The 46,179-nt window shown below is 32.6% G+C and carries 41 protein-coding genes and 1 tRNA gene; 2 read left to right on the plus strand and 40 right to left on the minus strand.

Annotated elements, in window-relative coordinates:
* From ffh to ACO5J6_RS08680, 30 genes are all read right to left on the minus strand, one after another.
* The coding region (ffh, locus tag ACO5J6_RS08535; RefSeq protein WP_485643421.1) for a signal recognition particle protein at positions 1-1,003 on the minus strand (1,003 nt) is incomplete at its 3' end.
* Complete coding sequence (gene ylxM / locus ACO5J6_RS08540; protein WP_485643422.1) at positions 1,003-1,332, minus strand: YlxM family DNA-binding protein; 330 nt, start codon at positions 1,330-1,332, stop codon at positions 1,003-1,005. The genes ffh and ylxM, both read right to left, overlap by 1 nt.
* Before the next feature lie 12 nt (positions 1,333-1,344).
* On the minus strand, positions 1,345-2,505 hold the full coding sequence (gene tgt / locus ACO5J6_RS08545; RefSeq protein ID WP_485643423.1) for a tRNA guanosine(34) transglycosylase Tgt: 1,161 nt from the start codon (positions 2,503-2,505) through the stop codon (positions 1,345-1,347).
* A 96-nt stretch (positions 2,506-2,601) separates the two neighbouring features.
* Positions 2,602-4,764 carry a RelA/SpoT family protein gene (locus ACO5J6_RS08550; protein ID WP_485643424.1) on the minus strand — a complete coding sequence of 721 codons (2,163 nt, stop codon included), beginning with the start codon at positions 4,762-4,764 and terminating at the stop codon, positions 2,602-2,604.
* Positions 4,765-4,943: 179 nt separating this feature from the next.
* Positions 4,944-5,474 carry an adenine phosphoribosyltransferase gene (locus tag ACO5J6_RS08555; protein WP_485643425.1) on the minus strand — a complete coding sequence of 177 codons (531 nt, stop codon included), beginning with the start codon at positions 5,472-5,474 and terminating at the stop codon, positions 4,944-4,946.
* Positions 5,475-5,483: 9 nt separating this feature from the next.
* Complete coding sequence (locus ACO5J6_RS08560) at positions 5,484-5,936, minus strand: NUDIX domain-containing protein (protein ID WP_485643426.1); 453 nt, start codon at positions 5,934-5,936, stop codon at positions 5,484-5,486.
* On the minus strand, positions 5,923-7,245 hold the full coding sequence (locus ACO5J6_RS08565; protein ID WP_485643428.1) for a hemolysin family protein: 1,323 nt from the start codon (positions 7,243-7,245) through the stop codon (positions 5,923-5,925). Before ACO5J6_RS08565 ends, ACO5J6_RS08560 begins: the two co-directional genes overlap by 14 nt.
* Positions 7,246-7,264: 19 nt before the next feature.
* The gene (gene accB, locus ACO5J6_RS08570; RefSeq protein WP_485643429.1) at positions 7,265-7,750 is read right to left on the minus strand and encodes an acetyl-CoA carboxylase biotin carboxyl carrier protein; all 486 of its coding nucleotides are present in this window, start codon (positions 7,748-7,750) and stop codon (positions 7,265-7,267) included.
* A gap of 183 nt (positions 7,751-7,933) precedes the next feature.
* A complete protein-coding gene (folD, locus tag ACO5J6_RS08575) occupies positions 7,934-8,785 on the minus strand; it encodes a bifunctional methylenetetrahydrofolate dehydrogenase/methenyltetrahydrofolate cyclohydrolase FolD (protein WP_485643430.1) in 852 nt (283 codons plus the stop codon).
* Position 8,786: 1 nt separating this feature from the next.
* Positions 8,787-9,443: a redox-sensing transcriptional repressor Rex gene (locus ACO5J6_RS08580; RefSeq protein WP_485643431.1), complete on the minus strand. Its 657-nt coding sequence runs from the start codon at positions 9,441-9,443 to the stop codon at positions 8,787-8,789.
* 102 nt (positions 9,444-9,545) lie between these two features.
* The gene (gene fmt / locus ACO5J6_RS08585; RefSeq protein WP_485643432.1) at positions 9,546-10,478 is read right to left on the minus strand and encodes a methionyl-tRNA formyltransferase; all 933 of its coding nucleotides are present in this window, start codon (positions 10,476-10,478) and stop codon (positions 9,546-9,548) included.
* Positions 10,479-10,506: 28 nt separating this feature from the next.
* On the minus strand, positions 10,507-11,019 hold the full coding sequence (gene def / locus ACO5J6_RS08590; protein ID WP_485643433.1) for a peptide deformylase: 513 nt from the start codon (positions 11,017-11,019) through the stop codon (positions 10,507-10,509).
* A gap of 269 nt (positions 11,020-11,288) precedes the next feature.
* Entirely contained in the window at positions 11,289-13,514 is a 2,226-nt protein-coding gene (priA, locus tag ACO5J6_RS08595; protein ID WP_485643434.1) for a replication restart helicase PriA, read from the minus strand.
* Positions 13,515-13,576: 62 nt separating this feature from the next.
* Positions 13,577-15,541 carry a penicillin-binding transpeptidase domain-containing protein gene (locus tag ACO5J6_RS08600; RefSeq protein WP_485643435.1) on the minus strand — a complete coding sequence of 655 codons (1,965 nt, stop codon included), beginning with the start codon at positions 15,539-15,541 and terminating at the stop codon, positions 13,577-13,579.
* Positions 15,542-15,614: 73 nt separating this feature from the next.
* Entirely contained in the window at positions 15,615-17,048 is a 1,434-nt protein-coding gene (gene gatB, locus ACO5J6_RS08605; RefSeq protein ID WP_485643436.1) for an Asp-tRNA(Asn)/Glu-tRNA(Gln) amidotransferase subunit GatB, read from the minus strand.
* Positions 17,049-17,095: 47 nt separating this feature from the next.
* A complete protein-coding gene (locus tag ACO5J6_RS08610; protein WP_485643437.1) occupies positions 17,096-18,085 on the minus strand; it encodes an HNH endonuclease in 990 nt (329 codons plus the stop codon).
* A 1-nt stretch (position 18,086) separates the two neighbouring features.
* Complete coding sequence (locus ACO5J6_RS08615; protein ID WP_485643438.1) at positions 18,087-19,589, minus strand: DNA cytosine methyltransferase; 1,503 nt, start codon at positions 19,587-19,589, stop codon at positions 18,087-18,089.
* A 22-nt stretch (positions 19,590-19,611) separates the two neighbouring features.
* The gene (gene gatA, locus ACO5J6_RS08620) at positions 19,612-21,075 is read right to left on the minus strand and encodes an Asp-tRNA(Asn)/Glu-tRNA(Gln) amidotransferase subunit GatA (RefSeq protein WP_485643439.1); all 1,464 of its coding nucleotides are present in this window, start codon (positions 21,073-21,075) and stop codon (positions 19,612-19,614) included.
* 120 nt (positions 21,076-21,195) lie between these two features.
* The gene (gatC, locus tag ACO5J6_RS08625) at positions 21,196-21,498 is read right to left on the minus strand and encodes an Asp-tRNA(Asn)/Glu-tRNA(Gln) amidotransferase subunit GatC (protein ID WP_485643440.1); all 303 of its coding nucleotides are present in this window, start codon (positions 21,496-21,498) and stop codon (positions 21,196-21,198) included.
* Positions 21,499-21,574: 76 nt separating this feature from the next.
* Positions 21,575-22,222, minus strand: coding sequence for an MtnX-like HAD-IB family phosphatase (locus tag ACO5J6_RS08630; RefSeq protein WP_485643441.1), 648 nt, complete (start codon positions 22,220-22,222; stop codon positions 21,575-21,577).
* A gap of 60 nt (positions 22,223-22,282) precedes the next feature.
* Entirely contained in the window at positions 22,283-22,969 is a 687-nt protein-coding gene (locus ACO5J6_RS08635) for a pseudouridine synthase (RefSeq protein ID WP_485643442.1), read from the minus strand.
* The gene (gene scpB / locus ACO5J6_RS08640) at positions 22,956-23,585 is read right to left on the minus strand and encodes an SMC-Scp complex subunit ScpB (RefSeq protein WP_485643443.1); all 630 of its coding nucleotides are present in this window, start codon (positions 23,583-23,585) and stop codon (positions 22,956-22,958) included. The genes ACO5J6_RS08635 and scpB overlap by 14 nt, the downstream gene beginning before the upstream one ends.
* A gap of 53 nt (positions 23,586-23,638) precedes the next feature.
* Complete coding sequence (gene mreB / locus ACO5J6_RS08645) at positions 23,639-24,679, minus strand: rod shape-determining protein MreB (RefSeq protein WP_485643444.1); 1,041 nt, start codon at positions 24,677-24,679, stop codon at positions 23,639-23,641.
* Between the two features lie 112 nt (positions 24,680-24,791).
* Positions 24,792-27,314, minus strand: coding sequence for a DNA translocase FtsK (locus ACO5J6_RS08650; protein ID WP_485643445.1), 2,523 nt, complete (start codon positions 27,312-27,314; stop codon positions 24,792-24,794).
* A 266-nt stretch (positions 27,315-27,580) separates the two neighbouring features.
* Positions 27,581-28,609, minus strand: a complete 1,029-nt coding sequence (locus ACO5J6_RS08655; protein ID WP_485643446.1) for a helix-turn-helix domain-containing protein — start codon at positions 28,607-28,609, stop codon at positions 27,581-27,583.
* Positions 28,610-28,826: 217 nt separating this feature from the next.
* A tRNA-Ser gene (locus ACO5J6_RS08660) sits at positions 28,827-28,913 on the minus strand.
* Positions 28,914-29,091: 178 nt separating this feature from the next.
* Positions 29,092-30,033 carry an ABC transporter ATP-binding protein gene (locus tag ACO5J6_RS08665; RefSeq protein ID WP_485643447.1) on the minus strand — a complete coding sequence of 314 codons (942 nt, stop codon included), beginning with the start codon at positions 30,031-30,033 and terminating at the stop codon, positions 29,092-29,094.
* Positions 30,033-31,061: an ABC transporter ATP-binding protein gene (locus ACO5J6_RS08670; protein WP_485643449.1), complete on the minus strand. Its 1,029-nt coding sequence runs from the start codon at positions 31,059-31,061 to the stop codon at positions 30,033-30,035. The genes ACO5J6_RS08665 and ACO5J6_RS08670 overlap by 1 nt, the downstream gene beginning before the upstream one ends.
* 174 nt (positions 31,062-31,235) lie before the next feature.
* On the minus strand, positions 31,236-32,201 hold the full coding sequence (locus tag ACO5J6_RS08675; RefSeq protein ID WP_485643464.1) for an ABC transporter permease: 966 nt from the start codon (positions 32,199-32,201) through the stop codon (positions 31,236-31,238).
* Between the two features lie 10 nt (positions 32,202-32,211).
* Positions 32,212-33,192: an ABC transporter permease gene (locus tag ACO5J6_RS08680; RefSeq protein ID WP_485643451.1), complete on the minus strand. Its 981-nt coding sequence runs from the start codon at positions 33,190-33,192 to the stop codon at positions 32,212-32,214.
* Between the two features lie 230 nt (positions 33,193-33,422).
* Here ACO5J6_RS08680 and ACO5J6_RS08685 point away from each other — a divergent pair, with 230 nt between their 5' ends.
* Complete coding sequence (locus tag ACO5J6_RS08685; protein ID WP_485643452.1) at positions 33,423-35,117, plus strand: M3 family oligoendopeptidase; 1,695 nt, start codon at positions 33,423-33,425, stop codon at positions 35,115-35,117.
* Positions 35,118-35,489: 372 nt separating this feature from the next.
* On the opposite strand, the gene ACO5J6_RS08690 is transcribed toward ACO5J6_RS08685, so the two are convergent.
* The 6 genes from ACO5J6_RS08690 to pckA all read right to left on the minus strand — a co-directional run bounded on the left by ACO5J6_RS08690 (position 35,490) and on the right by pckA (position 42,190).
* On the minus strand, positions 35,490-36,875 hold the full coding sequence (locus tag ACO5J6_RS08690) for an MATE family efflux transporter (protein WP_485643453.1): 1,386 nt from the start codon (positions 36,873-36,875) through the stop codon (positions 35,490-35,492).
* A 241-nt stretch (positions 36,876-37,116) separates the two neighbouring features.
* Positions 37,117-38,235, minus strand: a complete 1,119-nt coding sequence (locus ACO5J6_RS08695; protein WP_485643454.1) for a sodium ion-translocating decarboxylase subunit beta — start codon at positions 38,233-38,235, stop codon at positions 37,117-37,119.
* Positions 38,236-38,254: 19 nt separating this feature from the next.
* On the minus strand, positions 38,255-38,620 hold the full coding sequence (locus tag ACO5J6_RS08700; RefSeq protein ID WP_485643455.1) for a biotin/lipoyl-containing protein: 366 nt from the start codon (positions 38,618-38,620) through the stop codon (positions 38,255-38,257).
* Positions 38,621-38,726: 106 nt separating this feature from the next.
* Positions 38,727-39,068, minus strand: coding sequence for an OadG family transporter subunit (locus ACO5J6_RS08705; RefSeq protein WP_485643456.1), 342 nt, complete (start codon positions 39,066-39,068; stop codon positions 38,727-38,729).
* A 63-nt stretch (positions 39,069-39,131) separates the two neighbouring features.
* Complete coding sequence (locus tag ACO5J6_RS08710) at positions 39,132-40,514, minus strand: oxaloacetate decarboxylase subunit alpha (RefSeq protein ID WP_485643457.1); 1,383 nt, start codon at positions 40,512-40,514, stop codon at positions 39,132-39,134.
* A gap of 92 nt (positions 40,515-40,606) precedes the next feature.
* Entirely contained in the window at positions 40,607-42,190 is a 1,584-nt protein-coding gene (pckA, locus tag ACO5J6_RS08715) for a phosphoenolpyruvate carboxykinase (ATP) (protein ID WP_485643458.1), read from the minus strand.
* Positions 42,191-42,475: 285 nt separating this feature from the next.
* On the opposite strand from pckA, the gene ACO5J6_RS08720 reads away from it, so the two are divergent.
* Positions 42,476-43,198 carry a biotin--[acetyl-CoA-carboxylase] ligase gene (locus tag ACO5J6_RS08720; RefSeq protein WP_485643459.1) on the plus strand — a complete coding sequence of 241 codons (723 nt, stop codon included), beginning with the start codon at positions 42,476-42,478 and terminating at the stop codon, positions 43,196-43,198.
* Between the two features lie 307 nt (positions 43,199-43,505).
* On the opposite strand, the gene ACO5J6_RS08725 is transcribed toward ACO5J6_RS08720, so the two are convergent.
* The 4 genes from ACO5J6_RS08725 to ACO5J6_RS08740 form a co-directional block, all read right to left on the minus strand.
* Complete coding sequence (locus ACO5J6_RS08725; protein WP_485643460.1) at positions 43,506-44,795, minus strand: ComEC/Rec2 family competence protein; 1,290 nt, start codon at positions 44,793-44,795, stop codon at positions 43,506-43,508.
* Between the two features lies 1 nt (position 44,796).
* Positions 44,797-45,339 carry a type II secretion system protein gene (locus tag ACO5J6_RS08730; RefSeq protein WP_485643461.1) on the minus strand — a complete coding sequence of 181 codons (543 nt, stop codon included), beginning with the start codon at positions 45,337-45,339 and terminating at the stop codon, positions 44,797-44,799.
* Positions 45,340-45,531: 192 nt separating this feature from the next.
* Entirely contained in the window at positions 45,532-45,675 is a 144-nt protein-coding gene (locus ACO5J6_RS08735) for a hypothetical protein (protein ID WP_485643462.1), read from the minus strand.
* A gap of 62 nt (positions 45,676-45,737) precedes the next feature.
* Positions 45,738-46,179, minus strand: a 442-nt coding sequence (locus ACO5J6_RS08740; RefSeq protein WP_485643463.1) for a hypothetical protein, incomplete at its 5' end; no start/stop codon positions are given.

Genomic DNA, 46,179 nt, shown 5'->3' on the forward strand with positions numbered 1-46,179 from the left:
GTTTCAAAAAATCTTCAAAATCAAACTGATTTTTTCTAAATTTTTCTTCCATTTTTTTAGCTTCATTTTCATCGATAGCTTCCTGAGCTTTTTCCACAAGGGAAACTACATCTCCCATTCCGAGTATTCTCGAAGCAAGTCTGTCAGGATGAAACGGTGCTATATCATCAAGTTTTTCTCCTTCACTTATAAATTTAATGGGCTTTCCTGCCACTTCCTTTACGGAAAGGGCAGCCCCTCCTCGAGTATCTCCGTCGAGTTTTGTCAGAACAACACCCGTTATATCCAACTGTTCATTAAAAGTTTTTGCAACATTTACTGCGTCCTGACCTGTCATACCGTCTACAACGAGGAGTATCTCATGAGGACTGAAAGTTGTTTTTATATTTTGAAGCTCTTCCATAAGCTGTTCATCAATATGCAGACGTCCCGCAGTATCTATTATTACATAAGTTGCGTGAGCCGATTTTGCTTCTTCTATCCCTTTTTCACAGATTTCTATTACATCAGTGCTTTCATCAATAGTAAAAGAAGGAACTTTTATCTGTTCTGCCAAAACTTTCAGCTGCTTTTTTGCCGCAGGTCTGTATACGTCAGCTCCGATAAGAAAAGGACTTTCCCCTTTGGATTTCAGATATTTTGACAGTTTCCCTGCAAAAGTTGTCTTTCCAGCCCCCTGTAACCCTGAAAGCATTATTACAGTCGGAGCTTTGGCAGCTTTAGCTATGAGTACATTTGTTCCCCCCAGAACTTCCACAAGCTCATCATTTACTATTTTGATAAATTGCTGGGTAGGATTGACTCCTTTTATTACGTTTTCTCCAAGAGCCTTATCCCTTATTTTTGCAACAAAATTCTTTGCAACCGTATAATTTACATCCGCTTCCAGTAATGCCAGTCTGACTTCTCTCAAAGCTTCTTTCATATTTGCTTCGGTCAATTTCCCCTGACCGCTTACTTTTTTAAATATATCCTTAAATCTGTCTCCTAAGTTATTAAACATTAAAGCACCTCATTATAATCAAAATCTTCTATTATTTTTTCTAAATTTTCTCTTGTAAAATCATCTCTTAAATTTTCCAGTTTTCTTTTCAGTTTTTTTTCTTTTTCAAACATTCCCAATTTTTCCTCATATTCATCCAACTGTTTAAATCCTCTTTTTATATTGTCAAAAACTGCTTGTCTCGTGATTTCATATTTTTCAGCAATCTCACTCAATGACTCATTTTCCTCAAGATAGAGTTCCAAATATTTTTTTTGTCTCTCGGAAAACAGTTCACTGTAATATAAGAAAAGGATAGAATATTTCAAAAAATTATCCAATTTGTCCATAATTTCCTCTATTCATATAGATTTAGGCTTTATCCATTTACTGTCTTTTCCCATAGTGTAGTTTTTTATAAATTCTTCCTTGAATTCCTTAAATCTTTTTTCTAAAATAGCGTTTCTCGCGTCTTCCATTAATTTCAAAAGAAAATATAAATTATGATAAGTGGTAAGTCTCTGTCCCAAAATTTCTTCCGCTTTAAACAAATGTCTTATATAGCCCCTCGTATAATTTTTACATACATAACAGTCGCATTCATCTAAAGGTCTTTCATCTTTTGAATATACAGCATTTTTTATTACAAGTCTGCCATATTTTGTAAATACCGTTCCATGCCGACCTATCCTTGTAGGCTGGACACAGTCCATCATATCTATCCCATGTTCTACAGCTTCCAGCATATCCAAAGGTTCTCCTACACCCATTAAATATCTCGGCTTATTTTCAGAAACTTTAGGAGTAATGTATTTCAATATTCTGTACATATCTTCCCTCGGCTCTCCCACTGCCAGTCCTCCTATAGCATAACCTGCAAAATCATCGTCCATTTTGTACAGCTCTTCCAAACTTTTATCTCTCAAATCCTCGTATATTCCTCCCTGAACTATGGCGAATAATCCTTGTCTGTCTTTATTTTTATTGGCTTCTATACATCTTTTTGCCCATCTCGAAGTTCTTTCTACAGAAGGTATCATATATTCCCTCGACGACATCCCGTGAGGACACTCATCAAGTACCATCATTATATCACTCCCGAGATTATTTTGTATGGATATCGACTTTTCAGGAGAAAGGAAATGTTTTGAGCCGTCTATATGAGACCTGAAATGGACTCCCTCTTCTTTTATCTTTCTCAAATCTCCCAGACTGAACACCTGAAATCCTCCACTATCAGTCAATATAGGTCTGTCCCAGTTCATAAATTTATGCAGTCCGCCAAAATCATCAATCAGCTCATCTCCCGGTCTTAGATAGAGATGATAAGTATTTCCAAGAATTATTTGCGCATTTATTTTTTCAAGCTCTTCTTTTGTCATTGTTTTTACTGTAGCCTGTGTACCTACCGGCATAAAAACAGGTGTCTTTATTACCCCGTGAGGAGTTTCTATTATTCCTGCCCTCGCATTTCCGTCAGTAGCTTCCATTGTGTATCTCACGGGATTTTCAAATTTACTCATAATTTCCTTTTTCCTCCGAATTTCTTTTTCAAATTTCTTTTCCGGATTTATTTTTTATCCGATTTTATTAATTTCATAATTTTTTGAACTGCTTATTTATTTCCTCATTATGTCAACTATATCTTTCATGGACATAAGGTTATTGGCAAGCCTTTCAAAATCTTCCCTTTTTCTAATCATAATTCCGAAATGAAGCAGCACATATCTGTTCATATTTTCTTTTACGTGATTTGTATTGACATTTATCAGTTCCATTTTATATTCGTTCAGTATTCTTATGATGTCGAGCAGCATTCCGTTTCTCTCTATCGCTTTTACAGTAAAATTGAACTGATATTTGGTCATCGAATTTGTAGCCTCTTCATCCCAGAAAACTTCGATTTCCCTATCAGGTTCATGCTCCATTAACGAATGAAAATTATCGCAGTCGGCTCTGTGTATGGCAATCCCTCTACCTCTCGTAACATATCCTCTTATTTCATCTCCCGGCAAAGGATTACAGCATTTGGCAAAACGGTACATAGTATTTTCCGTACCTGATATTCTCACTCCGCCATAGCTTTTTTCCTTACGTCTGTTCCCTTTTTCAGTTTCCTCCTCAAGAACCTGTTCCAGATTTTTTTCTTCCTTTGTTTCAAATTTATTTAAAAATCCGTCAAGGGACAAATCTCCCACTGCAAATTTATAAAACAGCAGCTCCATTGTAGCTATATTAAATTTTTTCATATACAGGAACACTCTCTCGTCTTCTTCAAGGTCTTTCAATTTTATCCCGAGTTTATCAAATTCCCTTTCAAGAAGCTGTTCCCCCTCTTTAGTCTTTTCTTCAAATTCCTTATCCTTAAACCACTTTCTTATTTTTATTTTTGAACCGTGGTTATTTACCATATTAATCCAGTCTTTTCCAGGGCCTTTTGTATTTTTCGAAGTCAGAACTTCGACTTTATCTCCATTTTCAAGTACTTGGTCTAACTGGACTATTCTGTCATTGACTTTTGCTCCTATAGTTCTGTAGCCTATCTGAGTATGCACCTGAAAAGCAAAATCAAGGGCAGTCGAGCCGTTTGCCAACTCCATTACATCTCCCTTGGGAGTAAATACAAATATCGTCTGGTTCAGTACATTTCCTGTGATTGTCTGAGCAAATTTTTCAGGGTTTTCCGAATTTGTCTCGATTATTTTTTTCACCGCCGCATAATATTGTTCATTTTTTACTTTAGATTTCTTTTCTTTGTATTTCCAGTGGGCAGCAACCCCGTCTTCGGCTATTCTATGCATTTCAAAAGTTCTTATCTGTATTTCCACATTCTGGTCATTAGGCCCTTTTACAGTAGTATGTATCGACTGATAACCGTTTGACTTGGGAACAGCTATATAATCCTTAAATCTTCCCGAAACAGGCTCGAAAAGATTATGAATTATTCCAAGGACATTATAGCACTCTTCTTCTTTATCCACTATTATTCTCATCGCGATAAGGTCATTCAAATCGGCAAATTTCTTTTCCTTTTCGTACATTTTTCTGTAAATACTGTATAAATGCTTCGGTCTACCTGTTACTTCAGATTTTACATTGTGTTTTTTCAGTTCTTCCTTTATTTTTTTAATAATATTCGCCGTGTATCTTTCCCGTTCTTCCCTTTTTGAATTTACTAAATCACTTATTTCCTTATAGTCTTTAGGATACAAAAATCTAAAACTTATATCTTCCAGCTCCCATTTTATCCTTGCCATACCTATCCTGTGGGCAATAGGAGCATATATTTCAAGAGTTTCCTTAGACTTTATCTGCTGTTTTTCAGGAGTCATATATTTCAGAGTACGCATATTATGAAGCCTGTCCGCTAATTTTATAATTACGACCCTTATATCTTCGGACATTGCCACAACCATTTTTCTGATATTCTCTATTTTTTTACTGTCAGTTCTCGGCAAATTTCGGAGTTTTGTAACTCCGTCAACTAATTTGCTCACATCTTTTCCGAAAGAATACTCTATATCAGGGAGCGTAATCAGTGTATCCTCGACTACATCATGGAGAATTCCTGCAACTACGGTATCCGTATCCATTTTCATATCGACGAGTATTTCAGCCACTTCCACAGGATGTAAAATATAGTCCTCTCCGCTTCTTCTTTTCTGCCCTACGTGAGATTCCGCAGCTAATGTATAAGCCTCCGTTATTTTGTTTATATCGACTTCCAGATTATTTTCCTTTATTCTGTCAATCAGTTTCTGTAATAATTTTTTTTCTTCCATATCTTTTCTCCGTTTCCTAAAGACAAATCAGTTAAAGTCATCAGCATTTATTAAATAAAAAGACTGACTCAAAAAAGCGGAAAAGCATTTTCACTTTCCTTTCCTAAACCTTGCAATATAGGCATAGGAAATATGAAGACTATGATAAAGTCATCATTTGAGACAGTCCCTGTCGTAATTTAGTATTGTAATTGAGAATAGACATTATGACCGGATAAAACATCTCTCCCTTTCAAACCTTCAAGTTCAATCATAAAAGCCAGTTCATATATGCTCGCTCCCAGCATTTCCACTAATTTTACCATAGCGGCAGCAGTTCCCCCTGTCGCAAGCAAATCATCGACAATCAAAACTCTGTCTCCTTTTTTAAAAGAATCTTTATGAATTTCTATACTGTTTTTCCCGTACTCAAGCTCGTATTCGACTTTTACAGTTTCAGCAGGAAGTTTTCCTACCTTTCTTGCAGGAACAAAGCCCGCTCCAATGTTATAAGCGATAGCAGCACCGAAAATAAACCCTCTCGCATCTGCTCCTAAAACATAGTCGATTCCTTTGTCTTTATATCTTTCAGTAAAATCTTTTATAACAATATGAAGTCCCTTTTTATCTTTTAATGCAGTTGTAATATCTCTAAATATAATACCTTTTTCAGGAAAATCAGGAATAGTTCTTACTAATCCTTCCACTTCTTTTTTTTCTTCAGCTGTCATTTTTTCCTCCTATTTATCCCATAACAGACCTAAATACGGGACTATTTTTTCTTTATTTAATAATTGTATTATCTGTTCTTTTATATTTGGATACAATTTTATATTTTTTATTTCCTCTTTTTTAAAAAATCTCAAATCAGTGAGCATTTCTTCATTTCCCAGTTTTAAACTTATTTCTGAAAAATTTTTTCTCTTAATCTTAAAATATAAATTTATTACATGTTTTTTTTTATCGGGAGCTATTGTTTCTGAAAGAAAAAGAAAACTCTCGACTTCTATATCCAGATTTGTTTCTTCCTTGTACTCCCTGATAAGAGATTCGGCTGTACTTTCTCCCCAGTCTACTCCTCCTCCGGGTACAAGCCAATATTTTTTATCATTTTTCGTATGTTCTATCAAAAGTATTTCATCATTTTCTATTAAAATCCCTGCAACTCTCACTCGCGGCCTAATCGTCTCCATTATCTGTTTCCCTTTCATTATTTTTTTCGGTAATTACTACCCTTATTTTCTCTATTCTTTTATTATCAACTTCCATTACCTTCAAAATAAATCCGTTTCCTTTTACCTGATCTCCTACTTCGGCAACTTTTCCCAGCTCATCCTGAACATAACCCGAAACTGTATCGTATTCTTCGGAAATAGGAATATCTGTCTCAAGCTCCTCATTCAACTCTTCTATTACCGTATCACCCTTTATGTCATAAATGGTTTCCTTTATCTGCTGAATGTTCTCTTCCTCCTGATCAAATTCATCCCTGATTTCTCCTACAATTTCTTCAAGTAAATCTTCGATAGTTACTATCCCCAAAGTACCTCCGTATTCATCAATTATTATTGCCATGTGAGACTGTTTTCTTTTAAATTCTTCGAGTAACTCTACCAATGTTTTTGTTGTCGGTACAAAATAAGTTTCTTTCATAAGCTCTTTAATCTTCAAATCGGAATTTTTCACTTTATCATATTTTATCAAATCTTTCATATAGACTATCCCGACTATTTTATCTATGGTTTCATTATATACAGGTATTCTTGAAAATCCCTGCTCAACCACCTCATCCCAAACTTCTCCCAATGTCTTTTCCATATCAAGAGCAAAAACCATTGTTCTCGGTGTAAGTATTTCCTTGACCGTAGTATCTGAAAATTCGAAAATACTGTGTATCATCTCTTCTTCGCCCTCTTCGATTACTCCTACTTCGGTACCCTCTTTTACAAAAGTCTTTATATCTTCCTCAGTAATTTCAAACATCTGTTCTTTCGCTTTTATTCCGAATAGTTTAATTATTATCTTCGATATTTCAAGAAAAAACAGAATTATCGGTCTTAAGACAATCCTTACTGTATTTAACGGTACTATAAATGTTCTGGACATTTTAGATACATTATTTTTTGCAAATACTCTCGGTGTAATTTCAGTAATCAAAAGCATTATAATTACTATAACAACATATACTGAAAACATATAAAAAGATTTACTTATATGACTGAAAAAAAGATTATAATGACTTTCTGCCAACATTACCGATATATACACGAGAAATACGTATATAGCCGTCTTTCCTAATAAAAGAGTTGCCAAAAGTTCATTGGGATTTTTCAGCCATAGTCTTAATAATTTCGCCTCTTTTGAGTCTTTTTCCCTAATTTCTCCTCCTATATGTATTCTTTTAAGAGACGTCAATGCAGCCTCTGCTGCCGAGAAAAAAGCAGATAAAAACAATAATATAATCAATAATATAATTTTTATCCAAATCCTCTGTTCTTCCAAAATATATTACACCTTCCTTTTATTCTATTATAACTAAAGCCTGACCTTTTTTTATCGCATCTCCGTCTTTTACCAATATTTTTTTCACTTTTCCTGAAACTGAAGATTTTACTTCATTCATAAGTTTCATCGCTTCCACGATACACAATGTCTGTCCTTCGGTTACTCTGTCTCCCTCTTTGATAAAAGGTGCCGACGTAGGCGACGGAGCTATATAAAATGTTCCTACCATTGGTGATTCGATTTTTGTTCCACTTATTTCTTCAGTAGCTGCGACTGCTTCCGTAACTGCCGGAGCTGCCTCTGCGATTTCTTCCTGAGATGTCGAGTTGTTTATCCCTGCCTGCATATTCACAGGAGCTCCACCGTAAAATACTGCTCTTTTTTCTTTTTCCTTTTTTCTTATCTGTACTTCAAAGTTGTTTTCTTCGTACTGAACCGCATTCAACTTATTTTCATTCATGCTTTTAGCCAGTTCTTTTATAAATTTTATTTTTTCTTTCATGAAGTTACTCCCTCCGATTTTTATGTTTCCTTATTTTTTTATATTATTTAAATTTCGTGTTACTCAATGTTATTTAAATTTTTTCGTTTTTTTGGATTATTCTTTTAGTTCTTTATTATATAATTAAAAATATTCCATTGCCATTTGAAAATACTATTGAAAAAACTATTTCTTTTTCCTGAATTATTTTTCCACTTTATTGACATAAGATTTAAAAGTATTCTTTATCAGGCTCGCTATTGTCATAGGCCCTACTCCTCCGGGTACAGGAGTTATATAACCCGCTTTTTCGGATACTTCTTCATAATCCACATCGCCACAGAGCTTTCCGTTTACTCTGTTTATCCCTACATCAATTACAACTGCTCCTTCTTTTATATCATCTCCCTTTATAAAATTTGGAACTCCGACAGCAGCTATAACAATATCGGCATTTCTGATTTTTTCCTTTATATTTTTAGTCTTTGTATTACACACCTGTACCGTAGCACTTTTTTCTATGAAAAGAATGGCAGCGGGTTTGCCTACTATATTGCTTCTTCCTATGATTACAGTATCTTTCCCCGCAGGGTCTATACCATATTCATCCAAGAGCTGCATTATCCCGTAAGGAGTGCACGGCAAAAATCCTGTTTTATCTCCTATTATCATTTTCCCAAGATTTACGGAATGAAATCCGTCCACATCTTTTTCAGGAGAAATAGCATTTATTATTTTAAGCTCGTCTATCTGTGCAGGTAACGGCAACTGCACCAGTATACCGTCTATTTTATCATCTTTATTCAATTTTTCAATTTCTTCTATTAAATCTTTTTCGGTTACGTTTTCATCAAGTTTTATTGTCCGTGAATAAATTCCGGCTGTTTCACATGCCTTTATTTTGTTTTTCACATAGATTTCCGACGCAGGATTATCTCCCGCCATAATTACAGCAAGACCTGCTGCTCTTCCATACTTATCTTTCAGCAATTTATGTTCTTTTTCTATATATGCCAGAGTTTTCTGGGCGATCCCTTTCCCGTCTATTTTTATCAAATTATTCCTCCTTATTGTTACTGTTTAGCCTCCAGAAATTCAGCTCCTGAAGTTTAGCAGAAATATCCATATCCACAACTACAATATTTTTCGGTAATTCCAGTTTATATGTAGTCATATTCAGTATAGCTTTTATTCCGTCTTTTATAAGTTTTTCGGCAGCGACCTGTGCCTGTTCCTTTACAACTGCCAATATAGCTGTTTCAACTGTGTCCGTAGAATTTTTTATAAACTCCCCTACAGTGTCCACATCTCTTATTTCCATTTTCAAATCAGAAATTTTTACCCCGATTTTTTCTCTATCTTTATCAAATACCCCGACTATTTTAAAGCCTTTTCCTAATACTTTGCTGTTCGATGTTATCATTTCTCCCATTTTTCCGTGTCCTACTATGATAACATCATTTACTTTGTTTATTCCTAAAATTTCTTCGATGATTTCAATTAATTTTTCAATATCGTATCCTTTTCCCCTGACACCAAATTCCCCAAATGTCGACAAGTCTTTTCTGACTTGTGCCGATGTGGTGTCCATTATTTTTGAAAGCTCTATCGAATTTATGCCTTCTTCGTATTTTCTTACTTCCTTTAAAATTGATAAATAATCTGTGAGTCGCTGGACTACTCTATCTGATATATCGCTTTTCTTCAACTTCATCTGTTTCCTCCTAAATAGTTAAATTTATTCTGACGATTATATTACTTATCATTGAGTCTTTTCATATCAGTTTATATTATATCAGTCCTTTTATAGCAGTTGTTACATTAATTTATCCCCTAAAAGCAGTTTTCTCCCATTTATAATATCCGTCCCTTTTTGGATTTTTTTACCTTCAAATTTTACCTCTGTAAGTATTATCCCACCATTTCCGACTTTTACCACAGGACCTTTTTTATTTATGATTTCGACAATTTCTCCGAATTCTCCGTCATATATTTTTTCAATTTTTTCTCCTTTGTATATTTTAATGTTTTCATTCTTCCCGTTAAAAGTATATGCTGTCGGAAAAGGATTTAATCCCCTTATTTTATTATATATATTTTCTTTACTGTCTGTCCAGTTAATTTTTGCTTCTTCTTTGGAAATAGGTTTTACAAAAGTAGCTTTTGTATCATCCTGTTTCTCGGCTTTTACATTTCCTTTTTCAATCATCCCGAGAACTTTCCCAAGTCCGACGGCTCCAAGTTCTTTCAGTCTGTCATGTAATGTTCCTAAAGTGTCATCTTCGGTTATTTCACAATATTCCTTTAATATGACGTCTCCCGCATCAAGTTCTTCTTCTATATACATTATGCTTACACCTGTTTCAGTATCTCCGTTCAATATTGCCGAATGAATAGGAGAAGCTCCCCTGTATTTAGGCAAAAGTGAAGAATGCACGTTTATAATCCCATATCGGGGAATATCTATTATTTCTTTCGGTATAATTTTACCATATGCCACGACTACTATCAAATCAGGATTTATTTCTTTTATTTTTTCTATAATTTCAGTATCTTTGAGCCTTTTAGGCTGCACTATTTCTATATTTTTATCAATTCCGAACTGTTTTACAGGAGAATATATTATTTTATTTCCTCTTGCATTGGGTTTGTCCTCTTTAGTAAAAATCAATTTTAAATCAGTATTTTCATATACAGTTTCCAAGCTCGGAATTGCAAATTCAGGCGTTCCCATAAATATTGTTTTCACTATATCCTCCTTATTCATTTTTATATTTTTACTCTTCCCTGTATTTTTTTCCTTTGATAAATTCTTTTTTCATCAAATCCAGCTTTTTTGCAATCAGTCTTTTATTCAAAACTGATATTCTGTCTATAAACAGAACTCCGTCAAGATGATCTAACTCATGCTGAAATGCTCTTGCCCACATTTCACTAAGTTTTTCAGTTTTTTCTTTACCGTTTTCATCTAAATATCTCACTTTTATTGCAGCGGGTCTGTTTACTTTTTTATAAATTCCGGGTATACTTAGACATCCTTCTTCATATTCGATGATTTCCTCACTTGTTTCAAGTATTTCAGGATTAATTATTTTTTTTACTTCGTTTTCGACTTCGAGTACAAAAAATCTTTTGGGTATATCTACCTGATTGGCAGCAAGCCCTACTCCATTGGCTTTTCTCATAATGTCTACCATTTCATCCAGAGTTTTTCTCAATTCGTCGTCCACAGTATCTACTTCCGTGGATTTTGTTCTAAGGGTAGGATGTTCATATAAAACTATTTTCATTATTAAATTTCTCCTATATTAATTCTATCATATATATTTGCACTTAATTTACAGCTTAATTTTTATATATACACGAATATTTACTTTAAATGATATTACTAGCAACTATGTTTTGACATATACTTTCTGATTATTTTTATACTGCTGCATATATAAATATTTATTTCGCTATATATTTTACCATATATATTTTTTAATTCAAATTTTTAGTGCTTATTATCCAATATTTTTCGGAATTCCGTTAATAAATCTTATCTCTACTTAATATTTTATAATACAGATATAGGATCCACATCTACGCTTACTCTTATATTTTTTTCATTATAACTGCCCATTACCGTTTTTATTATATTTTTTATTTTAGTAATATTATTTCTGTTAAACTTTATGAATATTTGGTATCTGTATCTTTTGTTTATCCTATATATCGGTGCCTTAAAAGGTTCCGAAACAAATTCATTTTTTACAAATTTTACTTTTGTATTAATCAGGCTCATCATCTTATTATAAAATATTTTCACTTTTTCTTCCAGTCCTGTTTCTTCATCCGATGACAGTATTATTATTATCAGTCTTCCGTAAGGAGGGTAATTGAGGAGTTTTCTTATTTCCATCTCTTTTTTGAAATAACCTTCATAGTCATTTTCTACAGTTTTTTTGATAACTTCATTTTCTCCGTTAAATGTCTGTATTATGACTTTCCCCTCTTTTTCCGCTCTCCCCGCCCTACCTGCCGACTGGACTAACAGCTGAAATGTCTTTTCTCCTGCCCTGAAATCAGGAAAATTCAGTATTATATCCGAATTTACTATTCCTACAAGAGTTACATTCGGAAAATGAAAGCCTTTAGCGATAATCTGTGTTCCAAGCATTATATTGTATTTCTGATTTTTGAAGTCATTGTAAATATTTTCGTAATCTTTTTTTGTTTTTACACTTTCAGAATCTATTCTGACTATTTTTCCGTCATAAAATATTTCTTTCAGTTCTTCCTCTATTTTTTCCGTTCCGCTTCCTATCTGAATAAACTTATCACTTCCGCAGTTTCCACATTTTTTTTCAAATCTTTCTTCATATCCGCAGTAATTACATTTCAGTTTGTTTTCATATTTATAATAACTGAGAGATATGCTGCAATTCGGACAGACAGGTATGTGTCCGCATTCCTTACATTTTACCAAGTTGGAAAAAGCTTTTCTGTTTAAAATAAGGAGTACCTGTTCTTTTTTTTCAAGAGTTTTTGATATCTCTTTCAGCAGTTCTGACGAAAAATTTTCAGAAAAATTATTTTCCGTGTCATTCAGATCTATCACTTCATATTCAGGAATTTTTGCATCATTAAATCTTTCTTTCAGTTCAATAAGCTCCAAATCTCCCTTTTTTGCCTGATAATAAGACTCAAAAGACGGTGTGGCGGAACCTAATATCACTTTTACATTTTTCTCTATCAATGCTCTTTTTATAGCCACATTTTTCACATGATATCTTGGATTAGTATCCTGTTTATATGTATTTTCATGCTCTTCATCGATTATTATATATTTGAGATTTTCCACAGGAGCAAATATCGCTGACCTTGCTCCTATTACAATCTTTTTTTCTCCATTTCTTATAAATTCCCATTCCTGCCTTTTCTCACTGTCGGAAAGTTTACTGTGGAGAATGGCAACAGTATCCGAGAACTGTCTTTCCAGCCTTTCTATCATCTGAGTAGTAAGAGATATTTCCGGCACGAGAAATATACTTCCGTATCCTTCTTTTACAGCTTCTTTTATAAGATTTATATATATTTCAGTCTTTCCCGAACCTGTAATCCCTTTCAGTAGATAAAACTGCTTTTCTCCTGTTTTTATCCTGTTTACGGCATTCTGTTGCTCATCATTCAAAACAACATCATCTTTTAAAATTTCACTTTTCAAATCTGATTTCTGTTTTGTTTTCGACTTTGTTATTATTTTTTTTTCAATTATGATTGATTTTCTTTTTATTGCTTTATTTATGAGTTCTTCCGAAAAATTTTTCTGCAAAGTCTGAAGAGTTACCTCTTTTTTTTTCATCATATATTCGTTAAATTTTTTAATACTATCCGACTTGCTGTTTTCTTCGTTTTTTTCAGAAAGCTGTACTTTTTCGGATTTTTCGGTTATTTCCAGATCTTTTATATAAATAGCCTTTTTTGAGTAGTTCAATTTCAATACTCCGGGATAGGCGGTTTTTATTACATTATTATAATCACTCAGATAATAATCTTTTACCCATTTTACGAGTTCCATTATGGATAAAGGAATGGACAGAACAGGAGCCGTACCTGAAATAAATTTTATCTTTTCAATATCTATCGTCAATTCTTCTTCACCGATTTCAGATACAACCAGTCCCATTTTATTCCTATTTACAAAATTTACGAGGCACCATTCCCCTATTTCATACTTATCCCGTGATTTGTATGTATATATATTTTTACTGTTTTCAACATATATCTGATAATAATACATTAATCCCTATTTTCCTTTTTACTTATTTAAAAACAATGCTGTTTTTATATATTATCTTATCTTTATTCCAAAATTATCTTTATTTCAGTATCTTTATTAATCCTTGTACCGGGTAAAGGCCACTGTTCCTTGACCTGACCGCTACCGACAAATTTGTATTTAGAATATTTTCTCTGAGGATAAACTGCCAATAGTTCTCTCAAACTGATACCTTTCAAATCGGGCATTAATTCATTTTCAAATTCTTCGGCAATTCTCTTTAAATCCTTTTTCTGATAAGGATTTATAACAGACTGCTGTTTTTTCTCCGTTATGACACCCTGAGGATTTATACCTTTGTATTTAATCAGCTTTTCAAATACCGACTTTACCGGAGGTAATGCGACCGCAGCTCCGTAATATGCTCCATGAGGCTCATTTATAGTTATCAGTATCGCATATTTAGGATTTTCTACAGGAAAAAATGCAAAAAATGAACTGAAATATTTTCCTTTTTCATAACCTTTATAACCTGATTTTTGGGCTGTTCCTGTTTTTCCTCCAATATTATACCCCAATATCTGGGCTCCCTGTCCTGTTCCTTTAGTAACAACTGCCTCCATATAATGTCTGTTCAATTTTGAAACTTCTTCACTGAATACTTTTTCCAACACTATAGGGGCATTTTGGTGAATTACATTTCCGTCATTATCTTCTATGTGGTCGACTAAATAAGGTTTTACAAGCTTACCGTGATTTATGACGGTATTTAATGCCATAAGCATTTGTAATTGTGTCATAGCAATTCCCTGTCCGAAAGCAATATTAGATTTTTTGACTTCGGTCATATCTTTCAGAGGCAGAAGTTTTTGAGATGTTTCAGAATAAGTATCTATTCCTGTTTTTTTACCCAATCCCACTTTTTCAAGGTATGAATAAAAGTCTCTCGTTTTCATCATCTGGGCTATTTTTACCATTCCCACATTTCCTGATTTTGCAATAAGATTTTCCAAAGTTAGGCTCCCCGTAGTAGAGCCGTCATGGTCATTTACAACCCTGTCAGCTACTTTTATATGCCCCGTAGATGCTACAACGGTATTTCGGTTGATTACCCCCAGTTGCAGTCCTGTAGCAACAGTAATCGGTTTAAATATGGAACCCGGTTCAAATAAATCCGTAATCGGTCTATTTTTCACTTCAGCATTATTTTTAGCCTTAGGATAAGAGGACATCGCCAGAATTTTTCCTGTTTCCACTTCCATAAGTATACCCATAGCCGAAACTGCACCGTACTGCTCAAAAGTTTTTCTCAGCTCATCATCAAGAGTATACTGAAGGACACTGTCCAAGGTCAGAAACAAATCATTTCCGTTTTTTGCCAGAACAATCTCCTTAGTTTCTTTCAGTGAATAAACGGTGGTAAACTTTCGGGGTATCCTGAATCCTTCAATAACTCCGTCGACTCCCGTCAGCTGGTCATTATATGTTTTTTCTATACCGTATACACCTTTGTTATCCACGTCCAGATAACCTATCAGCTCCTGAAAGGCACTGTTTTTTATATAATTTCTTGTATAATTTGTTTCAAAAAATACTCCCGATTTTAGACTTTTATCTTTTGACAGCTCATCCTGAATATTTTTCTTTTCATTATATCCTAAAATATACTCAAGTTTCAGATATTTTTTATTCTGTCTGCTTTTTTCAAGAATATCTCTTTTTACTTTTGAAACATCAAAAGATGATATGTTACTTTTCAATAATTCCATTAGTTTATCTATATTTTCAGGGTCTATAAGTGTAGGGTCCATTACTATATCGTAAGTTTCCCCGTCATAAGCCAATACTTCTCCGTCATTTGTTATTATCTTTCCTCTTTTGGACTTTACGGTAAACTCACTTTTATACTGCATTTCTCCCGCTTTTTGCCATTCATCCCCTTTTATAATCTGGATATAAAAGAGATTGGCAATAATCCACAGAAATCCTAAAAATATAATTATTACTATAAACATCAGTCTAAATCTGAAGCTATTCCACACTTTCATATTTTACATTGCTCCTATAATATATTAATAGCTTAGCCTTATATTTATACGTCTAAAAATGAACTGTAAAAATTTAACTTAATTTTTTCAGAATTAATTCATTTATCATTTGCGGATTGGCTTTCCCTCGGGAAAGTTTCATAGCCTGTCCTACAAGATATTTGAGGGCATTGCTTTTACCTGCTTTATAATCTTCCACAGACTGCTGATTTTCTTCCAGTACCTGTTCGACTATTTTTTCGATTTCACTGTTATCGGTTATCTGAATTAATCCTTTTTCTTTCACTATAATTTCAGGGTCTTTATTTTCAACCTGCAATATTTCAAAAACTTCTTTAGCTATTTTAGAGCTTATGATATTTGATTTGATTAATTTTATAAGCTTTGCAATATTTTCAGAAGAAACGGAAAATTGCTCTATTCCGATATTTTTTTCTTTTAATACTCTCAAAATTTCTGTCAACATCCAGTTTGCGGATAATTTAGGCTCATCCGACTTTTTCACTATTTCCTCATAGTATTCAGCAAGTTCAGGCTCTGTTGCCAGAGTTATTGCTTCTTTTTCATTCAGTTTATACTCTTCAATAAATCTTTTAGTTTTTTTATCCGCAAATTCGGGCATTTCTTTTTTTACTTTTTCAAGTCTGTCATTGGAAATAATAATTTTAGGCAAATCAGGCTCAGGAAAATATCTGTAGTCCATTGCCTCTTCCTTACTTCTCATCGGTCTTGTAACACCCTGTTCCTCATCCCAGAGCCTTGTTTCCTGTATAACTCTTCCACCATTTTCTATGACTTCTATCTGCCTGTTTGTTTCGTATTCTATAGCTCTGACCACAGCTTTGAATGAATTCAGATTTTTAGTTTCCGTTCTTGTTCCCAAAACCGAATCCCCTTTTTTCCTTACAGATACGTTGGCATCACATCTAAGTGAACCCAGCTCCATACTTACATCACTTATTTTTGTATATTTCAGACGCTCTTTCAGTGTATTCAAATAGGCATAAGCTTCTTCGGCATTTTTAATTTCAGGTTTTGAAATTATCTCAATTAGAGGTACTGACGCCCTGTTATAATTTAATAGGCTTTCAGAGGCTGTATGTATACTTTTCGCAGTGTCTTCCTCTATTTGAATTCTTTCTATTCCTATCTTGGTTTCTTTCCCGCTGTTTGTTCTGATATGCAGTGTTCCGTTTTCCGCATAAGGTTTGAAATACTGTGTTATCTGATAATTTTTGGGCGAATCGGGATAAAAATAGTTTTTTCTGTCAAATTGGCTTTCTTCATTGATTTCACAGTTTAAAGCCAATGCAGCTTTTATTGCATAATTTAAAACTTCTTCATTTAATTTCGGCAATGCTCCCGGCTGACCTGTGCATATGGGACAAGTAGAAACATTAGGCACTTCATTATCATAATCGGCATTACATGAACACCATACTTTTGTTTTTGTTTTTAATTGGCAGTGTACTTCCAGTCCGATGACTGTCTCATATTCCATGCTCATTTTTTTACTTTTTCCTTCCTAATTAAATATTTATTTTATTTGAATTTTTAACTTTTGAATATATTTTCTCTATGATATTTTAAATATTTTTTTCTTCTTTCGTCTAAATTTAACTTTTCTAATCTCATTCCATTATAAATTCCAAGTCGTTTTTGATTCATTGGAGAAAGCCAAGGAGAGACTATTAATGTCTTATTATCTTCAAAAGAAATAAAACCTCTATCAAATAATTTATCATACGTTGGAGTAAACATAAATCCATTTTTAGAATCTATTTTTTCTTTATCATCAGATTTTGCCCAAGGTTTTATGTGTGAAGCAATTAATAATCTCTCGTCATTTACCATTGTAAATGGGCAATATGGACATTCTTCTAGTAATTTATTTCTATATTCTCCTTGACCAATTCTTGCTTTTATTAATTTTTCTTTCTCTTTAACACTAATTCCAAATGAATGATTAATTATATCTTCCTGTCTACTTTCCTCCAAAGTTTTATAACCAACAATATCAGGTCTATAGTCTATAAAAATTTTAAAATAATACCAAATCCCATCATTTCCTGATAAATTTTGCAGTTTTAAAATAGATAGATAAGAAATATTAGGTAATGCAACTTCTCTCATAAAGTCATAATATTTTGAATTAGAATTCATATAAACTCTTGGTGGATTTACACCAACTCTACTTAATTGAAACGTTAAAAATTCACCCTTCATATTTATACATTCCTGTTTTAAAATTTTTAATTTATTAGACATTTCATCTTTTTTTACATATTCTTGCTGAGGATTTAAGTATTCCTCTTCTGCATCTTTTAAAAAATTCCAAAAATCCTTTTTTAAAAAAAAGCAATTTAAATTACTCATATTTTCAAAAAAATTATATGTTCTATCATTTTCATTTCCTACATATAATTTTGCTTCTCCGTGTCCTGTTCCTATTTTATTTTTTACAAAAGAATCTGCAAGAGTAATATATTCTAATGTATCTATTATTTCAAAATTAATATTTAATATATTTACAAAATTTCCCATTTTATTCTCCTTTAAAATCATATGAATTTATTATTTTTTTCATTATTGCAATTAAAATATCAACCACTATTGAGTTACCTGCCTGCTGGTACATTGATGTATCTGATACTACAATTTTAAAACTATCACAAAATCCCATTAATCTTAAACATTCTCTAGGAGTTAATTTTCTTAATCTTCCTTCTGTTGTAACGTAATTATCTACTCCAGCCCTATGCATTTTATGCATTGTTTTTAAAAGAGGTCTTGCTATTTCTAAATCTGTTTTAGGTTTAGAGCAAAAGCCCTTTGTTCCTGTTGCCATTACATATTTCACAATTTTTTCTGATAAAAAGTATTTTTCTAAATCTTGCATTGTTTCTTCTTTTACTTTGCTATCTTCTACAAACTTAAAATCTCCATGCCAGTTAAATTGTTGATTTTTCTTCTGACATAATTGAATATCTCCGTCAACTTGTGTAAATCTTTTTGTCAAGTTTTTTTCTGATAAAACAAAATTGACTCCTTTTTCACGTAAATAATATTTTCCCGAAACATTCTCAATTAAAAAATCTTGCATTGTTTTTTCTAACTTAACAGGGCTTGGAAATGTAAATTTTTTTCTTAACTTCAAATCTTTTCTAAATCCTACTACAAAAACTCTTTCTCTATTTTGTGGTATTCCATAATCTTTTGAATTTAAAATCTTATAATTCCAATCATAACCTAAATCTGAAAAAACTTGTTTCATTATTTCCCAAGTTCTTCCTTCATCGTTTCCTAAAACTGCTCTCACATTTTCATAAATAAATACTTTTGGTTTTATTTCTTCAACAAGTCTTGCAAATTCATAAAATAAAGTACCTCTAGTATCCTGTAATCCCCTTTGTTTCCCAACCAAGCTAAAACTTTGACAAGGAGAACCACCAACAAATAAATCAACTTTACCTCTGTACTGCTTTCCGTCTAAAAAAGAAACATTCCAATGGAAATCTTCTTCTTTAATATTATAATTAGCAAAATAACTTTGTCTAACCTTATTCCTAGTAATTTCTTTTTTATAAAGATTATCAATATAATTTTTTTTCTCTTCATAAGAAAGATTTTTTATTTGATTTTGAACATACAATGTTTTCATTTTTTCATAAAACATTGATAGTTTGTCATTATATTCTTTTAGTATTTTTTTTGATTTTTTATCATTTAAATTTTCTTCCATTAACTGTTCTATTTCAGTTTTTAATGTTGTATATTCTTCGAAAATTTCTTTATTTATTTTTTCTTTTTCCAACAATTTAATTTCTTTTTTTAATTCTTCTACTGTTTTAGCTTTAATTTTTTTTGATAAAATATCAACATCTCCATTATCACAGGCAAATACTATTTCGTGTTCTATGTCCATCCGTTTTAATGCATGCTCAATTGCTCCAATACCACTAAAAACCGTAGCAATTGTTAACTTTTTATTTAATTTTATATTTTTAATTTCTTCTTCTGTACTGTCTCTAAAATTTAATTTATACATTAATTTCCCCTAATTTTCCTCTTTACAGTTTTGGATATTCTATCTTCCCTCTTACTTCTTCATACTTATGAGAAACATTAAACAATAAATCTTCCCTGAAATAATTTCCAATCAGCTGTATCCCTACAGGCAATCCATTTACAAACCCGGCAGGTACCGAAATGGCAGGCACTCCTGCCATATTTATGGAAACCGTATAAATATCTGCTAAATACATCTGCACGGGGTCTGCGTTCTTTTCTCCTTTTTTGAAAGCCGTCGTAGGTGAAACAGGTGTCAGTATGATGTCGACTTCACTTAATACTTTTTCAAAATCTTCTTTTATCAGTCTTCTTACCTGAGAAGCTTTTTTATAATATGCATCGTAAAATCCTGAACTTAACACATAGTTACCTATCATTATTCTTCTCTTTACTTCTGTTCCGAAGCCTTCACTTCTTGACTTTACATACATTTCTTCTATATTTTCGTCATTTTTTCTTATACCGTATCTCACTCCGTCATATCTTGACAGATTCGAAGCAGCTTCTGCCGATGAGATTATATAATATGTAGATATTGCGTATTTTGTATACAGTAATGATACTTCTCTTATTTCTGCTCCAAGTTTTTTCAGCTGTTCCACAGCATTATTTACAACTTCTTTTATATCTTTATCCAGTTCTTCCGTGAAATATTCTTTAGGAAGTCCTATTTTCAATCCTTTTATATCCTTATTTATATTTTTCAGATAATCAGGCACCTCAACTTCTGCCGTAGTAGGATCTTTTTCATCATATCCTGATATTATCTGCATAATTCTTGCCAAATCTTCCGTAGATTTTGCCAACGCTCCTATCTGGTCAAGGGATGATCCGAAAGCCATAAGTCCGTATCTCGATACTCTTCCGTAAGTCGGTTTTATCCCCACAGTTCCTGTCAAGCTCGCAGGCTGTCTTATACTTCCTCCCGTATCAGTCCCCAAAGCTATCGGTACCATTTGTGCCGCTACTGCTGCTGCCGAACCTCCGCTGCTGCCTCCCGGCACCCTATCCAATGCCCATGGATTTGAAGCAGGTTTTATTGATGAATTTTCATTGGATGATCCCATTGCAAATTCATCCATATTGGCTTTTCCGATAATTACAGCTCCCGCTTTTTTAAGCCTTTCCACTACAGTTGCGTCATATATTCCCTCGTAGTTTTTCAAGATTTGTGATGAAGCAGTTGTCAAATCTCCTTTGGAAAGGATATTATCTTTTAACGCCACAGGCACTCCGAATAGTAAAGTATTATCATAATTTTTTCTTTTATTTTCGTCATTGTCGTTATCAAATATTTTAGCTGTTTCCAATGCCTTTTCTTTTAAAACACTTGAAAATGCCCCTATTTTATTTTCGAGTAAATCAATTCTTTTTAGAAATTCCTGTGTAACTTCTTCAGAAGTTATTTCCTTATTTTTAATCATTTCAGCTATTTCACTCGCTGTTTTTTTATATAACTCCATTTTTTTACCTTCCCTTTAAAAATAATTAGTTTATTAGTCATAATCCGAAACTTTTTAATTTATAATACAAAATTATAAAATTCCCGAATATATACATGTATACATAGTTATACTGTTTTTTTAATTATCAGCATTGCCTCCGCCTATTATTTTCGGAACGATAATGAAATCTTCATCCTTATCAGGGGCATTTTTCAATAGTTCTTTCTTAATATTGCTATTATAAACTTCGTCTTTTCTCAATTTATCCTTTAAATCTAGAACATTGAATAAAGGCTCTACATTTGATGTATCGACATCATTCAGCATTTCCATATGTTCCAGTATTTTATTTAAATCTATTCTAAATTCTTCAATTTCACTTTCCTGAAACTCTAATTTTGATAATTTCGCTATTTTCAAAACATCTTCTTTGCTTAACATTCCGTTTTTCCACCTTTATAAATTTATTTTCGATTGTATTTTATATTTTGTTTTCCGTTTATTTATTCAATATAATTTATCTTTTTTCTAAAATCCATTTAAGTATCTCATGGAAACTTTCAAATTCCATAAATTTTATATTATTTTCTTTGCAAAAATTTATAGCTCTTGTATTTTTTCTAATAAATGAAAAATCGGCCACCTCTACTGCACGATAGTCTGATGGTCCATCTCCCACAAAAATTACTTTATATCCCTGTCTTTGAAAATTTTCTACAGCTTCTTTCTTATCCACTCCATAGTACATCTCCTTATCTAAAAAAGGATTTGTGATTTTTATTCTATTCCCGTCAAAACTTATATTATTGGAAATAATTTTATCATCATTCAGTTTTATCCCATATTTCCAAAGAGTTCCCTGAATATTCAGCTTTGTTCCTGCACTTACTATCCTGAAATTTACCCCACTATTTATAAAATCAATAAAACTCTCATCTATGTCTACTTTATCCTGTAAAGTTTTTATATATTCATCTTTTGTTATATTCAATGATTGTAATCCCGATATTACAAATTCTCTCATAGTTACATAGCCGTTTTTATACTGCTCTCTTAATTTTTTCCTGTATTCGGGATTATGAGTTTCAAGAAGTGCGTCTGTAGAATCTTTTTTACTTATAGTTATGTCAAAATCTATTAAAAATATAATTTTTTCATTTTCCATTTATTTTTCTCCAAAATTTATTCGGAATATTATTTATTCAAACCTTTTATTTTAAATATTTTACAGATTTTTCAAATAATTTATTTCTTCTTCGGTCAATGCTCTGTAATCTCCGGGTTGTAGATGTCCCAAAGTAAGCTCTCCTACTTTTACTCTTTTCAGCGAATCAACAGTATATCCCAAAATTTCAACCATTTTTCTTATTTGTCTGTTTCGACCTTCAAAAATAGCTATTCTTACTTCTTTTTTATCAAGTTTTTTTACTTTCGCAGGGGCAGTCCTTTTTCCGTCAATCACAACTCCGTGTTTCCATGCTTCTATATCCTTTTCTTCGACTTCTCTGCTTAGTTTTGCAATATAGCTTTTATATAGTTTCTTTCTCGGGTGCATCACATGATTATAGACTTCGCCGTCATTACTTATTATAATGAGTCCTTCCGTCATATAATCAAGACGACCATATGTAAAAAGACGTTTTTTAGATTTTATATAGTCTATCGCCAGTCTTCTGCCAAACCTGTCCTCATTTGAGCAGATAACTCTTTTAGGCTTATTGAGCATATAATATTCATAAACAGTATTAATCCTTATTCTTTCACCGTCTACTCTTACCACATCGTCAGGAGATATATCCATTCCCAGCGAAGCCTCTTTTTTATTTACAGTTACTCTGCCCTCTTTTATCATTTCATCGGCTTTTCTCCTTGAACATACACCCGCATCGGCTATATATTTATTCAGTCTCATTTTCTACCTCTATTTTTATTTTCTTTTCGAGCTTTTCTCTTATAAATTCAGGGTTTTCACTTTCAATATCTTCTTCCTGAATTTTATACAGCAGCTCTATTTTTTCATATTGCTCAAATCCCGGAAGTTCTTCTTTACCGTTTATATTCAAATAGCTGTAAAAATCTTCCGTTACTTCATATAGATTAGGTGTTCCAATTGTCTTTTTCTTTCCCGAAATATAAATAAGATTTTTTTCAAGCAAATTAGTCATTGTCTTTTCGACATTTACGCCCCTTATCTGCTCAATTTCCGTCTTTGTTATAGGCCCTTTATAAGCTATAATTGCAAGAGTTTCCATTGTTGAACGGGTCAGTTTTTTTATTTTCATTTCAGGATTAAAAAATCTTTTCACATCTTCTCCATAAAGAGGATTTGACACGAGCATTATTATGCCGTTTTCTATTTTTACATTTATTCCGCTTGTTTTTCTTTTTTCTTTCAGATTTGAAAGTATTTCTTCCATTTTACTCAATTCCACTTCATAAAATTTTGCAAGTTCTTCTATTGTCAGTTGCTCCTTGGAAAGAAATACTATTGTTTCAACTCTATCTTCCAAATTTTCATTAATATTCATATCTCTCCCTGAAATCAGGATACCTGATGAGATTTTGACTTAGTTCTATTTTATTAATATTCATTTGTAGGAGATATAATTACATTTTTATAGTCGTCAAAATCATCTAATATTTTAGCTATACCTTTTATAACAGCATGAATGGATTCATCGCATACCGTAACCTCAAGTTTTAGCTCATCTTCTATTTTTTCTTTCAAAATTCTTATTCCTGCTCCCCCTCCTGAAAGGTATATTCCTGTTTCATATATATCTGCCGCAACTTCAGGCTCTATCCCTTCCATTGTAAATTTTATCTCGTCAATTATCAAATCTACATTTTTATCGATAGCATTATCTATTTCAGAAGCTATAACTTTTATGCTTTTAGGAAGTCCTCTTCCAAGCTCTCTCCCTCTTATTTCAAATTCAGTATTTTTATCTTTCAAGCTTATAGTATTTACTTTTAACTCTTCGGCAGTTCTCTCACCGATCAGCATATTATGCTTTTCTTTTATATATTCCATTATATCTTCATTTAAATGGTCTCCCGCTATTTTCACAGACCTTGATGTAGCAGCTCCTCCTGAAACTATAAACGCTATTTCCGAAGTTCCTCCACCTATATCTACTATCAAATGTCCCTTAGGCTCGAAAAGGTCTATCCCTGCACCTACTGCCGCAGCTATCGGCTCCTCTACAAGATATACTTCTTTTGCTCCTGCATCTTTTACAACTTCTACGACTGCTCTTCTCTCTACTTGAGTAACTCCGCTTGGAACACATATTATTACTCTCGCACTCTGAAATTTATCTTTTCTGATTTTCTTTAAAAAATCTGCAAGCATTTTTTCAGTTATTTCATAATCAGAAATAACTCCATTTTTTAAAGGTCTTATAATTTGCGTATGTTTTGCAGTTCTTCCCATTATTTCTTTAGCTTTTGTACCGATATGTTCCACTTCATCTGTCTTTATATTTACTGCGACGTAAGTCGGTTCATCTATCAATATCCCTTCATCTTTTACATAAACAACAGTGTTTGCAGTACCTAAATCAATTCCTATATCCCTTGTCGGTTTTGTACTGAACTTAAAAAAATCAAAAAATTTCATAATTATAATCTCCTTTATTTTTTTGTTTTATTTTATTATTTTTTTAAATTTTTAATATTATTATAACTCATATTATTACGATTTACTATGATTTTACACTCTATCTTTCAGATTAATCAAGGTCGTCAATCAGCAACTGATTATCATCACTGATTATGCCGTTTTCCTTTAACTGTTCATAAATTCTCGAGGCTCTGTTAAAACCTACATTCAGTTTTCTCTGCAATAATGATATGGAAACTCTGCCTTCCTGTTTTATTACGTCTATTGCATTTTCGAAGAAAGGATCCGTATCCTTACTCTTTTCAGCTGTTTCCGTCAATATTTCTTCCTGATATACGACTTTCTTATTAGCTTTAAGTGCTGCCGTCAGTTTCATTACTTCATCATCGGAAATAAAAGCTCCCTGTATTCTTTCAAGTTTTGAAGAACCGTTTTCAAGAAGAAGCATATCCCCTTGTCCCAGCAATTTTTCAGCTCCCTGTGTATCCAGTATTGTTCTCGAATCTATCTGGGATCTCAACGCAAAGGATATCCTGCTCGGCAAGTTTGCTTTTATCATTCCCGTTATGACGTCGGTTGACGGTCTTTGAGTCGCTACAACCAAGTGTATCCCTATAGCCCTTGCTTTCTGAGCTATTCTGGCTATGGATTCTTCCACACTTCCGGCAGCTACCATCATCAGGTCTGCCAGCTCATCTATTATTATTACTATATATGGCATTTTTTCAACATATCCCAAAGAATTATATCCTACAATGTTTCTGACACCGTTTTCCATAAGCAGTCTGTATCTGTTGTCCATTTCATTGACTGCCCATCTTAATGCTATAGCAGCCTGTTGCGGGTCTATTATGACCGGTATCAGCAGATGAGGTATCCCGTTATAAGGCATCAGCTCGACCATTTTAGGGTCAACCATTATAAACCTTACTTCCTTTTCGGATTTTTTAGTTATCAATGTCGATATAAGTGTATTGACTGCCACACTTTTCCCTGAGCCTGTCTGTCCCGCTATCAGCAGATGAGGCATCTTGGCTATATCTATTATTCTATCCTGCCCGACTATGTTTTTTCCTAAAATTACGTTTAATGCTCCTTTTTCGAGTTGAGGATTTCTTATAATATTGGAAAAATGAACGGGTTCCTTTATCCTATTCGGAGTTTCTATTCCTATAGTATTTTTACCGGGAATAGGTGCTTCTATCCTTATACTTTCAGCGGCAAGGTTCATAGCAATATCATCAGTAAGGGAAGTAACTTTACTCACTTTTACGCCTTTGGGTATGGTAACCTCATATCTTGTAATAGTCGGTCCGTATTCATAGTTTACAACTTTGGCATTTATACCGAACTCTTTTAATACAGACTCTAAATGTGCTACATTTTCCACAATACTTTTTTCTATTTCTTTTTTCTTGCTCGGGTCCATTGCTTTTGATTTAAATATCTCCTCAATGGACTTTTTCAGAAGCTCTTCATACTCACCATTGTTTTCAGACAAATCTTCCGTCTTTTCTCCCGATTTGTTTCGGATTTCTTTGTTTTCCAAAATATTTTCTTCCGGTTGTTTGTCCGTTTCCTTGTTATTTTGAACAGATTTCCCTAAACTTTCAGCATTATCTGCCGTTTTATCTATATATGAATTATTCCAAATACTTTCTTCTGTATGTTTTTCATTATTATCAAATATTTTTTTATCTTCTTTTATTTTTTCTTTGCTTTCATAAGTATTTATTTTAAAATATTCATTTTCTATTTCCTGTTTTATATTTTCTTTTTCTTTGTCGGTTTTTTCCTGATTAGCCGGCTGATTTTCTTCCTTATCCTTATTTCTGTTTTTCTGATTTTCAAGTAATTCAAGCCACTCTTTTTCCTTATCTATAAGTTCGGCTTCTGAATAAGTTTCAGCTTTCTGTAAAAATCCGTCTTTGGGTTTCCTCGAAATTTCAAAACTCAATTTTTTCTTTCTTGATTCAATCAGTTTTTCGCGTAATTCTTCCCTCCGCTGTTTTTTTGAAGTTATATATTCCTGTTTCTCAGCTTGCTTTTTTGCTTTCAGTATTCTTAATTTCTTTTTATAATCTTCACTGGAATAATATTTTATAAGTCCTGCCAGAAGTTCATATAATAATATTATTATTTCTTTAAGCAATATCAATACACATATTATCATAATGACTTTCAGTATTATTCCCACTATATATAAGTGCATAAACCTGTATAACGGCATTGAAATCAATGCTCCCGCAAGTCCTCCACTTTCACGATTAAACCCTGTTTCAAGGAGCTTTCTTCCCGCTTCCGTAAAAGAATTCGGCAAAGGTGAATTTATTGTTTCTTTTATGAGTAACATTGAATTTGCTGCAAACAGTATTATCAGTGCTGCAATTTTTGACTTATGAAATTTTAATTTTATGTTTCTTGTGAAAAAATCAAATATTCCCCAGCAAGTTATTAATATACTTACGAACCATGACATCTTTCCGAACAGTAAACTGAAAAAATTCAAAAATATTGCCAAAAAGTTTTCCTGCCCTTTACTCGATACCTGAATTCCATTTTTATTTATTAAAAGATAGATTAAAAATATTCCTAAAACAAACAAAAGTATTCCTCTGATTTTCTTGTTCATTTTACAGTCCTTCCTTTTAATCCGAACATTACACTATCCTGTTACTATTTTAAAATCTGAATAAATTTTACAGACTATTCATAATATTATACATTATTTTTTCAATTTTGTCATTTCTTATTGTAATTTTTTTTACTAATATAGAATAAAATTTTATCAATATAATAAATCAGGGCATTATAAGAATAACCATAGTAATATAAATATTCTTAATAATGCCCTATATTTCAATTTTTGATAAAATTTAAAATAAGAATTTTATAATTTTATTTTTTTCTATTATTTTTCTTGTATTTACTTGGCAAAATACCGAAAAATTTTCTGAAAGCCAGCGAAAATTTGCTTGGACTGTCATATCCTATTTCATTAGCTATATCAAGTATATTTTTTTCAGCTTCTGTTTCCAATAAAGACTTGGCATAATTCATTTTTATTTTTTGTATGTATTGGAAAATAGTTACTCCCTCTATCTGTTTAAAAATATTTTGTAATTGATAATTGCTCAATCCTGTTATTTCAGATATTTCTTTTATATTAGGAATATCGGAAACCGAATGTTCGTTTATTATCTCCTTAACGTCATCTATAATTCCTCTTTCATCTATAATTATTTTCTTAGATGTAATCATTTTTGAATCAAGAATATAGGCAATAAATTCTACAACTTTTGTCTTAAAAGATATATATTCGCTTACATTGTTAATATCTATATTCCTGAACTGGTTCAACATAATCTTTATTTTGGAATTTGGCTCTATGTGGATTAAAGCATCTTCCTCAAATATTTTCAAAATTTTCTCTTTCCAGTTATACAAAACTTTATTGCTGATAGAACTTAAAAAGCTGTACTCCAGTTTATCGATATTAAAAACAAACATCATTTTCTTAAATTTTTTACTTTTGAATTTATATTTATATTTTTTGCTGTTATTTTCCCTATAAATCAGAATATTTCCTTTGTTTAAGGTATATTTCTCATTATTTTCCGAAATTATGTCAGCCTGTCCTTCTATACAATACATTATTTGGATGGTATTTTCAGTATCAGTAGGCAGGAAAACGAGTTCTTTGACACTCTCAAATACTTCCAAAATAAGAATTCTATAATCTTCATCTAAATTATATCTTTCCAACAAAGCTCTTACTGTATCTTCTTTTTTCAATTTTATATGATATTTTTCACTGTAAGCAGTTTCTTTTCCTCCAATTTCAAATATACCGTTTTCATCTCCATGATTAAGTATCTGATTTAACCTTTTTTCAAAATCTAAATGTTTTCTTTCTTTGATATTCATACATTCCTAACTTTCATTACTTATAATTTTATCTACTATTTTTTTTAATAAATTTACATATGTATTCTACTTGATATTTATTTTAATTTCTAACCCTATTTAAAAAAATAGCTAAATTTTTAAAAAAAATTTTAAATATTTGCATAATTAATCATTTTTTTATAAATAAAATACATAATTTAACTCTAAATGAAAAGAAAAAATGAATTATAAGAAATGGCGGAAGTAGAGGGACTCGAACCCACAAGACGTTTAACCGCCCACAGCTTTCCAAGCTGCTGCCCTACCATTAGGCGATACTTCCGTAAAATGTTTACGAAAATCATTATACTAAACTTATTCTTAAAAGTCAATGGTATAGTGAAACATTTTCAAAATAAATTTTTTCAACCGATAATAAAAATATGAGGACAACAGTGAGTCCTCATATTAATATAAATTTATTCTCCTATTTTTTGATACATATTCTTTTTTAATCAATCTTATATCAGATTATGCTCTTCAAGGAAAGAAGTTTCCACAAAGTGTCCTGTCTTGTATTCTGTAAGCTCGGATTTGTCAGGAATATAACCAATCTCTGATAAATCTCCTATCGGACTTCTGAGATAAGATTCTTCCATATCTATTTTTTCCCTTCTTTTTAAAGTAGGGTCAGCTATAGGAACAGCAGAAATTAATGATTTTGTATAACTGTGGACAGGATTGTTATACACTACCTCGGGAGCTCCCAGTTCCACTATTTTGCCTCTGTACATTACTGCCACTCTGTCCGATATATATTTTACCATTGATAAATCATGAGCAATAAATAATAAGGTCAGATTTCTCTGTTTCTGCAAGTCTTTCAGCAAGTTTACAACCTGTGCCTGTATTGATACATCGAGAGCTGAAATAGGCTCATCACATACAAGAACTTCAGGGTCTACAGCCAATGCTCTTGCTATTCCTATCCTCTGTCTTTGCCCTCCTGAAAACTCATGGGGAAATCTGCTCGCATGCTCCCTGTTTAATCCTACAATCTCAAGCAAACTGTAAACTCTCTCCATTCTTTCTTTTTTGGAAGACGCCAGTTTATGAATATCTATCCCTTCCGCAATAATATCTCCTACAGTCATTCTCGGATTTAATGAAGCCTGCGGATCCTGAAATATCATTTGAACTTTTTTTGTGAAATCCTTTATGCTGTATTTTTCAACAGGTTTCCCATTTAGTAGTATATCTCCGCCTGTCTTGTGATAAAGTCTGCTTACCGTTCTTCCTAAAGTTGTTTTTCCTGAACCTGATTCACCCACAAGGCTCAATATTTCTCCTTCATAAATATCCATTGTAACATTATCCACAGCTTTTAAAACCTGCTTCTGTTTCATGGGAAAATATTTTTTCAGATTTCTCATCTGCATTTTTTTTTGTCTGTTATTTGTCATTATTCAGCCTCCTCTTCATTTTTATTTCCGAAAGGAGATTTTATTTTAGGGGCTCCGTCTACATATAACCATGATTTTACAGTGTGTCCGTTTCCAAAATCAATTAGAGGAGGTTTTTTTTCATAATCTATTTTCATTGCATATTCAGACCTTGCCGCAAAAGGGTCTCCCGCAGGAGGATTTAACAAATCAGGCGGTGTCCCGGGTATGGCTTCCAGTCTTTCATTTTCTTTCATATCCAGTCTTGGCAGTGATTTTAACAGTCCCCATGTATAAGGATGTTTAGGATTTTTAAACAGTTCCTTTACAGGAGCTTCTTCCAGTTTTTCTCCTGCGTACATTACTATTACTCTGTCGGCAGTTTCAGCAACTACTCCCAAGTCATGGGTTATAAGTATTACCGCTACATTCAATTCTTTTTTCAGTTCATTTATCAAATCCAGAATTTGTGCCTGTATCGTAACATCAAGGGCTGTCGTAGGCTCATCGCATATGAGCAGGTCAGGTTCACAAGACAATGCAATGGCGATAACCGCTCTTTGTCTCATACCTCCTGAATATTCATGAGGGTATTGATAAAATCTTTCTTTCGGTTTCGGTATTCCTACTTTTCTAAGCATTTCTATAGCCTGCTTTTTTGCTTCTTCCTTACTGACTTTTTTATGTATCAAAATACCTTCCATTATCTGTTTTCCAACTCTTATAGTAGGATTTAGGGAAGTCATAGGGTCCTGAAATATCATCCCTATTTTCCCTCCTCTCAGATGTCTCATTTTTTCATCGGAAACTTTTACAAGGTCTTCCCCTTCAAATAATATTTCTCCGCTTTTTATTTCTCCCGGCGGCATAGGTATCAATTTCATAATAGTTTGGACAGTAACAGATTTTCCTGACCCTGATTCTCCGACTATTGCCAGCGTCTCTCCTTTAGCTACGGAAAAACTCACATTTCTAAGTGCTTTTACTTCTCCTGCATAAGTATTGAAAGAGACACTTAAATTTTTTACTTCCAATATTTTTTCGTTCATTTATTTTTCTCCCGATTTTATTCTTTCGATTTCATTTTTGAAATTCGATAATTTTTTATAGTTATTCTTAATTTTATAAAAAATTTTATCCATTTTTTATTATTCGTTTTTTTATATTTTGATTATATCAATTTTGACTAAATTGGATTAAAGTCATCTATGATATAATTCGTATTAAGATCTCAATTTAGGGTTCAACGCGTCGTTCATTGCATCTCCTACTATATTGAATGCCAGTGTTATCAATGAGATAACCACGGCAGGTATGATAAACAGATAAGGATACGAGTCCATATTTGTAAATCCGTCAAACACCAGATTTCCCAATGAAGCCTGTGGAATAGGCACTCCAAGACCTATAAAACTTAAAAATGCTTCCGTAAATATAATATTCGGTATGTCAGTCGTAAGTCTTATTATTATTATACTTAGTGTATTAGGAATTAAGTGTTTTAATGTTATCCAAGCAAAATTTCCTCCTAATGAACGGGAAGCAAGAACAAATTCATTTTCTTTTATTTTTAAAACTTCTCCTCTTACAAGCAGTGAATAATTCAGCCATCTTGTCAATGACATCGCTATTATAATAGTTTTTACACTATTTCCCATTACTACCATTAACAGTATAATGTAAATCATTGACGGAACTGTCATTATAACTTCGACAAATCTTGTCATCAGACTGTCTATAATTCCTCCGAAATATGCCGAAATTGCCCCATAAATTGTCCCAAAAACTACGCATATTACCGCTGTTATTATTGATAATTCCATTGAAATTCTTATTCCTTGGGAAAGTCTTGCGAACAGATCCCTTCCAAGATTATCAGTCCCAATATAGTGTCCCATTTTTATTCCTTTGAAAGGACTCAAAAATTTTTCCGACAAATTCTGATCTCTATATGAAAATTTAGTCAGACTTTGTCCGAATATAGCCAAAAATATGAATATAAACATTATTCCTAAAAATGTCATTGCCAGTTTATTTTTCTTAAATCTTCTCCAACCGTCCTGCCAGAATGTCAAACTCGGTTTGTATATTACTTCACTCTGAGCCGTATCAGGTCCTATAATTTCAAATTCCGATGCAGGAATATTTTTAATATCGTCATTGTTCAGTATGTTTTCTTCAAACTGCATTTTTTCCATTTTACGCCTCATCTCCTTTCCCGAGTTTAATTTTAGGGTCCACCATTGCATATACTATGTCCATAATTATCATCATGGCTATCAGAAATGCAGCATAAAACACAGTTATACCCAATACCATAGTGTAATCTCTGTCATTTATACTCTGTACATAATATTTACCTAATCCCGGTATTGTAAATACTTTTTCTATTACGAAAGAACCTGTCAAAACCGCAGCTATAGTAGGTCCCATTATTGTTATTATAGGTAAAATGGCATTTCTCAATGCATGTTTAAATACTATGTTTACAGGTTTTACACCTTTTGCTATAGCCAGTCTTATATAATCCTGACCCATTACTTCTATCATTTTATCTCTTAAAAGTCTCGCTATCAATGCAACCGTATAAAGCCCCAAAGCGACTACAGGCAATATTTTTTTCTCGGGAGAATCCCAGCCTGACAGACGGATTCTGAACATTTCAGGTAAAAATCCCTTTTCTATTAAAAATCCGTTGTGAATATCAACAAAATATTTCTGCATAAGTCCCGCAAGTACGAAACTCGGGACAGATATCCCTATTACTGCGACTATCATTGCCAATTTATCCTGATATTTTCCTCTCTTTAATGCTGCGACTATTCCTAAAGGTATTCCTACAAGTAATGCAAATATTATTGATCTTGCTCCCAAATCTGCGGATACCGGAAAACTGTCCCCTATAATGTCATTGACAGTTCTACCTCTTACTTTCATTGATAATCCAAGATCTCCTTTAGCGACACTTTTCAAATACTCCACATATTGTACTCCTAAAGGCTTATCCAAGTGATATTTTGCCATTAAATTTTCTTTGATTTTTGGTGGGATTGCTTTTTCACTTTGAAAAGGATCCCCGGGTAAAAGATGCAACAGGAAAAAAGTTATCGTGATTACGAGCCATAATGTAACAAACCCCATTGCTATTCTATTTACCAAAAACTTTAGTACATTTTTCATTTTTCTTCCTTTCCCTAATTATTTATATATTTTATATTATATTACAATTCGTTTCATTTTTGCAAGTTATTATAACATTATAATTCCATATATTTTTCTTATTCTTGTATATATAATTATAATTTTTTAGTATTTTCACATTGTAATATATTACTAAATTATGTATAATGAAGTCAAATAAATAAAGAAAGGAGAGATGAGATATTTTAGGATAATCTCACACAAATATTATGAATTTCAATGACTACAAATATGAAAGAGTCGATGTTGATTCGACAAAGAAACAGTTTTCGGAGCTGATTGAAAAATTCAGTCATTCTTCGAGTGTTGATGAGCAGTGTACATATATGGATAAAATCATCAAACTAAGAAATCATATAGATACAATGATTACTTTAGTTTCCATAAGACACAGTATCAATACCGAAGATGAATTTTATGACAGAGAAAATGAGTACTGTGATGAAATAAACCCTATTTTATTCGGATTTGTTACTGATTTTTATAAAGCTCTCACTAAATCCAAATTTAGAAACGAACTCGAAGAAAAATACGGAAAATTTTTATTTAATATCGCAGAATGCTCATTAAAAACATTTAATGAAAGTATTATCCCTGATTTGCAGGAAGAAAATAAACTGACGAGTAAATATGACAAATTAGTTGCAAGTGCTAAAATATTATTCGACGGAGAAGAAAAAAATCTTTCACAAATGGTTCCGTATACTCAATCCAAAGATAGAAATATAAGAAAAGATGCCGCTAAAAAAGTTGCAGAATTTTTTACGGAGTATAAAAATGAATTTGACAACATATACGATGAATTAGTAAAAGTCAGAACCGAAATAGCTAAAAAATTAGGCTTTAAAAATTTCATCGAATTAGGTTATGCAAGACTTACAAGACTTGAGTACAACTCTGAAATGGTAGCTTCCTACAGAAAACAGGTCTTGGAAAACATCGTTCCTCTCCATTCGGAATTGAGAAACAGACAGGCTAAAAGACTTGGTCTTGACAAGCTAAAATTTTATGATGAACCTATAAAGTTCAATTCAGGAAACGCGGACCCTCATGGTGAACCCGAATGGATTCTGAATCACGGTAAAACAATGTATCATGAACTTTCCAAAGAAACCGACGATTTTTTTACATTTATGACTGAAAACAATCTTTTGGATCTTCTTTCAAAAAAAGGAAAAATGAGCGGAGGTTACTGCACATATATCCCTGATTACAAAGCACCGTTTATTTTTGCAAACTTCAACGGTACTTCCCATGATGTAGATGTCCTTACTCATGAAGCAGGACACGCTTTCCAAGTCTATGAAAGTAGAAATTATGAGATACCTGAATATTTATGGCCGAGCCTTGAAGCTTGTGAAATCCATTCTATGAGCATGGAATTTTTGACATGGCCATGGATGAACTTATTCTTTGAAAATGATACTGACAAATACAAATTTACTCATCTTTCAGAAGCCCTTTTATTTATTCCTTACGGAGTTACTGTCGATGAGTTTCAGCACTGGGTATATGAAAATCCCGAAGCTACTCCCGAAGACAGAAGAAAAAAATGGCTGGAAACAGAAAAAAAATATCTGCCTACAAGAGATTATGGAGAAATTGAAGAACTGAAAGAGGGTATCTTCTGGTTCAGACAGGGACATATTTTTGGAACACCTTTTTACTATATCGACTATACACTTGCACAGGTGTGTGCTTTCCAATTCTGGATTAAATCAAATGAAAACAGGGAAAAAGCTTGGAAAGAATATTTACACTTATGCAAACTGGGAGGAAGCAAACCTTTCCTTGAACTGCTAAAAGAAGCTAATTTGAAAAATCCTTTTATAAACGGGACTATAGCTTCCGTAATTCCTAAAATAAAAGAATTTCTGGACAGCATTGACGACATGAAGATGTAAATAATATATGTAATCTTTAATACCACATTTTTATCCTTAATAATTATTTTTACGAGTTGATAATGTGAAAATTTGGATAAATTGATGTGAACTATAAATTTTAAAAATTTTGAAATAATAAATGCAAATGAATAAAAAGAGTTATTTCAAAAAGCCATAAACTTTGAAATAATAAATATAAATAAATAAGAGTTATTTCAAAAAAATGAACTGTACCTGTAATCTTGTATCCAAGATTTCGGGTACAGTTCAAAATAATTCTCCGATATAATTATTTTTATTGATTTTATATATTTTATAAAAAATAATAAAATATATAAATTTATAATCAGTATTTTTTAGCATTTTTTGACAGTTTATAAAACAGCTCTTTTATCTATTCTCATTTACCGACATTTTGTTTATCAAACTTTCATTTCTAATTTCTGAATATACCCTCTTTCTTAATTTTTTCATATACATAAGTAAAAACATTGACCTTCCGAAAGAAAATACTATAAATGAAAGCCATAATCCGTGATTTCCATATAAAGGGATAAAAGTAAAATATCCCATAAAAAATAAAACCAATGAAAAAATCATGGAATTTCTTATCGGTGCCGTATATGTTACTCCCGTGAAAACACCATAAAAAATCAGTCCTGCATTTATGACTGCCGGAAAAATCATAAGCCAAAAACTATGTGCATTTGCTATATTTATCACTTCATTGTTAGTTGTGTATAAACTGATAAGTCCTGTCCTAAATACAGTAAACACGGAGAAAAGAACGATAGCATTCATAATACATATATGAAATGACTTTCTTATTGTCCATTCCACTTTTTCTATTTTTCTTTCTCCTACTCCGTTTCCTGCAAAAACACTTGATGCGTTGGCAAATCCGTCAAAAAAATATGACATCAAATATTGTATCTGAAATAATATGGAATTTGCAGCAAGCATTATTTCTCCTTCTCTGGAAGCTTCTTCCATAAAAAGATTGGTAACCGTGAGCAGGCACACCGTTCTTATTACCAAATCTGAATTTACTCCGCCAATCTGTTTTATCGTCTGTCTGTCAAATATTTTTTTAAAGTCTATTTTTCTTATTGCACTAATTATTTTCAGCGGATTATCTTTTTTTCCTTTTAATATTATGATTATTGACAAAATAGTTGTCATAATTTGAGAAATAAGCGTAGCATAGGCTACTCCCGCCACATCCATTCCCAGACTTTCTACAAAATACAAATCGAGAATTATATTTGTTATATTTGTTACCAGCTGTAAAATGAGACATTCCCTAATCTGTCTTCTCCCCATTATCCAACCTAAAAATGTATAATTCAGAAGTACAAAAGGTGCCCCCCAAATTAATATTTTATAGTAAACTGTCATATAATGAAGTATATGATTATCGGCTTTATAGAAACGGATGGCTATCTGCAATATAACATCCTGAAATATAAAAAATAGCAATCCCATTACAACTGAAACTATAAGAGGTCTTACAAGGGCAAGGGCTTCCTCTTTTTCATCTTTCATACCGTATGCTTTTGCGGAATAACCCGATGTACTCACCCTCAAAAAACCTAAAATCCAGTATATCGTATTGAACACTGTACCTCCCAAAGCCACCCCACCTATATACACAGGGCTTTCCAGTCGCCCTACTACTGCCGTATCCACTGAATTCAATAGCGGTATTGTAAGAGTGGAAAGAGTAAATCCCATAGCCATTTTTAGATAACTGTTATTCAGTTTCCTTTTTTCCATTTTTTCCTCCATTATTTTTTTATATTATATCATCTTTTTGAAATTTACTCTCTTTAACTTTTTCTTTTTTTATTCTAATATACAGTTTTTTAATTTCGTGAAAACTAAAAAAGTATAACACTCATATATTTCTTGACATTATTTAGAAATAGAAATTATCTAAATATTTTTAATAAATAAAAAACGAGGGCAACGGTAAGCCCTCATAGATATTCGTATATCTCCATTTTATCCTATATATTTATTTAAATATTATAAGCAGCACTCCGGCAGCGACTGCCGATCCTATTACTCCCGCAACGTTAGGACCCATTGCGTGCATAAGCAGAAAGTTTCCCGGATTTTCTTCCTGTCCTACTTTCTGGACTACTCTGGCAGCCATAGGTACAGCCGATACTCCCGCTGCCCCTATCATCGGATTTACTTTTCCGCCACTTAATTTACACATTATTTTCCCGAACAGTACTCCGCCCACAGTTCCAAAAGCAAAGGCAAATAATCCTAATGCCAATATTTTCAATGTAGTAACATTAAGGAAAGTATGAGCATTAGCTGTAGCTCCTACCGTTGTTCCAAGTACTATTGTTATACAGTAAAGCATTGCACCTCTCACATGTTCGACCAAATTTCCGACCACTCCTGATTCTTTTATGAGATTTCCCAACATAAGCATTCCTATCAGAGGAGCTGCTGATGGTATAAGTAATGTTACTATTATTGTAACGGCTATAGGAAACAGAATTTTTTCATTTTTCCCTACTTCCCGTAATTGTACCATTTTTATCTGTCTTTCCTGCTTTGTTGTGAGCAGTTTTATTATAGGAGGCTGTATTATAGGCACTAATGCCATATATGAATAAGCCGCTACGGCTATAGGTCCTAACAAATCAGGTGCCAATTTTGTAGTCAGATAAATAGCTGTAGGTCCGTCAGCTCCTCCTATTATCCCTATGGAAGCAGCTTCTCTGCCCGTAAGACCGAGCATTATCGCACCTATAAACGCAAGAAATATTCCTAATTGTGCTGCCGCTCCCAATAGCAAGCTTTTAGGATTGGCAATCAGAGGACCAAAATCTGTGCTTGCCCCTATTGCCAGAAATATTAATGGCGGGTATATTCCAAGTTTCACTCCCTGATACAGATAATACAGCAGTCCTCCCGATTCCATCATACCTTCTTTAGGTATTCCCGGCAAATTCACGAGCAGCATTCCAAATGATATAGGTAATAATAAATAAGGCTCATACCCCCTTTTTATTGCCAGATATAGTAAAATTAATGCTATTATTATCATTATGAACTGCTGCCATGTCAGCATTGACAATCCTGTCGTATTGTAAAGGGTTTTCAGTAACTCCATTTTTTTCTCCTTTCACTACCTAAGATAAACTAACGAGCAATGCTCCGGTTTCCACAGTATCCCCTTTGGATACGTGTATCCCCGCTACGGTTCCGTCCACAGGAGCAACTATCGGATTTTCCATTTTCATCGCTTCAAGGACAATAAGCGTTTCTCCCGCCTTGACTTTTTGCCCTGAGGATACATCTATACTTACTACAAGACCCTGCATGGGTGCTTCCACTTTTACAGTTCCTTCAGTTGCTGCGGGTTTTGGAGAATTTTCTTCCTTTACTTCTTTACTCTTAGGTGCTTCGGTTTCTATTTTCCCTTCTTTTTCACTTACTGCTTCCAGTTCAACTTCATAAACTTTTTCTCCAATTTTTATTTTATATACTTTTATCATAATTCTCTCCCTATAAATATATTTACGTTTTTCAGGTAACGCATAATCCTTTTCGGAGCATAAAGGTAATAATACAAACCTTTATAAATCTGATTAATCTTTAATCCTAATTAATTTCTTTTATTGATTTTACTCTTATATAGGCATTTTCAGTTTCTCCTGCCGCATCGATTACTGCTGCCGTAACAGCTGCAAGCATTCTGTCATCTTTTATATCTTCGGGTTTTATTTTCTTATTTTCAGCCAAGGAAATCGAAGAATTATTTAAAACAGGCTTATTGATATTTTTTTTATTTTCCGTTTTTTCCTTTTCAACCGGTAAATATTTTAAAAGCGACAATATGGACGAAATCAGGATTAATACTAAAAACACTATTGCCATACTCACTATTGTTATCCATAGTGAATCTCCGAATGTTATGGGAGAATTTCCATACAGTATTCTCATATATTTTCATATGATAGAGTATCCGAAAAATATAAAGAAAACTCTATTCATATCTCTCCTTTCCTAAAATATGACATTTATAGTCTGTACTTTTATTTTTTCCTGAGGATTGTTTCTTTTTTCAAAATATGTTCGGGCTACTTGAGGGAACATAGCGTAAGTCAATATATCCTCTTCACTTCGCACTAAATCTCCCGCCTCTTTTTTTATTTCCTCATATTCATTATTTAAAAGGTCGGCAGGACGCCCTGTAAACACTTCCTCATCTCCTATTATTTTCTTTTTCATTTCATCCGAAATAGGTACAGGAGACTTTCCATATAGCCCTTTTACATAATCTTTTATTTCTTTAGGTATCATTTTGTATCTTTCACCCGTCAATACATTAAATACTGCCTGAGTCCCTATCATCTGGCTCATAGGCGTTACTAACGGAGGATAACCCAAGTCGGCTCTTACTTTCGGTATTTCTTTCAGTACATCTTCATATTTATCCTCAGCTTTCTGTGCTTTCAGCTGGGAAAGCATATTTGAGAGCATTCCTCCCGGAAGCTGATATTCCACTATATTAGGCTCTGTAAATAATGCCTGCGGATTTAATGTTCCTTTTTCAAGATATTTTTTTCTTATCGGTTTGAAATATTCGGCTATCTCTTTCAACAAATCAAGGTTAATCCCTGTATCGTATTCCGTCCCTGCCAAAGTTCTCACAAGCGACTCCGTAGTCGGCTGGGAAGTCCCTCCTGATAATGGAGAAATTGCGGTATCTACTATATCCACTCCCGCTTCTATGGACTTCAGGTTTGTCATTGCACCAAGTCCCGCAGTATTATGAGTATGCACTTCTATCGGAACATTTACTACTTTTTTCAGTTCTTTTACAAGCTCATATGCCCTGTAAGGGAGCAATATCCCCGCCATATCTTTTATAGCTATGGAGTCAGCTCCCATTTCCTGCATTTCCATTGCAAGGTTTTTATAATATTCCACTGTATGTACGGGGCTTATAGTGTAGCATATCCCCAGTTGACTGTGTCCTCCGTATCTTTTTGTACTTTCGGACGCCTGTCTTATATTTCTGACATCATTCAGAGCGTCGAATATTCTTATTATATCTATACCGTTTTTTATGGACTTCTCTACAAATTTATCTACTATATCGTCGGCATAATGTCTATATCCCAATAAGTTCTGCCCTCTCAGGAGCATCTGTAATTTAGTATTTTTGGCTCTTTTTCTTATTTCTCTCAATCTTTCCCACGGGTCTTCATTTAAAAATCTTATCGCCGAATCAAAAGTAGCTCCGCCCCATACTTCGAGGGCATAATATCCTGCCCTATCCATTTTTTCTACTATGGGAAGCATTTCCTCCGTTGTGAGCCTTGTCGCCATTAATGACTGATGACCGTCTCTTAACGATGTCTCTGTTATTTTCACTTTGCTCAATGTTTCTTCCTCCTTTATACTCGTATGAACTGTCTTAATCTATCTTTTTATAAATTTACTGCCTTTCCGATTTTTCCGAGCTATTTCCAAATTTAAGCCTTAGGTCCTGCATTTACTATGTTTTCAGGCATATTCGGATATTTGTTTTGGAAGTTTTCTTCAAACATCTTAGCCAATTTTTTCGCATAGATTTCATATTCTTCCTTATTTTTCCATGTATCGGCAGGGTTCATAATTTCACTTGGAACTTCAGGACAGAATTGAGGAACGTCTACATTGAAAATATTATCATGTTTATATTCCACATTGTCGAGTTCACCATTTAATGCGGCAGTTACCATAGCTCTTGTATACTTAAGGTTCATACGTTTGCCTATGCCGTAAGGTCCTCCCGACCAGCCTGTATTAATGAGATATACTTTAGTATTGTATTTTTCAATTTTTTCTCCGAGCATTTTTGCATAAACTGACGGATCCATAGGCATAAACGGCTCTCCGAAACAAGTCGAGAAAGTAGGTTGAGGTTCCGTAACTCCACGTTCGGTTCCTGCGAGTTTGGAAGTAAATCCTGTTATAAAATGATACATTGCCGCATCCTGATTTAGTTTGGAAATAGGAGGCAGCACACCGAAAGCATCTGCCGTAAGGAATATCACCACTGACGGTATTCCACCCACTCCCGGTATCTGTGCATTTTCTATGTAGTGTATCGGATATCCGACACGAGTATTTTCAGTAAGGCTTCTGTCAAAAAAATCCAGCTCCCTCGTATCAGGGTTCATCACAACATTTTCGACAAGACTTCCAAATTTTATCGCGTGAAATATTTCAGGCTCATTTTTTTCTTTCAAGTCTATACATTTTGCATAGCATCCCCCTTCAAAGTTGAAAACTCCATGATTTGACCAGCCATGTTCATCATCTCCTATGAGCTTTCTGTTAGGATCTGTGGACAATGTAGTTTTCCCTGTTCCCGACAGTCCAAAGAAAATAGCCGTTTTTCCTGTTACAGGGTCTATATTTGCAGAACAGTGCATAGGAAGCACGTCTATTTTCGGCATCAGATAGTTCATTACACAAAATACACTTTTCTTAATTTCTCCTGAATATCTGGACCCACATATAATTCCTATTTTAGCTTCATAGTCGATAATAATGGCGGCTTCCGAATGAGTACCGTCTACTTTGGGATTGCATTTAAAGCCGGGTGCCGCAATAATCGTAAAATCGGCAGTATGGTAATTAGCAAGTTCTTCGGCATTAGGTCTTATTAATAACTGATGTATAAATAAATTCTGACTGGCAAGCTCGTTTACAATTCTAAATTTTCTTCGGCATACAGGATCCGCTCCTGCTATTCCGTCAAAGATAAAGATTTCCCTGTTTTGGAGATAAGATACGAGTTTCCCGTAAATAGCGTTAAATTTTTCTTTTTCAATGGGTCTGTTCACTTTACCCCATGCAATGGAGTCATGAATGCCCGGAGTATCAACGATATATTTATCTTCAGGAGAACGTCCTGTATACTTCCCTGTCGTTACTACTAAAGCTCCCGTTTTTGATAATTTTCCTTCTTCTCTTCTAAGAGCTATTTCACTCAGTTCAGTCGATGAAAGATTTCTGTACACCTTGCCGGTATTGATTATTCCTAATTTTTCAAGTCCGTAAGTCTTCATGTTATTACCTCCGCTTTAAAATATTTTAAAATTATTATTTATAAATAAATTTTTTTATCTCTTTATTTCTATAATAACTATATTTGCAATATTTATTTTCAGGCATCAGGTTATGTATTCTTTCGTCTTTATAGCTATCCTGTAGCAGCTTTACCGTTTATATAATTATACTATCATTTTCTTAAAAAGCAAATTTTAATATGATTTTTTATTGAATTTTTTATTATTATAATATAAAATTATAATATAAAGACAAGAAATGAAAAACAGGAAAGCAGGAAAAATATGAAAATTTATAAATTTGATACTCTCAATTCCACAAACGAATTTATGAAAAATAATGCCAAATCATTTGAAAAATTTGACATTGTAATTACCAAAATGCAGACTGAGGGGAAATCACGGAGAGGAAACACATGGTTCTCCGACGAGGGCATGGCTCTTTTTACTTTTCTCGTAAAAAAAGAAGAAAAACTTGATGATATAGAATATTTGAAGCTTCCTCTACTCGCGGGACTTGCCGTTATAAAAGGACTGGAAAAATTTAAAAAGTTGAACTATATGTTTAAATGGACTAATGATATTTACTTATCGGAAAAAAAATTGTGCGGTATTCTCGTCGAAAGAGTTCAGGACAATTTTTTTATCGGAATAGGTATAAATATTAATAACATTATACCTACAGAACTTGAAAATACTGCCATATCCCTTTCAGAAATCACAGGTGAAAAATATGATACAACTGATATAGCAGTTTCAATTACAAAGGAATTCCAAAATCTGTATAATAATTTTATTAACGGTTTTTGGAAGAAAATACTTTCTGAAATTAATTCGAGAAATTACTTAAAAAACAAAAAAATCAGTATAAAGACAGGGAAAAACCTTAAGACTGGAATAGCACAGGATATAAATGATAACGGAGAAATAGAAATTTTAGTCGATGATGAGCTTCAATCTTTTTCTTTCGGAGAAATATTAAATGAAAAGATTTTTATTGAAAAATAATCTTTGCCTTTAATCTCCTTATTACTATTTATGATGTTATTCTATGTTCCGCTAATGCCCTTTCACTGTCATAATGATATATTTATTTGTTTTTTATTTATGTTACAGTTATTTACATCACAAAGAAGATTGTTTCATAAGTCAGAAATAATTTTCAAAACATAAATATAATATATTTTAAAATTTTAATAATCATTATTTTCATTAATTTTATAAAAATAATAAATATATATAATCTATGATTAGAGTATTTTTTTCATTTTATGAAACAACCTCTTTTTTATTTTCCTATTACACTTAATTATATTCATTTTAAATTATTAGACTTTAAACTATTGAGGTATTTTTTCAATTTTAAACAACCCAAAATCAACACTCCGTAATATGTAAAAACGGTAACTATATTTATTTTAAAAGGGATTTCAATCTGCAAAAGAGGAAGCTTACTTCCTGAATAAATAAAGCCCTCAAAAGCACCGTAAATTATTTTTATGGATAATATAAAAACAGGATTAATTATTTTTATACGGAGAATATTAAGTAAAGTTATCCCGAAGAGGAACTCTATTAACACCGTTCCTACAGGCACTCCTACTACATTGAGTAAAAAAGAAAAAAGAGGAAATTTATCAAAATAATATAAAAATAGCGGAATACTTGTTATCTGTATTACCAGACTCAAAATTATAAGTTTAATAATATCCTTTTTTATACCGTCTTTCATTCGGAAAAAATATTTTTCTTCAAATATTTTTTCAAAAATAGGATAAATAAATATTATTGCAATAACTGCGGCATAAGACAGCTGCAATGATATATCAAACAGGGAATAAGGATTTAAAATCAATATTATAATCATTGAAATCACAAGGGATTTTTTACTGTCCTCCCGTTCAAACATTATTCTTGCCAGTATCATTATTGCTCCCATTATATATGCCCTCAATATTCCCGCAGACATTCCCGTAATAGTGCAGTAAAACGTAAGGATTACGAGAGAGAGTATATATTTTATCCTATAACCGACATATATCCTGTCAAGCATTTTCACAATCCCGATTATCACAAGGCTTATATGTGAACCTGATATCACTACGAGATGTGCCAGTCCCGTATATTTAAATTTATCGTTCATATCTTTGGAAATATCCGACTTTTCTCCTAATATTGCAGCCTTGGAAAAGGCATATAGATTGTCTTCCGTCATAAACAGCTCATCAAATATATTTAAAATATATCTTCGTACGCCGTTCAATCCTGATTCCTTATATCCTAAAATTTTTCCCTCGAGAATTATAAACCCGTTCTTTTCTCTTGAGTTTTTTATTTTAAATTTTATGAGATAAAAACCGTAACTCATATTTTTACTATTTTTTATCGTTATTTGTTTCCCTGTGTATTTATTATTTATTTTCAAGACTGCTCCATTTTTCCCGTCCATTTTTACATACAGAGTCTGTATTCCCTCTAATTTCCCTTTATATGTAACAAAATTTACATAAAAAACACCCAGTATTATGAGCATTCCTATCCATAGCACTGTCGAAATATCTTTCATTTCCTCAATCAATCTTTTTTCCCCCGTTTTATTTCCCATTTTAAAGTTCCTCTTCCCATAAATTTGATTTTGTATAGTCGCTGTCTATATCTATGGGGGTCTTTGCCCTGTAAATGCTTATTATCGGATATTTAGCCGCATTTATGGTATTTGTGGATATTCTGAAATATATTTTCTTTCCTTTTTTATCCAGTAAATAAATAGAAAATCCTTTTTCAAAATTTCCCTCATTAGTTGTTTTTCTTTTAAAATCAGCATTCTTATCATTGTTATTTGTCATATAGGATATGTTTTTTGAGATTTCAAGTTTTCCGATTATATCTTCTTTTCCGTTTTCTTTATCCACGAAATATGCGATATTTTCAGATATTCTAAAATCCAGTATATACTCTTTTTTGTTATACTGGGCATATTGCTGAATTTTTCTTATAAACTGACTTATATTTCTTTTTTGAATGGTAAATTCCTGTTTTTGCCTCTGATTTTGCAAAATATTAAAAACAATCGTAAACAGAATTGTAATAATTGATATGTAGACTAAAACTTCAACGAGTGTAAACCCGCTATTTTTTTCTTTTTTCATTTTTAACCCCCCGATTTCATTTGAAAAAATTTACTGATTTAAAACACTCGTTCACTAAGAAAAAGTCAAAAACTCGCCTATGGCTCAAACAGATGACTTTTTCTAAGTTCACTTCCTGTTTTAAATTGAAAATTTTTAAATAATTCATAATTATGTTTTTTGCATATTTTATGATATTAAACTTTTTCTATATTAATTTATATAACCACAAACCTGAACTTCCCCCTTAGAATTATAAGTACATTCATATCCTCTTCTTTTAGCTTCACTCCCATCAAGATAAGAGCAACTTAAAATTGTAGATATCAATATAACTAACATAATTATTTTTTTCATATAATATCATCTCCATTATCATAATTTTTTATACTCAATTAATCCCCTTTATTTAATGATTATTAAGTTTTCTTACGAAAATCTTTGATTATATTGCCTATATCTTCAAAACTATTATATTGTTGTTCTAAAATTCTATTAGGATTGTTTCTGTTCAGATTTTCAAGATTATTTACATACGTATTTATTACATTATTTATATAACTATTTCCTTGAACTTCCACTTCTGGATTATATAAAGATTTTCTATAATTATTTCCATTTTTATCAACTGCATTTCCGTCTCCATAGTAGGCATTTCCTTTTGTTGCTTCATTCATTGAACCTGTCTCTGAGTTTAAAATGGGTTCTGCCGTTAACTGACTTACTAAACTTTTTAATCCTGCTTTAAACAAATCTCCTCCTGCTTTCCCAATTTGTTCAGCTCTCATTACATTATACGGATAATCATTATTTTTCAGTGAACTTTTAGTTTTATCTGCTAATTCTGTGATATTTTTTAAA

Source organism: Pseudoleptotrichia sp. (genome assembly GCF_057270515.1).

Excerpts from the sequence above, each read along its gene's own strand:
- gatB (WP_485643436.1), bottom strand. The coding sequence starts at position 17,048 with ATGAGCATGGAATATGAGACAGTCATCGGACTGGAAGTACACTGCCAA.
- ACO5J6_RS08555 (WP_485643425.1), bottom strand. The coding sequence starts at position 5,474 with ATGACAGCTGAAGAAAAAAAAGAAGTGGAAGGATTAGTAAGAACTATT.
- accB (WP_485643429.1), bottom strand. The coding sequence starts at position 7,750 with ATGAAAGAAAAAATAAAATTTATAAAAGAACTGGCTAAAAGCATGAAT.
- gatC (WP_485643440.1), bottom strand. The coding sequence starts at position 21,498 with ATGTTAAGCAAAGAAGATGTTTTGAAAATAGCGAAATTATCAAAATTA.
- ACO5J6_RS08705 (WP_485643456.1), bottom strand. The coding sequence starts at position 39,068 with ATGAGAATACTGTATGGAAATTCTCCCATAACATTCGGAGATTCACTA.
- ACO5J6_RS08670 (WP_485643449.1), bottom strand. The coding sequence starts at position 31,061 with ATGAACGAAAAAATATTGGAAGTAAAAAATTTAAGTGTCTCTTTCAAT.
- ACO5J6_RS08735 (WP_485643462.1), bottom strand. The coding sequence starts at position 45,675 with ATGAAAAAAATAATTATGTTAGTTATATTGATATCTACAATTTTAAGT.
- ACO5J6_RS08695 (WP_485643454.1), bottom strand. The coding sequence starts at position 38,235 with ATGGAGTTACTGAAAACCCTTTACAATACGACAGGATTGTCAATGCTG.
- ACO5J6_RS08700 (WP_485643455.1), bottom strand. The coding sequence starts at position 38,620 with ATGATAAAAGTATATAAAATAAAAATTGGAGAAAAAGTTTATGAAGTT.
- pckA (WP_485643458.1), bottom strand. The coding sequence starts at position 42,190 with ATGAAGACTTACGGACTTGAAAAATTAGGAATAATCAATACCGGCAAG.
- ACO5J6_RS08725 (WP_485643460.1), bottom strand. The coding sequence starts at position 44,795 with ATGGGAAATAAAACGGGGGAAAAAAGATTGATTGAGGAAATGAAAGAT.
- tgt (WP_485643423.1), bottom strand. The coding sequence starts at position 2,505 with ATGAGTAAATTTGAAAATCCCGTGAGATACACAATGGAAGCTACTGAC.
- ACO5J6_RS08655 (WP_485643446.1), bottom strand. The coding sequence starts at position 28,609 with ATGAATATCAAAGAAAGAAAACATTTAGATTTTGAAAAAAGGTTAAAT.
- ACO5J6_RS08665 (WP_485643447.1), bottom strand. The coding sequence starts at position 30,033 with ATGACAAATAACAGACAAAAAAAAATGCAGATGAGAAATCTGAAAAAA.
- ACO5J6_RS08685 (WP_485643452.1), top strand. The coding sequence starts at position 33,423 with ATGAATTTCAATGACTACAAATATGAAAGAGTCGATGTTGATTCGACA.
- ACO5J6_RS08550 (WP_485643424.1), bottom strand. The coding sequence starts at position 4,764 with ATGGAAGAAAAAAAATTATTACAGAAACTGATTGACAGAATAAAGGAA.
- ACO5J6_RS08690 (WP_485643453.1), bottom strand. The coding sequence starts at position 36,875 with ATGGAAAAAAGGAAACTGAATAACAGTTATCTAAAAATGGCTATGGGA.
- ACO5J6_RS08650 (WP_485643445.1), bottom strand. The coding sequence starts at position 27,314 with ATGAACAAGAAAATCAGAGGAATACTTTTGTTTGTTTTAGGAATATTT.
- ACO5J6_RS08600 (WP_485643435.1), bottom strand. The coding sequence starts at position 15,541 with ATGAAAGTGTGGAATAGCTTCAGATTTAGACTGATGTTTATAGTAATA.
- ACO5J6_RS08615 (WP_485643438.1), bottom strand. The coding sequence starts at position 19,589 with ATGTATAAATTAAATTTTAGAGACAGTACAGAAGAAGAAATTAAAAAT.
- ylxM (WP_485643422.1), bottom strand. The coding sequence starts at position 1,332 with ATGGACAAATTGGATAATTTTTTGAAATATTCTATCCTTTTCTTATAT.
- ACO5J6_RS08730 (WP_485643461.1), bottom strand. The coding sequence starts at position 45,339 with ATGAAAAAAGAAAAAAATAGCGGGTTTACACTCGTTGAAGTTTTAGTC.
- ACO5J6_RS08675 (WP_485643464.1), bottom strand. The coding sequence starts at position 32,201 with ATGCAGTTTGAAGAAAACATACTGAACAATGACGATATTAAAAATATT.
- mreB (WP_485643444.1), bottom strand. The coding sequence starts at position 24,679 with ATGAAATTTTTTGATTTTTTTAAGTTCAGTACAAAACCGACAAGGGAT.
- ACO5J6_RS08680 (WP_485643451.1), bottom strand. The coding sequence starts at position 33,192 with ATGAAAAATGTACTAAAGTTTTTGGTAAATAGAATAGCAATGGGGTTT.
- scpB (WP_485643443.1), bottom strand. The coding sequence starts at position 23,585 with ATGAATATTAATGAAAATTTGGAAGATAGAGTTGAAACAATAGTATTT.
- priA (WP_485643434.1), bottom strand. The coding sequence starts at position 13,514 with ATGTATTATTATCAGATATATGTTGAAAACAGTAAAAATATATATACA.
- ACO5J6_RS08630 (WP_485643441.1), bottom strand. The coding sequence starts at position 22,222 with ATGGAAAATGAAAAAATTATATTTTTAATAGATTTTGACATAACTATA.
- ACO5J6_RS08580 (WP_485643431.1), bottom strand. The coding sequence starts at position 9,443 with ATGAAGTTGAAGAAAAGCGATATATCAGATAGAGTAGTCCAGCGACTC.
- gatA (WP_485643439.1), bottom strand. The coding sequence starts at position 21,075 with ATGGAGTTATATAAAAAAACAGCGAGTGAAATAGCTGAAATGATTAAA.
- ACO5J6_RS08635 (WP_485643442.1), bottom strand. The coding sequence starts at position 22,969 with ATGAGACTGAATAAATATATAGCCGATGCGGGTGTATGTTCAAGGAGA.
- ACO5J6_RS08610 (WP_485643437.1), bottom strand. The coding sequence starts at position 18,085 with ATGGGAAATTTTGTAAATATATTAAATATTAATTTTGAAATAATAGAT.
- def (WP_485643433.1), bottom strand. The coding sequence starts at position 11,019 with ATGAAAATAGTTTTATATGAACATCCTACCCTTAGAACAAAATCCACG.
- ACO5J6_RS08560 (WP_485643426.1), bottom strand. The coding sequence starts at position 5,936 with ATGGAGACGATTAGGCCGCGAGTGAGAGTTGCAGGGATTTTAATAGAA.
- ACO5J6_RS08720 (WP_485643459.1), top strand. The coding sequence starts at position 42,476 with ATGAAAATTTATAAATTTGATACTCTCAATTCCACAAACGAATTTATG.